Below are 55,622 nucleotides of genomic sequence, written 5' to 3' on the forward strand. Positions count from 1 at the left end.
TAACCCGACCAGACCCACAAAAGTTATCCACAAGCGCAAAAATCCCCGTGGAAATTCCACGGGGATTGGTGCGTGTACTAGGCGAGTTCGACCAGCGTCTGACCACCCTGAACCGCGTCGCCTTGGGCAACGAGGATCTTGCCCACGGTGCCGTCGGCGGGAGCGGTGATTTCCGTCTCCATCTTCATGGCTTCGAGGACGATGACGACCTGGCCGGCCTTCACTTCGTCACCCTCGGCCACGAGAATCTTGAACACGGAGCCGGCCAGTGGTGCGGTGATACCGTCACCGGAGGCAGCCGGTGCTGCATCGGCGCTTGCGGCACCGGCACCTGCTGTGCTGGAGCCACCAATGTTGATGGAACCGAGCGTGCGGCGCTCCTCCTCTACTTCGACGTCGACATCGTAGGCGATGCCGTTGACTGTTACCTTCAGTTTCATGGGTTTCTTCTCTACCTTCTACGATGCTTAGACGTTGAGTGCGTGTCGTTGTTGGAACCTGCGCCCCTGGGAAGCCCAGGTGTCGGTGCGGGCGAAGCGAACAGCCTTGACTGTGCCCCTGTTGCCTAGGTAGGCAGACACAGCGGCGGCAATCGCCATGAGCGTGTCCTCCGGAATATCGGCATTGAGGCGCTTTTCCATCTGCTCGAGGCGGCGCTCCGTCTGGCCGAGGCGGTGCTGGAGGTCACGCACCATCTCAAAAAGTTCAGCTTGTGTGGGCTCATTCATGTGTATTCACAGCCTTCTTACATCGGGGTAAGGCCGTGCTTCTTGAACGGCCTGGTTTCGCGCTTGTTTGCAAGGACCTCAAGAGCCATTGCAATTTCAGCGCGCGTATCGGCAGGATCAATGATGTCGTCCACAAGGCCACGGGAGGCGGCCATGAACGGCGTGGAGAAGGTGTCCTTGTACATCTGCGTCAGCTCCTCGCGACGAGTCGCAGGATCCTCGGCAGCGGCGATCTCCTTGCGGAAGACCACGTTGACGGCACCTTCTGCACCCATGACGGCGACCTCAGCGGTCGGCCATGCAAGCACACGATCAGCACCCAAGTCCTTCGAGCACATCGCGAGGTGGGAACCACCGTAGGACTTGCGCAGCTCAATGGTCACCAGCGGGACGGTTGCGTGGGAGTAGGCGTAAAGCATCTTCGCGCCGTGGCGAATGATGCCGCCGTGCTCCTGTGCGACACCGGGCAGGAAGCCGGGGACGTCGACAAGCGTCACGATCGGGATGTTGAAGGCGTTGCAGAAGCGAACGAACTCTGCGCCCTTATCGGAGGAATCGATGTCCAGTACACCGGACATGACCGAGGGGTTGTTCGCCACAAAACCAACGGTGCGGCCGGTGATGCGACCGAAGCCAACAACAAGGTTGCGGGCAAAGCCGGCCTTGACCTCAAGGAAGTCTCCCCAGTCGGCGATCTTCCTGATGATGTCGCGCACGTCGTAGCCCTTCTTGCCTTCCACCGGGACGATGTCGCGGAGCTCCGGGTCGGGCTCGACGTTGTAGTCCGGGTCAACGATCGGGGGCTCTTCGGTGTTGTTTTGCGGCAGGAAGCTCAGGAGCTTCTGCGCGATGAGGATCGCTTGCTCGTCGTCGTCGGCAACGAAGTGGATATTGCCGGACTTCGTCATGTGAGCGTCAGCGCCACCCAGTTCGTCCTGGGTAACTTCCTCACCGGTGACCTGCTTGATCACGCCCGGGCCCGTGATGAACATGTGAGCCTTGCGGGTCTGAATAATGAAGTCGGTCAGTGCCGGGGAGTACGCAGCACCACCGGCGCACGGGCCGGCGATGATGGAGATCTGCGGCACGAGGCCACTGAGCATGACGTTCTGGTAGAAAACCTTGCCGTAGCCGGACAGGGAGTCGATGCCCTCCTGCACGCGGGCTCCGCCGGAATCGTTGAAGAAGATGAACGGCGTGCCGGTGGTAGCCGAACTCTTCATGGTGTTAGCCACCTTGTTGGACTGCATCTCACCAGCGGAGCCACCCATGACGGTGAAGTCCTGGGAGGCGATGTGGACGGGGCGGCCGAGGACAGCTGCCGAGCCGGTGACCACGCCGTCGGCGGGTGCATCGGCCTTATCCATACCGAAGTGCGTCGTGCGGTGCTTGGCAAACATGCCGACTTCCGAGAAGGTGCCTTCGTCGACAAACTTTTCGATCCGCTCGCGGGCGGTCAGCTTGCCACGGTCATGCTGCTTCTGAATGCGCTTTTCGCCGCCGCCAAGGCGGACGCGCTCTTTTTCCTTTTCGAGGTGTTCGAGTCGCTCCTGCATTGAGCGTTCTTCAGCCATGTGTTTTCTTCCCCTCCTTTACGCCGGCTCGACCTTGACGGACTCTTCGCGGCCACCGACCGACACACGGTAGGTAATCGGCTCGCGGATCGCGTTGGCAGCACCGGAAGCGGCTTCTGCCTCGCGCTTGAGCTGCTCCTCGGTCTTGCCCACGTTCTTCGGGCCCTCGGGGCGCTCCTGGAAGAACTTGGGTGCGACGCCCGGGAACATAGCGTTGGTGAGGACATCCTCGTCAGTGCCGTCAAAGCCCTCGAGCTTCTTGGTCTCCTCGACGAGCTGATCCCACTCGGGTTCGAGCAGATCTGCCGGACGGCAGGTAATGGGCTCCTTCTTGGTCTGTTCCTGAGCCTGCTTGACAAGCTCGGGGTTACGCTCACCGGGGCACTCGCCGTAGTAGCCGAGCATGAGGTCGGCGAACTCGGCGGTGAGAACCTTGTAGCGACCCATGAGGACGTTGAACACGGCCTGCGTACCAACGATCTGGGAGGACGGGGTAACCAGCGGCGGGTAGCCTGCGTCCTTGCGGACGAGCGGAACTTCCTTCATCACTTCATCGATGCGGTCGCCCGCGCCCTGGGCCTTGAGCTGGCTTTCCATGTTGGAGAGCATGCCACCCGGGATCTGGGACTGGAAGATGTTGGTGTTGACCAGGGTCTTGGACTCAAATTCTGCGTACTTCGGGCGGACGGCCTTGAAGTGATCGCGGATCTTCAGCAGCTTGTCCATGTCCAGGCCGGTCTCGTAGCCGGTTCCTTCAAGCATTTCGACGAGAGATTCCGTCGGGTTGTGGCCAGGTCCGAGAGACATCGAGGAGATGGCGGTATCGACAACATCGGCACCAGCTTCGATGGCCTTCATGAGGGTAACCATGGTGACACCCGTGGTCGAGTGGCAGTGGACGTTGATCTGCGTATCCTCGCCGTACTTTTCCTTAATACCCTTGACTATGTCGTAGGCGGGCTGCGGCTTGAGCAGTGCTGCCATGTCCTTGAGGGCGATGGAATCAGCACCCATGTCGAGCAGGCGGCCGGCCAGGTCAATGTAGCCCTGGACATCGTGGAGCGGGGAGACCGTGTAGCAGATGGTGCCCTGTGCGTGGCCGCCGACCTTCTTCACGGCGTTCATTGCGTGCTCGAGGTTACGGGGATCGTTGAGGGCATCAAAGACGCGGAATACGTCCATGCCGTTTTCGCGGGACTTCTCCACGAACTTGTCCACCACCATATCTTCATAGTGGCGGTAGCCGAGGAGGTTTTGACCGCGAAGCAGCATCTGAAGACGGGAGTTGGGCATCAGTTTGCGGAAGGTCCGCAGCCTCTCCCAGGGATCTTCATTGAGGAAGCGGATGCAGGAGTCGTAGGTTGCCCCGCCCCAGCATTCCACGGACCAGTATCCCGCCTGGTCCATTTCCTCACAGATACCCACCATGTCTTCCATGGCCATTCGCGTTGCCATGAGAGACTGGTGCGCATCGCGCATTGCCAATTCTGTGACACCGATTTTCCTTGTGGCGTTAGAACTCATACTTACTAACCTAGGCGAGTGACTTCATTCCTGCATATCAGAATGGTGTGACGTAAGGCGCTTTTTGGGTTTGTTCCCACAAACGATTGATCAACAATGCCCGAATTGGATAAAACCCCAGTTCGTCAGACCAATTTCAAACAGCGTTTGCCATTTGTGAAGTTTATCACACACCCCTTTTATTGTGACTTAGCGAGACCCCTCTTTTCCCCCACCATCAAGACATCCGCCAGACGTAAAGCTACAGTTACAAGAAAACCGCCCGATAGTATTCAGAGGAGCATCTCCCCCGCCATGAAGAAAACGCTCTGCGTCGTCTTGACCATCTCCGCCATCATGTTCACGGGGTGTACGTCCCCAAACAAGAGCGCAGAAGTCACCGAGACAGCGATCACGACCCGAACCGCACAGGTTACAGCCTCGCCAGAGGCCTCTGAATCAGCAAGCTCGTCTGCTGCAGAAACGAAAAAAGAAAAGAAAGGACGGAAAAAGACCCCGCGCACACTCGTCGAAAGTGGATCTACTGTTGTCGTTACCGCCGACGAGGACGAGCCCGCTGACAGCGACCGAAAGGAGCCAACCGCACGCCGAAGCGCACAGCGTGAGCACGCAGCCCGACCAGAGAACGGTGCGCCCGTGGCGCCGGTCATTACCGACGACGATTTCAGCCAGCCGTCGAATAGCGAGAACGAAGCCCCCGCGGACAAAGAAAAGACAAGCAACGGCGTGACGTGCTACAACGAGAACGGCTATGTTTTCATTTCCCGGAACAACGGGAAAAACGGTTTCTCCGCGCAGGTCACCGAAGGCGACTCCCCGGAGCTGGAAAGCCTCGGTGCGACCACCGACGGCGGATCTCTTGCCTACGATGCCTCCGTGGGCAACGGTGACGTGGAAGTAATAAAGGACGGATCCACCTATCGCTTCGTAGGGAACGCCTACCTCGACAGCGATAACGACGGAGATTCCTCTTTCGACTTCTCAGCCACGTGCCCGCAGTAACGAATGCCAGCGTACTGAGTACACGTTTCGGTGAGATTACGGTAGTCACCCAGGGCAACCGCGTGGTGAGGGTGGTTCTGCCCGGCCACGACGCACCACTGGCTGCCCCCAGCGACGCGAGCGAGCGAGCGGCAACGCACATCGCACAGTACCTCTCGCGCTCTAGGACACAGTGGAACCTAGATATCGCTGTCCCCGCAGGAACTCCGTTCCAACTCGCCGTGTGGCGTGCATTGACCGCAATCCCCTTCGGGGAAACGCGCACGTACGGTCAGATTGCGGAAGCTATCGGGCATCCGCGCGCAGCGCGCGCCGTTGGCACAGCCTGTGCCCTCAACCCCGTGCCACTTCTCGTCCCATGCCACCGCGTCGTGCCTGCCGGCGGTGGCGTCGGCAACTACGCGGGAGGAACTGCGATGAAAGCAGCGCTTCTTGGCATGGAACGCGAGGTTATCGCACATGCAAGCTAGACCAAGGACACCGCGTTAGCGGACGTGCCCGCCCTGAGCGGCGATTTCTTCCAGTGCTTTGGCACCGTTATCCTCATTGACCGCGGCAACGAGCTCCTTGAGTACGCTCACATCGAAGCCTTCCTTCAGCCCGTCACGTGCGGTTGCGCGAACGCAGAAATCCGTGGCAATACCGCACACGTGCAGGTGAGTGATACCGCGGGCGTGAAGCCAATCCCCTAGGGATTCGCCGTCGCACGCTCCCTCGAATCCTGAGTATGCGGCGGAGTACTCGCCTTTAGTAAATGTGGCCTCGATGTACTTTTCCGCCGGCGCGAGGGCCGGGTGCAGGGCGGCACCTTCCGTCCCCTTCACACAGTGGACGGGCCAGGTATCCACATAATCGGGATGATCTGAAAAGTGTGTGCCCGGATCGATATGCCAGTCTTTTGTTGCCACAATCGCTCCGTAGTAGCTGCGGTGTCCAGCGACAAAAGAGGCGATGGCGGCAGCTACATCTGCGCCTCGTTCGGTAGCGAGGGAGCCACCGGGGCAGAAATCATTCTGCACGTCGACGATAATGAGGGCAGTATTTTCCCCAGCGGGCGCGTTGCCGGTGTGCGTGGCTGTTGTAGAGGCCTCAGCGGAACTCATCCTTTTTCTCCTTGTCCAGTAGTGAACGCTCGAAAGTGAACGCTGTAGAGTGTGGGTTTTGGACTCAACAGTAGTCTTTCATGTGTAACAATGGCATCGCGCATGCGCTAGCGAAATGACGAGTAATGACGAGTAATAACGCTGCTGAAACCGCCAACGCTGAAGCGACCATCACAGAAGCACCTAGCGCCCGAACAACAAACACCGACAAAAATATGAAAGGTACGCCAACCGTGCGACACTCTCTGACGGCATTCGCTGTGCTTGTAGCCCTCTGTTTTCCTGGAATTGGAGTGGCTCAGCAACTCCCGGGTGGAGTGAGCGTCCAAGAGGTGCAGGCAGCCATCTCTCAGCCCATTTCGGTTCCTGCCGGGCAAACGATCACGGTAGACCTGGGTGTTCCTGTTCAGGCACAGTACTCGGGCGACGGGTGGCAGGTGTCTACATCAGGGACACAGGTGACGGTTACCGCACCTGCAGGAGGCGGTTCCACGATCTCCGTTCCTGCACAGGCCGCAGGTTATTCGGCGACCATCACACTGGTATCCGACCCAGTTGTCGCAGCTCCAGTCCCGAACACCAACGATGAGAGTGGCAACGACTCGGGGACGAACGATGCGGAACAGCCAGACACCACATCCGACGTGGGCAACGGGACAGCCGACTCCACCCACCCTGCGCGCGAGCAGGCATCCCCAGTGAGCGATACGGACGCCCGGCGCATTGACCTCACTGCCACGGTGTCCGGCAATACCATTACCTCACAGCTCGGGCTCCTGGAGGCGGCACGCTTGTACAACGAATTCTCCGGCGTCGACCAGGAGGGACTCTCCATCCGCTACGTCGATTCGACGGGACAGATCATCAAGGGTGTCAAGAGAGCAATTGACAAGGAGTCCCGGACGCTGACGCTCACCTATCCGGAGGGCGAGACCCCGGATAATCCCTTCATCATCCAGGTCATCCGAGACAAGGACACAGCAATTGCCGTCGTGACGCTGACGGACCCAGATGCCCCTTCCGGCGCGACAGTAGGAAACAACGAGGAGGATCCCACGGCGCCGAACAAAAATGCAACGCCGGGGAAGGACAAGGAGAAAAACGGCGGCTCCTCCGTGACCTCTTTCATCGGCATCGCCGCACTCGCCGGTGTCGGTGTACTCGTTCTCCTCGCTGTCATCCTGACTGTCGGGAGGAAGAGGAAGTAGGATGGCTTCGCTGTATTCACGGCTAACAGCCCTCGACGGCAAAGGCTACGGCGCCTACAAGTCGCTCGTTGGTCGTTATGACCTGGGGCGGATGACGCTTGCCATAGACCGCGTCCAGTCAGATCCGTACGCACCGCCGTCGAAAATGCATGTGGAGCTTCCCAACCCGGCACCTGATTTCCACCCGGTTCCGGTGTGTGACCAGGTGGTCCGCGCTGTGGCGGGCGCTTTCCGAGGTCACCGCGATATAAGCATCGACAGCCCGGGGCAGGAGGTTCTTCCGACGGCTAGCTGCGTCGACCGCAACGGGACGCTCCACATCCGGTTTTTTGTGCAGCTTCCGGCGCGTGGGCGTCGGATCCTCGGCCGTGCCGCAGCTCACCTCATCTGCGATGATCTTCCTGACGCTCTGGAGGACGCTTTCGAGGGCTTCGACCCAACCGCCGCAGTTCAGCTCTACAACCAGCAGGAGAGGATGCGCGCAGCGCTCGGCGAAAATGTCGCTTTTATCGCCGACGGGGCGATCCTCCCCCGCGCCACCGGCACTTCTCCCCTGCCACTTACCGGTGCCGTCCCGTTCCGCTCTCCGGAGTCTTTGCGTACGAACATTGCCGGCGTGACAGGGATGGGCATTCCACGAGGTGTCACCGTCATCGTTGGTGGAGGTTTTCACGGAAAATCAACGCTGCTCAACGCTCTTTCGCTGGGAGTGTACAACCACACGCTTGCCGACGGCCGCGAGTACGCAGTCACGAATCCAACCGCCGTGCACGTGCGCGCCGAGGACGGCCGTGCGGTGGCCGGGGTGGATATCTCCGAGTTCATCTCTTCGCTCCCCACCGGCGCAGATACGACTCACTTCACCACTGCAAACGCCTCCGGTTCAACCTCGCAGGCGGCCTCAGTCATGGAGGCGCTGGAGGCCTGCGCTGAGGTTTTGCTTATCGACGAGGACACGTCGGCCACCAATTTCATGATCCGCGATGCGCGGATGAAGAAGCTCGTCACCGCTGAGCCCATCACACCGCTGGTTGATCGTGTCCGGGCACTGTGGCGCGATCACGGCGTGTCCACTGTCATCGTCGCCGGTGGCTCCTCCGCATTTATCGATGTCGCGGACACCGTCATCGCGATGGAAAATTACGAGCCCCGTGATGCAACTGCTGCTGCGAAGGAGCTAGCCGAACCAGTCGACGAACAGGCCCCGTTTGCTCTGCCCAAGCCACGTATAGTCGCAGCGTTGAAAACACAGCACGGTAAGCGGAAAAAGCAACCACAAGCCAAGGATGCGGGGACGATCCGCCACGGCAAGGAAAACGTCGATATTTCCGCAGTGGAGCAGGTCGTGTCCCGCTCGCAGACAGCGGGTATCGCCCGCGCCCTCGGCTGGATGGAGGATCACGTCGATGGGCGCACCCCCCTTACCCAGCTTGCCGAGGACGCCACCGCAGCCACCAGTGCCCTCATCCACGGCGATGATCACCCCGGAGCGCTTGTTATGCCCCGCCCTCTCGAGGTCGCGTTCGCTCTAAGCCGGCACCGAGGGCTCAAGGTCTAGCATCGTTCGAGGCCACAGACGTGTTCCCCTCCTGTGTTACGGTATGAGAAAAGCACTTCAACTCTGGGGGTTTTGACATGACAAACGCAAAGAAGCCATTCACTTCCGTCGAGATATGCGCCGGCGGTGGTGGCCAAGCGCTTGGCCTTGAACGTGCTGGATTCGAGCACCTCGCCGTTGTCGAGATTGATTCAAACGCATGCGAAACGTTGCGTCTTAATCGAGGCGAAGAGTGGAACATCGTCGAGCAGGATGTCCACACGTTCGACGGTGCACCATACAAGGGAGTTGACCTTTTCGCAGGCGGGGTACCATGTCCCCCTTTTTCGATTGCTGGAAAGCAGCGTGGTCCCGAAGATGAACGGGATCTTTTCCCGCGTGCGTTGGATCTAATCGATCAAATTAAGCCACGCGCCGTCCTCCTGGAAAACGTTAAAGGTCTTGGGCAGAAGCGATTTGATGACTATCGCGCCAAGATAATTGAACGGCTGAATCAAATGGGTTACGACGTCTTTTGGGAGCTCATTCAGTCTGCTGACTACGGCGTGCCCCAGTTGCGGCCCCGATTCATACTTGTAGCGCTGCGTAAAGAGTACTCGCCCTACTTCGAATTCCCAGAACCTATGCCACACCGTATCACGGTTGGAGAGGCTCTTCACGGCCTCATGGAGGAAAAAGGCTGGCCTGGCGCTGATCTGTGGGCTAAACGCGCCAATAATGTCGCACCAACGCTAGTAGGCGGTTCAAAGAAACACGGTGGACCCGATGTCGGACCGACACGTGCTCGAGCAGCATGGGCCAAATTAGGTGTAAGAGGTACCTCGATTGCAGAAGAAGCTCCCGGCGTGGACTTCACCACAGACGCTGATATCGACATGCCTCGACTTACGGTGCGTATGGGAGCTGTTATCCAGGGTTTTCCAGAAGATTGGAAATGGGCTGGTGGTAAGACGGCTCAGTGGCGCCAGGTTGGTAATGCCTTTCCCCCACCAGTAGCAGAGGCCATCGGCACTGCGATCAGCAAAGCTTTAAGACAAGTTGAGGTCTTCCCTTGCCAGGAGTCAATCGCGTTTTAATACTGGTTTTTGATAGAAAGCTACGAGCATGAACACAAGCATCATTTCCCGAGCCCGCAAGCAGTTTCATGCCGATCTAACGTCAAGCGATGGTCCATTATGCTTGCTTAAAGATGGCGATCAATTTTGCATGGCGAGCAATGCGGATAGGTCGCAGACCACTTCTAAAGCCGTCTCTTTATCTATCGCAAAACAATTAGGGGCAGCTCCGCGGTTATCAAAACCACAAGGGCAAACGATGGGCAAACTATTTGAGCAGGCGGTAAGGGACTTTTTGCAAACGTGTCTACCGCATCTATATCACGTGCGTCCCGGCCCCTGGCGTGTTGCTAACGTGGGAGAAAATCGCAGAGAGGATCAACTAGCGAAGTACTACCCGTATCGACATCTCGATGATCTCGCACATGCTGTGGATGAAAATCCTGGCCTATTGGCTGTCCTTGGGAACCTGTACATGGTTAGTCCCGATGTCCTAGTAATTAGGGACGCACTCTCAGACGATGCCATCAACAAGACTGAAAATGTTGTTGACGGATTTTCAGCAACCTATTCTCCTGTGAGAGCAACAAACGTTCCTGCTTCGTCAAACTCCGAACCTGCTTTTATCCATGCAGTCATTTCATGTAAATGGACGATGCGGTCCGACCGAGCTCAAAATACTCGCTCTGAAGCCCTGAACCTTATCCGTAACAGGAAAGGACGGACACCCCATATTGTGGCGGTGACTGCGGAGCCCTCCATTTCCAGGATCGCCTCTATCGCGCTGGGAACTGGAGACATCGACACCACATACCACTTTGCTCTTCCTGAGCTCATCACTGCGGTCAAAGAGACCTGTAACGATGAGGCGCTACTCATGCTCGACACTCTCGTCACAGGCGACCGTTTGCGAGACATTTCCGATCTACCGATTGACCTCGCTATCTAAAGCCAATCTCAAGGGGCTACTGCAGCGGGCCCATACTCATAATCTGCTTCCACAGGTTCCACTGATCCTGCAACTGATGGGCAGTGTCCGGCGAATCTTCGTCGGCTGTCAGCGTGCCGTCTTTCAGGTGTGCATCGACGGTAATGACTTCCTGGTTGTCGTAGAAGAGCGCACGATGGCCCGCCGCGCCGTAGCGAATAACAGGCGTGAGGTTCATACCATCGACGGACAGGGGCGCGTTGGGCCGAGTATCCACGCCGGTAATCGCGGCAATGGTGGGCACAATGTCCAAGGTGGAGACGAGCTCGGTGCACACTGTGCCGGGTTTAGTCACCCCAGGCCAACGGACGACGAACGGGGTGGAGTAGTCATCGTCGACAGGGTTGGGACTGACAGCGACAATGACGGCTTCCGGATTGAGGTCCGAGACATCCATGTCGAACCGCCGGCACTCAATGAGCTGTAGTCCTCCTTCACCAAGATATTCGGTAGCTGTAAGCGGGATAATCTCTTCAATTCTTGTTTGTGGCTTGCGCTGTTGGTATTGGCCGGTCAGAAGTGCCAGCCTACTTTCCGCGAAGTCCGCTGAGGTGGTGTGCGCGTTGGTAAAACGGAGCCCACAATCAAGGGGCAGACCATCGTGTTCAGCGGCTGAAATCAAGATGACGTCCATACCCGTTACTTAACCACACTCACCATTCGACACCCGCACACTCCGGCCACATGCGCACCTACAATGGCGAAAAGAGACAACGCCGGACATTCCGTTATCAAGGTTCGTCCACCGAAGCACCGTTGACCATCAGTGCATCGACTACCTGTTTCGCCTACTAACCGTTGTGTTGATAACTAACCATTGTGTTAACCGACCGTTGTGTAGTTAACCGACCGTCGTGCTGACTGACCGTTGGGCTAGCTGGCCGTTGTATTGACCACCGTCGTCCTCTTAGGAAAGGAAGGAAAAGTCACGTGGCTGCGCTGAACTCCTCTCCCACTACAGACAGAGTCAAAGCACCTAAGGAATACCCGGATGCTGCGAAGACGAGGTCAACGGCTGCGAATCCACATGTCGAGGACTACGACGTCATCATTATCGGTGGCGGACAAGCAGGCCTTGCGACCGCCTACTACGTACGGAAAAAGACGAACAATTTCCTGATCCTCGACAACCAACAGAAACCCGGTGGTGCGTGGCTCCACGTGTGGGAGTCCATGACGCTGTTCTCTGCGGCAAGCTTCTCCAACCTCCCGGGTCTCCCCATGCCCCCAACACCGGGCTACCCCACCAAACACCATGTCATCTCATACCTCGAGGAATACGAGCGACGCTACCAGCTTCCCGTACTACGCCCCGTGGAAGTGACTGACATTTCCTACGGCGGAGAACACTTCTCTATAAACGGCGCGTGGGCGGCGAAGGAACTTATCGGCGCGACCGGCACGTGGTCCGCGCCCTTTATCCCCAACTATCCTGGGTCCTTTAGTGGTCAGCAATGGCACTCCGCAAACTACCCGGGGCCCGAGCCATTTACAGGGCACTCTGTAGCCGTAGTCGGGGGTGGAAACTCTGCTGCACAGATCGCCACAGAGCTATCGGATGTTTCCACGGTCACCTGGTATACCCGTCGGCCTCCTCGCTTCATGCCCGACGATGTTGATGGGGTCGCGCTGTTTCGCCGAAACAGACAACGGATGCTGGCTATTCTCCGTGGCGAAGACGACCCGGGGCCGGATTCAGATCTCGGCGATATCGTCGTGCTTCCCCGAGTTAAGGAGGCGCGAGATTCCGGCCTACTCACTGCGACACCGATGTTTTCCCACCTTGATGAGTTACACCACGATGACGTGATTTGGTGCACCGGTTTTCGCCCGGCGCTGGGACCGCTGCGTCAGCATCGGGATAATCCGCACCTTCACCTCGTGGGCTACGGCGACGTGGTCGGGCCCGGCGCGGCAACAATTACAGGTGTCGGCCCGTATGCAAAGCAGGCTGCGCGTGCCGCCACCCACGAGCTGTAACAGTCGTTTCGCATAAACAACGTTTTCACGGAAACGGTACGGAAACGGTAAGGAAATGGTTGGGCAACTGGAAAACACACGAATCTGTATCAGGTTCCGCAGTTCGGCATGCCCACTTTCGGGTGTATGCACGGTGTGTCCAATGCCACTCATTCTGTAAGAGATTCTTATATACCTACGTTAATCAATATCCGCGCTGGCAGGTATCTACATTCCTTTTTATGAGCCCTGTACTGGCGTTTTATGAATCCAACAAACCCCTTCGCGCATGCTAGTGTTAGTTAAGTGATTTCTAAGAAAACTCTCGCCGCCGCCACCATCGTGGTGGGGCTCATCACCGGGGCTACCCCTGCGTTTGCACAGCCGTATTACTCCGTCAGCCAGGGAGACAAGGCCATCCTCCTGCCGCCCGGCTCAAATAACGGAAGTAAGTGCACCGTGGGCTATAACGGCAACGGGTTCAGCTACGTCTCCGCACACTGCGGCAAAGACGGTTACGCCGTCCACCTGCAACTCCCGAGCGGCTACACCAGCCCTCGAGTCGGCACTTTTCATCGCTCCCCCGCCGCATCCGTAGACAACGGCGCGGCCAACTTCAACGACTGGGGCGTCATCGAGTGGGATCGGTCTGTCACCATCGGACCAAACCGCTACTCCGGTGATGCGCTTATCGATCCAGATACTGTCACCTCCGGCGACACCGCCTGTGTCTATGGGGACACGACGAGGAAGATCTCCTGTGGCCCGTTTGTCGGAAACCTCGGCAAGACCTTCTTCGTCGATAACGTAACCACGAATCCGGGTGACTCCGGTGGCCCGATGTGGATTCCCGGACGCGGGCTCGTCGGTCTCATCTCGGGTCCAGATATGGCAAGTATGCAGAGCTGGAACGATTCTTGGTCTGTCAACGTCACTCGTGGCGCGCACCCGGGTATCAACGATTCCGGCCACACCGCTGACCAGCGCATACAAATGTTCTCCACATGGGTACACAATGGTTTTGTTCCCAGGGCCACTCCGGTCGTCTCCACCACCACGCCGGAGCCGACGCTGGCCCCCACTAGCGTAAGCCAGCCTGCCCCAGTGGAACCGACACGTGAGCCGCTGCAGCCAGCAACGACAACCGCTATACAGCCGCAGCCACACCCGACGACAGTAGAGCCGACCCCGCAGCCGACGACGGAGTGGCCTACTCCGTCCACAACCACACGCCCGAGCGATCCGTGGACGCCCGAGCCACTCATGACTTTCCACCCAGGTGAGGATGCCCACTTACGCCTCACGATTGGCCCTGACTACGACACCCTGGGCGTCACGCGCCTGGACCCCATCATGGACGAGTACGTGGACAACTCCCTCCTCAAGAAGAAGAAGGCGAAGGCCGTTTCCGAGGTTGAACCTGCGGATCTCAGTGCCCCATCCAACTCCGTAACACCGGCGGAACCACCGCGCACGACTCTGCCTAGTACCCCGGGCAGGGGCTACGTTTCACGCATGCCAGACGACGGTCGTGGCCTGACCACCCCGGAGATTATTGGCATCGCCCTGGGTAACGGCGACTTCTTCGGTTCGATCTGGTCGTATATCCGCCACATTTTCTGGCGGTAGTTTCGATCAGGGGAGCAGAATATGCTCTCCTACGTAAGCGTGTGAGCGCTTCACGTGGGGGCATCCCGTATTCCGGGTGCCCCCACACGCACACGCCCACACACTGGTTTTTTGCAGTGTTATGCTAGCTTCCGTGAAGCTATCACTCATCTCCCTTTCAACTGCGGTCGCCTTCGCGACGATCAGGGGAGGCGTGACCGCTTCCTCTGCGCCGGTCTTCACCGTAATACAAGGCGATCAAATCCTCACCGGGGCACCTGGTTCCTACCCGTCCGGCTCGTGCACTCGTGGCTTCAACGCCGAGGGTTTTAGCTAAACTGCAGCACACTGCAGAAACTCCGGGGACTATGTGTACATCCAGGATACCCAAGGCAGGGTGCAGGGACCTCTGGGGGTTCTCACGAATTCTCCTCGCTACAACGGCTCTAACAAGAACGTTGCAGTCGTTAACGACTGGGCCACGATCTCCTGGGCTGACTCGGTGCGGCTCGAACCAAACCGCTACACCGGGGCTACGATAGTGCCGATTTCCGACGTGCAGCTGGGCGAGACGGTGTGCGTATACGGAAACACCACGAAACGCGAAAGCTGCGGGAATTTCGCTGGTAGGACCGGCACCACCGTCTACGTCGAGCACGCTACGTCGGATCACGGCGACTCAGGAGGACCGCTATGGATCCCGGGCAGAGGACTGATCGGAGTGCTTGCCGGGTCAGATGAGATCGAATAACTATCAACTTTCCTGTTCACCAGGTATCACCTTCAGCTGGACCTCATCCGTGCCACTGCACCGGGGAGTCAACGGCGGAGCGGTTTCTGACGACGATATCTTTCACGTTGCACAGCGTTGGGATCGGCTGGGACGACCCGACCATATCGTCACGGTCTCGGAGAACTCGAATCTCAGCAGCGGAGATTCCACGGCCGAAGGCTCTTCTGACCTGACAGACAACGAAATCTGGGGTGTGGTCAGTGGAGTGATCGCGCTCATTAGCATCCTCGTAGGGCTGGCTCACCAATTCGGATTCGTACGTTAATGCCTATCCGCACGCCTTCGCGCGGGACGTTTGTCGCTCGATGCACTCTTACAGTGAGCACACCATACGCGCGCTACGCGCCGAGGGACTGTGCCAAAACTCGCCCTGTTGGCGTGTCCATCGCGGCAAGTCCCGCTGGCGTTGTATCAGCAATCACCGTGCCACCATCGGTGCCAGCACCGGGTCCCATCTCGATGACGCGATCGGTGGCTGCAATGGCGTGCAGGTTGTGCTCTGCCATGACGACGGTATCGCCACGCTCCACAATGCGCCGAAGCTCGGTGACAAGCAGCGTAGCGTCAGCGGGGTGTAGACCTGTGGTGGGCTCATCGAGAAGGTAAATCGTCGTTCCGCGTGGTGCTTTCTGCAGGTGTGTCGCCAGCTTGATGCGCTGCGCCTCCCCGCCGGATAGTTCTGGCGCACCCTGGCCGAGGCGCAGGTAGCCAAGCCCCACCGCCTGCAGGGCAGTGATGGATTTCATGACTGTCTTGTCACCGGTAAAGACTTCCGCCGCCGCGTCGACGGTGAGGTCCAGAACCTCGGCGATGGTGAGGCCGTTCCATGTCACCTCGAGGGTCTCGTCGTTGAAGCGCCCGCCGTGGCAGGTCGGGCATTGCGTATACGAACCGGGCAGGAAGACGAGTTCCACCTCGATCTTCCCCTCCCCCTTGCATGTTGGGCACTGCCCCTTGGTCACGTTGAACGAGAAGTGAGAGACGTTCCATTTCCGTTTCTTCGCCGCATCGGTCTGCGCGAAAAGCTTCCGCACCCTGTCGAACAGCCCGGTGTAGGTGGCCAGGCACGACCGGGGTGTCCGGCCGATGGGTTTCTGTGTGATCTGGACGAGCTTGTCCACATCCTCGCTTTCCTCTGCCACGCGGGCGATCTCAGAAATGAGGGTGGATTTGCCCGAACCGGACACGCCGACGATGGAGGTGAACTGCCCGAGGCCGAGGTCGATGGTGACATGGTCAAGGTTGTGGGCGGTCAGATCGGTAAGCGGTACGGTTCCGGTCGCCTCTGTTTGTTGCTTGTCGACGAGCGTGACCTCCCTGTGCGCGAGTGCATCATGGGTAGGACTGTCCACAGCAAAGCCTGCGGTCGGCCCCGAGTATAGGACCTCACCGCCGCCTTCCCCGGCGCGCGGGCCGACATCGACGATCCAGTCGGCTTGGGCCACAAGGTCCATGTCGTGCTCGACGATGATGACGGAGTTCCCAGCGTCGATAAGCCTTCTGAGCAGCGGAACCAGAGCCTGGCGCTCCGATGCGTGCAAACCTGCCGACGGCTCGTCGAGAACGTAGAGCACACCGAAGAGTCCCGAGCGGAGCTGAGCGGCCAGCCGTAGGCGCTGGAGCTCACCAGCAGACAGGGTCGTTGTTTGCCGGTCGAGAGACAGGTGTCCGAGGCCGAGCTCGAGGCAGGAGCGGAGGATGGGCAAGAGGGCACCGATGAGGATCCGTTCTGCCTCCTGCGTCGCCGGTTGCGCCTCGATGAGCGTTGTCAACTCTGCCAGAGGCAGGGCGTTGAGCTCGTCGATACGCAGGCCCGCATATGTCACACGCAACGCCTCCTGCTTCAACCGGCGCCCACCACATGTGGTGCACGGGTGAGACTCCATGAAGGACAAGGTGCGAGCGCGCAGCGTGTCCGACTGCGTGGTGGCCAATGTCTTGGTGAGGTAGGACTGTACCGAGTGCCACGTGCCCTCGTACGTGCGCTGTACCTGGTCAGCACCGCGAATGGGGTGGATTTCCACGACGGGCTCCTCGTCGGTGAACAGGATCCAATCCCGATCCTCCCGCGAGAGGTCACGCCACGGCGTGTCCATATCGAAGCCCAACGCTTCGAGGATGTCGTGGAAGTTTTTGCCTGCCCACGCACCCGGCCACGCGGTGATCGCGCCCTCGTCGATGGTGAGGTTCGGGTCCTTCACCATCGATTCTTCCGTGGCCACGTGACGCACGCCGGTGCCTTGACAGTCCGGGCACATGCCCTCGGGGGTGTTCGGAGAAAAAGAATCAGAGTACAAAATACCCATTCCCTCTGGGTACGTACCCACGCGGGAAAACAGCAGCCGAACCGTGTTGCTCATCGTGGAGACAGTCCCCACCGTGGAGCGCGCCGAGCCTCCCGAGGTGGACTGCTGCAGTGCCACCGACGGCGGTAGTCCCTCAATGGAGGCCACCTGCGGATCGACGGCGGAGGCAATGAGCCGTCGGGCGAAGGGTGCTACGGATTCCAGGTAGCGGCTCTGCGCCTGCCCGTGAATCGTCCCGAATGCCAGCGAGGATTTCCCCGATCCACTCACTCCCGTGAAGGCGACGAGCTTCCCCCGCGGAACGTCGACATCCACATGGCGGAGGTTGTGGAGGTGTGCGTCGCGAACCCGGATCATTGAATCTGCTGCAGTACTCATGTGCACCCGATTGTAGGGCACTGTGGTTTTTAATGCTGAGGAGTCAAGAAGGAAGCGAACCAGTGGCGAGGAAATACGGGCTCATGGGCGTGTCCAGCCATAAGGAGGAAATATAACCACTGGAGTGGAGGACCTTCGGTTCCTGCCTCTCAAATTCACACCAAGGGGGACGAGTCTCCGGCTTCAGCCCAGTTCACTATGATCACGCAGAGAGACCAGATCACTATGATCACGCCGAGAGAATAGTGGTCGCGCTTCCTACACAGTGACACGCCAGAAGTGGCCCGTTCCCGGCCAGCCGATGAGCGGTTTGTCACCCACGATGTGCGGGGTGTGCACGTGCCCGAGCAACCAGGCAACGTAGTTTTTGGAGCGAAGTTCCGAAGGTGTGGTGGGCAGGCAGGGATTCTTGGAAAGCTCTCCTGTGAGGCTTGTGTGCAAAATACCCACGTGTGCGACATCGGGCGAAGACTGCCGGTGTGCAATGGGGTACGCATCGATGACATGTCTGTAGTCATTGCGCTCCCCCACGTTTAGTGCATGAAAGATAACGGGAATCGAAGGGAAACGTACCGACTCAGCCTGGGAGGTGCTCCCCGGGCAGAAAATATTTCGATGATCGTGGACCCATGCAAGTTCCAGGTCAAGGTTAAGCGCAGCATCATGGTTTCCCCACACTATGACAAGGGGAAGGCCTAAACCGTCGCTGATCGTCTTGAGAAGCGAAGACGCGCGAGCGACATCTTCTGCGGTTCCGCTCTTGTAATCTACGAGGTCACCGCCGAAAACAACGACATCAACGTCGACGGAATCAAGTACGCTTTCGATCCACGCTGGTCCCGGTGACCATGCGGCCCCCAGGTGCAAGTCAGAGAAATATCCCATCGTTACTCCCAGCGCACAATCCGTGACGTGGGTAGAAATACTATCGGTAATCGTCACCACGCAGCCTCGCTGGCAATCCGGTTCTCACGTCGGCGTTGCAGAACCGTGACGACGATGAGCACCACAGTGGAACTCACCACACCAATCAACGTCATCGCCATGGCCTCAGGCCTATTGCCCTGGTCAAATTGGTTCATAATCCACGGAGACAACAAGTTGAGATCCGCGGGGCGGATGAGTGAAGACATAACCAACTCACGGATGCCGACGAGGAAAGAAAGAAGCCAGCCGGCAATTATTCCCGGCAAAAGCAGCGGAAGTATGATCCGGAAGAGTGTGACGGCACGGGTTGCTCCTGCAACATGCGCCGCATCGATGAGTGTCGGAGACACCGAAGCCATCGAAGCTTTCACGTTTTGGACTGCCATGGGCAGGAACATCACCGTATAACCAAGAACGAGAATCCATCGGGTCCCGTACGGCGTTACCGGAAGCCAGGGGGCGTTCCACAACAAGATGAAGCCCACCGCCATAACTATTCCAGGGACTGTGTCCGGCGCGACGGATAGAAAATCATTCACCCTTGCCAGCACGTATGCGCAGACTCGGTGAGCTGACAGTGCCACGGCGGTAGCGAGGACGATCGCTGCTGTTGCACCGATCAAACCGAGTCCCGCCGAATTAACCAGCGCTTCCTGTGCACTGCTCTTTTTCAGAACAATCTCAAAGTAATCAAAGGTGAGGTTCGTGGGAGTTGGTGGCTGCGAACGGAGAATAGTCATCGCTCCGAGCACGATGGAGATGTACGGGATGATGACACTCACCAAGAATACGGCGGTCGTATGCAGCCAGATCCCAGCCATGCTGAGCGTTGACGGCGCTAGTCGCACAGGCCGAGCGACGCGTCCTCCACTAGTCCCATCATTCCTTGACACGTACTGTTGGATGGCCCAAACGGTCACGCCGAGTGCGAACAGCACGCTGGAAGAAGCGGCCGCGCGGGAGAAACTGATGGGGTCCACCGTGATGTTCTGATGGATGGAGGATACAAGGACAGGGAACCCGATGGCGTTGCCAAGGGTGACAGGAGTACCAAACTCACCCGCAGCCCTGATGAAAACGATGAGAACACCCAGTGAGTACGGGCCGATCATGTTTGGCGCGATAATCCGGCAGACGATCTCCCACCACGTCGCGCCCTCGACCCGTGCAGCCTCGATGAGAGACGCCGGAACGGTGGAAAACGAGTTCCGCAAAAGGAGGTACAGGAAAGGAAACAGCTCGCAGGCCATGATGAGAGCCATCCCCCAGACCGAGTAGATGACATCATGAGCCACGGATCCTGCTATCTTTCCGAACAATTGCTCGGCTACTCCGCCCAACCTAGTGAAATCCATCCAGGCCATCGCAGCAGCAAACGGTGGTGTCATGAAGGGAACCATGACCACGACATCGATCCAGGAGTGACGTGACAGGGGTGTCCACGCCATGGAAACCGCCAATGGTGCCGCCATGACTGTGGCAAATAGGACAACAAGCACGGAGAGGAAAACGGTGTTTCCCATGACGGTGAGCATCTCACTATGGGCGAGAACCCCAAGAGCTGATGGCTCGTCGCGATAGCCTGTGAAAGCTGTGACCAATACCGATAGCAAAGGCGCAGCAATGAGGACCAACAGTATCGCAAGGATGATGTACGTCGCCGTTCGTTGCTGTACCGCTGGCCTTCCGGCCTCAGTTCCAGCATTCGTCCTGCGACGAGCAGTGTCAGAGTTAGCGTCTGAGGAGACGGGCGCTCTGCCTTCTCGATCTTCCACGGCAACAGCTCCAGTGCGCAATGCTGAACCTGCGCCTACCGTTTTCTCCGTGCTCCTTGCCATTACTTCAGGTAGCGCTCGACAAATTTATCGCGGATATCTGCAGAACTATCGACGATAGTGTCCCAATCATCGCTGAACTGCGTGATCTCACTGTAGTTCGGGCCCGCCTTGGCTTCTACGTCTTCACGCCCGGGAATCATGTTCTTGGATGCTGAGATTTCTTGTGCTTCCTTGGAGAACATGAAATCAGCGAAGGCCTCGGCGGCCTCCTTGTTATCAGAAGACTTCATGATCATGACCGGGCGCGGGGTAATCGTCGTACCGGACGCCGGGATAATGACTTCCAGCGGCTCGCCCTTCTGCTGGCCGGAGTAGGCAGAGTAGTCAACGCCACCAAAAACAACAGCCTTAGAGCCCGATTTAACTGCATCTAGGGCAGGACCGTTTGCGCCCTGTACGACCATGCCGTTAGCAAACAGGGAATCAAACAGCTCCCAGGTCTTGTCCTCGCCCCACTTGGAGACCATCGCAGCGATGAGGTCTGCTGCCGTACCGGATTCGCGTGGATCAGGCATGATGACCTGATCCTTGTACTGCTCATCGGCAAGATCCTTCCAGTCGGTCGGCTTCCCATCGGTTGCCTCGGTGTTAACCACGAGAGCAAGTGCGGAGCCATCACGCCCGATGAACTGGCCAGTAGGCGACACCCATTTGTCATGCACTGCGTCAGAGCCTTCCGGCGTGTACTCCTCCAGCGCACCGGATTCAGCCTGCTTGGAGGCTGCGGACCAGCTGGCGAGGTAGATGATATCTGCCTGTGGGTTGGCCTCCTCGGCCTTGATGCGGGCGGTGATCTTGCCGGTTGTGTCGGCGTAGACGTTGACCTTCACGCCGGTCTTCTGCTCGAATTCCTCGACGAGCGCATCGGTCAGTCCCTGCGGGTTTGCCGAGTAGTAGGAGATTTCTCCGGTAAGGCCCTCAGGTGCCTGCCATTCTGAGGAAGACGTCCCGGCTCCGCCTTCGCTTGCTGAGCTTGTTTCAGACGTTTCCACGGATCCACAGCCCGTGAGCACGAGCGCAGAGCTAGCGATACCTGCGATGAGGCCAACAATTTTATTCTTTTTCATAATCCTAATTCCTTTTTTCGGTTTTCTGGTCTCTGTTTCATTTCCTGCCCGAGGCGAATTTTCATTTTTCACCTGTGCAGACAGCTGCGCTGCACGAACAGTGGTGATAGCAACACCGCACGAATGGTTGCCAAAACATGCCCTTTCGGCGCCGTTCGATGATTAACCTGACGGCGTCGTGGTCACGAGGGTGAGGTTCTCAGAACGGCCAACCTCGCGATTGCTGTACACCAGCCACGGCTCATCAGCGCCCTGCACGTTAACGGTCACCTCGTAACGCCCGCCAACGTAGTGGCACTCCCGCACTCGGGCCGAGTACATTCGCTTCCCTGCCGGGGACTCCGCGTTTCGAGGTTGGGACATCTGCAGTGCATCGGTGCTGATAGAAATGTGTTCTGGCCGCCAGGTTCGTCCGGCCGAGTCTCTGTTCATATGTCCGACGAACGTGGCAACGAAGTCATTGGCTGGATGCGTGTAGATCTCCACGGGGCTCGTGAACTGTACGATTTCGCCCTGTTCCATGACTATGACGCGGTCGCTCATCGCCAGTGCCTCTGACTGGTCATGCGTGACGTAGAGAACCGTCACCCCAAGCTTCTTTGCTAAGGACGTGATCTCTCCACGAATTTGCTGCCTCAGCGCCGCATCTAGGGCTGATAACGGTTCGTCCATGAGGATGACGCGTGGTTGGGAGACGATTGCGCGAGCGATAGCCACGCGTTGCTGCTGACCACCGGAAAGTTGCTGCGGGCGTTGCTGGGCTTTGCTAGCGATCCCCACTTTCTCCAATGCTTCCTGCACGCGTCGCTGTCGCTCCCCCGCCGGCACTTTTCGCTTTCCGACGGTTAGTGGGAACTCAACATTCTTTTCCACCGTCATGTGAGGCCACAGCGCCAAATCTTGGAACACCATGGACAAGCCGCGGCGATTCGGAGGCACATTAATGCCCAGCTCCGCGTCAAAGACGTTGGTGGATCCGAACGCGATTCGTCCCGCATCAGGCGTTTCCAGCCCTGCAATGCAGCGCAACATGGTTGACTTGCCACAACCGGATGGACCGAGAATCGACGCGAACTCCCCTGCATCGATACGAACTGAGGAGGGATGCAGTCCTGTGCCGTCAGAGAATTCTCGTGCCACCCCGTCTAGCTCTATGGATGTGCCTTGCGACGAACTCGAAACGTGACTCTTATCGGCTGCTGCTAGCTCATTCGCCTCTTTGTTTCGATTCGATGCAGCCGACTTCTCGTATGGGTGACTCATTAATCCCACTTTCCGTCGAGGACCATAGACGTTTTGAACGCATCTTGTTCTCTAAGCAGCTCTAGCTGTTGCAGCCGATTTATGATTTTTTCTCGTTTTTCAACTGCGCCTTTTCTACTTGAGTCTTTCTCCGACAGCTCAACAAAGTAAGAATTGTTCATCTCAGTTACTTCAAGATCTGACGTGTAACCAGCCACCTCTATGGGCCACGTACGCTGAATGACAACATTCGACATCGCTAGGTTACGAAGAATGTGAGAAGCTGCTTCTTCCCCACCGAGCTCTTTCTCAAGCTTGCCTGGCAGCAATTCGTTAACTTTGTGGAGCGCTTCTTTTTCCGTTGGAAAGGGAAGCGAACAACTGGTCTCTTTCTTATTCGAGAAATCCACAGTGGACGTGTAAAAGCTTGTGTTGATTTGAGCATCGTAATTTTTGTCGGAAGAATCAAAATTACGTTCCCGGGCTAGTCGCAGCACTTGGTTAACGCCCTCTTTGGCTAGCGCTTGCTCTCCGGATGCCGATAAAGGAAATCTCTTTTTGAAGGTCAGCTCGCAGGAATTCTCCTCTTGAGATCGCTTGACCCGAACTGTCCACCCATGGGCAGCCAAAGCTCGGTCCGGCGTATCCACATATGCCACGGCCTCGACCTTCTGCAGTGTTCCGGCTTGCAGTTGTTCCCTAGCAGACTCGGTCACACCACCGTCAGAATCAACGACAGATGAATCGAGTCGCAACTTGATCTGATAATCATGGTCTGCGACCTCGGCTGCCGTTGCCTGAGGAAGCATCCCTAGAGAAAACTCACCATCGCTACCAGTGGATTGCACGGGAATCAGGTGCATGCAGGCCACTACCGCAGTAGCTATGAACACACTCCCAGTCCTCTTAAAGCGCCCAACCGTAGTTCGAGAAAAACTCACCTAGGTGAATCTAGACTTACCACCATTTCAGTTCAAGGGTTTTAAGAAAGAATTAATAACCTATTCACCTTTGCGAAACTTCTCATGTCTGTTTCACTCATCGATGAAAACCAAGTCAGCACTGTGCGCTACCCCTCACAGGTTCTGAACCAGGTCTCGCTGCGCTTGTTCCGCCCAAAAGAAAAGCCAGGCTACTAATCTTGAGGGTTCACTACCCCTGGTAAGCCACCACAAGACACACGTGAATACCGTGGCGAAGGTGCACTAACCACCTAACAGACAAAGCCACAGGTTGCGTTTTCTGCCTACTTCCCTGGCGCGACGAGACAAACCTCAGCTCAATCCAGCCAATACTGTCGCCTTTGCAGTCGCAACGGCAGGCTATTAGAAGTGAGTTACCTGAGTGGTGGCAGTCTCGGCCACCGTGTTAGCCATCACCATCCCCCCACACACACTTTTATCCGCTTGACCCCGACACGCTGTAAAGACACACGTTTTGGCGCTTAACCCCCGCTTCCCCTTAGCCCCTAAAGTCCACTCCAAAGTCCGGTCGATGAAAGTAGAACTAAAAATAACCCCTTACCTGCATCTTTGCGGGTAAGGGGTTTTATTAGTAGCGGGGGCTGGATTCGAACCAACGACCTCTGGGTTATGAGCCCAGCGAGCTACCGAGCTGCTCCACCCCGCGCCGTATATCCTTTTGGATATCGTGCCTTGCGGCAACGTGTTATTACTATAACGACAGTCACCCCACTTGCCAAATCCCCTGGGCAACTACGGTAAAGTTAATTCTTTATGACCCCTGTTCCGCAGCAGTCTTCCATCCCCGCTGACTCTGTTGGTTCCTCTCTACTCATTCAGGGGTCTCTCCGCTCCTTCAGGGGGCCTCTCCGCTCCTCCACTCTCATTGCCACTATTCTGCGCATATTCCGCGCACATGCTCCGCCTATGAATCACCGCTGTAACGAGTGTTGCCTCTTAGTCAGTGGAGGTGGAACAGTTGCTTACCGCGAAGCTCCAAGCCCCATAAATGTAGCCTGGTGCCTGTGAAGGCTCAATCGCGAGCGCGGGTTACCGTGCGTAGTCAGGTTGGCTCGTAAAATTGTTGTGCATGAATGATGTAGTATCGCGACTCCAACCGTTCGGGGAAACCATTTTTGCCACCATGTCCGCCAAGGCTGCAGCCGCCGGGGCGATTAATCTTGGGCAGGGCTTCCCCGACGAGGACGGGCCAAAGGCCATGTTGGAGCGCGCGGTGGCGGAAATCCGCAGCGGAAATAATCAGTACGCACCGGGGCCAGGGTTCCCTGTTCTCCGCGAAGCCGTGGCGAGGGAGCGTCAACTCCGGTACGGCCAGCACGTTGATCCCAAAACAGAAGTGTTCATTACCGTTGGCGCGACGGAAGCCATCGCTGCCACGGTACTGGGGCTTGTTGAGCCGGGATCGGACGTTATTGTTTTAGAGCCCTACTACGATTCCTACGCTGCAGCGATTGCGCTTGCAGGCGCCAGCCGCGTCGCTGTTCCCCTCGTTTCTCGCGGTGGTTCGTGGGATATCGATGAGGTAGCCCTCGATGCGGCGGTTACTGAGCGCACGCGGATGATCATCGTCAACAGCCCGCACAACCCCACCGGTTCGTTCCTCGATGTTGCGGCGGTTGCTCGCGTCGCCGTTCGCCATGATCTGCTTGTGCTTGCCGACGATGTATATGAGCACCTTATTTTCGACGGTGGTGACCACACCCCGATTGCCACCCTCCCCGGAATGTGGGAGCGCACAGTCACAGTTTCTAGCGCCGCCAAGACGTTCAACGCCACTGGCTGGAAAACGGGGTGGGCTGTGGCTCCTGCCAACCTCATCGAGGCGGTTGCCCGCGCCAAGCAGTTCATGACCTTCGTTGGGGCATCCCCATTCCAGCCGGCCGTCGCCTACGCTCTGGATAACGAGCAGGAGTGGGTAGCATCCATGGTCGGAGAACTCCAGCGCAAGCGGGACTTCCTCGCCGCACGCTTGGCTGATGCTGGCTTCACTGTCCACGACACGGCTGGCACCTATTACATCGTCGCGGAGGTTGATCGCCCGGGCGTGGAGTTTTCCAACTGGCTTATCGACGCTGCTGGTGTCGCCTGCATCCCCGTCGAGGTCTTCACCGATCACCCCGAGCAGTGGAGAAATCTCGTGCGCTTTGCGTTTTGCAAGAAATGGGACGTGCTGGAGAAGGCAGGTACGCGTCTCACCCGCCTGGCGTAGGCGAGTACGAGCACGAACGACCACCCAGCACATGGCTCGGTGGTTGTTTTTCCGTGCATTTTTCTGGCCCCTGCCCAGCGCCACGCCTGACACCGGGTGTGACTAAAGGCCCCTACGTGCGTAGGTAAATGGAAAACAAGCCGACGCCCCACCCACGGTGAGTGAAATGAGAACCGTGGGAGGGGCGTCGACAAGCAAAGAAGAGACTGAATCTACAGACGTAAACAGCGCTCTAGTTCATGATGTCCTAGATCTCCGTCATATCCATATCGCGGGACTCACGCATGAGCGCGATGGCAATGAGGGAAACGATGGACACACCGACAAGGTAGTACCCCACCGAGGAAACACCGTAGGTGGCGTTCAGCCATGTGGCGATGAACGGGGCGATCGCAGCACCAAGGATGGAAGAAACGTTGTAGCTCAGTCCAGATCCCGTGTAGCGCACGTTCGTGGGGAACAATTCAGGCAGCACTGCGGACATGGGGCCGAAGATGAGGCCCATGAGGAACATTCCCAGGGTGAGGAACACGAGGGAGCTGAACAGCGTCGCCGATTCCGGAGCCAGGAACAGCTTAAAGGTCAGGCCGAAGACGATGATGGCAACCGTCGTCCAGAACAGCGAGGGCTTGCGGCCGAAGCGGTCCGCCCAGTAGCCGGACAGCGGGATGGACACCATGAAGGCGAAGATCGAGATCAGCTGGATGACCAGGAACTGCTGGTATTCGAAGCCGAGGCCGAGCCCCTTCTCCCGGTCCGCGATTCCGTAGGAGAGGATCCACGTGGTGACAAGGTAGAACAGGGTGTACGTGCCGACCATGATGAACGTACCTGCGAACAGCGGGCCGAGGGCTACCTTGAACACCTCAGTGAACGGCGCCTTGGCTTTCTTCCCCTGCTTGACGGCGGTGGTGAACACCGGTGTCTCATCGAGGTGGATGCGGACCCACAGACCTACAACGACCATGACGGCGCTGAGGATGAAGGGGATGCGCCAGCCCCAGACCATAAACGGGGAATCCAGGTGCGCGGTGTCATGCCCCAGGACCTTCACGATGACCAGGAACAGGCCGTTGGCGAGGAAGAACCCAAACGGCGCACCCAGCTGTGGCCACATCGCCGCGCGGGCGCGCTTGCCCTCCTCGGCGCTTTCTGTGGCGAGCAGCGCCGCGCCCGACCACTCACCGCCAAGGCCCAGGCCCTGGCAGAAGCGCATGAGCGCGAGGAGCGCCGGTGCGAGGAGGCCCACCTGTGCATAGGTGGGCAGCAGGCCGATGATGAAGGTTGCGATCCCCATTGTCAGCAGCGCGCCAACGAGCGTTGCTTTACGGCCGACACGATCGCCGAAGTGGCCGAACACGACTGAGCCCAGTGGGCGGGCGATAAAGGCCAAGCCGAAAGTAGCAAATGACTGCAGCAGCGCCACAGTGGGATTATCAGTTTCCGCAAAGAAGAGGTGCGGGAACACTGCCACAGCTGCGGTGGCATAGACGTAGAAATCGTAGAACTCGATTGTTGTTCCGATTGTGGAGCCAATAATGACGCGACGTCGATTCTGTTTCGCGTGCTTCTCGGCTTCCTGTTTTACTTGGACGGCAGTACTCACGTGGCACCTCATTTCAAAAGTGTTGAAGGTTTTCTCAAGGCTTGTTCCTTGGGTTTTGTTGGCCTCCCAAGAAACTCTTCTTAGGGGGTTGAAAAAATATTAAATCTCATCTAACAAAACTTCAATTCCACATTGTGAGACACATCATATTTACGACTGCCCTCTCCCCCGTTGCCGAACATCTGCTACCAGCACCGCACCCCTCCCCACCCTCCAACCACCCCCCGCACACACAGTTAGCCAAACAAAACAAAATCAACCAATCAGAAATGTTGCAAAATTTTTCGCCCGAAAGCGGATTCACCTGCGTGGCGTGCCCTGGCACTGCCCTCCCAAAGGACCTCCCCTCCCGCCGACACAACGTTCACAGCCGGGAGCCCGGTGAAGGATCAGCGCGTGCAGATACAACAACGCCGCCACCCGAGTGGGTAGCGGCGTTGTTGGTGTTGTGTTGTTGCTGCAACGCTGCGGGTGCAATGAGCAGAAGCAGCGCGGCAGAAGCAGCGCGGCAGAAGCAGCGCTGTTAGCGTGGAACTGTTGCCACCTGCGAATTCCGGCTGTTACTGGAAATTCTTCTGGTAATCGGCGACAGCGCGGTCGAGCTCGTCGAGGGCACGGCCGTACTCCTCGTGCGAGCCGTCGCGAGCCGCGCGGACCCCGTTGAGTGCTTTGTTGATGCGCTCAATAGCAGCCGTCGGATCACCCGCCGGAGCAGGGGTGGACGTGCCGTCATTCTTGTCTTCAACCGGCTTCTTCTCGTCCTTCGTCGGCTGATCGGCGCTCACATCCGACTCTTCCAAGTCGCTGGCCTCACGCGGGTTGATGCCCACCTGAGAAAGTGCCTCGGCGACAGTCGGGGCATACCCGATCTTGCCGTCGTAGCTGACAAGCACACGCAGGAGCTTGGGGAACGCGGACTGCTGCCCTTTCCTCTTGGTGTACATGGGCTCAACGTAAAGGATCTTGCCACCCCCGACAGGGAGGGTAAGCAGGTTACCGTTCATCACCTCGTTGGTGTTTTGCCACAGCGAGCGGTCACGCGCCACCTGGTCAGAGGAGTCCATCGTGTCCTGTGCCTGCTTCGGTCCCAACGTCTGGGAGTTCGTGGGCAGGACACGGACGGTGATCTTGCCGTAATTGTCCGGATCAGATGTCACCGTCATGTGGGCGGAGAGGAACTCGCGTTCCAGGCCACGGAACGGGGTGATGAGCTGGAAGGTCGGTTTGTCTGTCTCCGGATCTGCGGCCACAACGTAGTACGGCGGCTGGCGGAGGTTCTTGCGATCCTCGGATGCCGACGGATCGTTCGGGACGGACCAGAAGGCCTCGTTCTTGAAGAACGTGCCCGGATCGTCCACGTGGTAGCGGGCGATCAGTTCGCGCTGTACCTTGAACAGATCCTCCGGGTAGCGGAGGTGAACATTGAGTTCTTCGGGGATCTCGGACTTCGGCTTCACCGTGCCGGGGAAGGTTTCCTCCCAGGCCTTCAGCACCGGGTCTTGATCGTCGAACTCGTAGAGGGTGACAGAACCATCGTAGGCGTCGACCACTGCCTTGACGGAGTTGCGGATGTAGGAAACCTGATCGTAGAGCAGGCGCTGGTCCGTGCCCGTCGGGTTAAGGGCATCCTGGGTGGTCTGTGTCAGCGAAGTGCGCTGAGCGTACGGAAGATTCGTCAGCGTGGTGTAGCCGTCGACAATCCACTTGATGGAGCCATCAATGACAGCCGGGTAGGCCTTGGAATCGGTGGTCAGCCACGGGGCAACCTTTTCCACGCGCTCGCGCGGATCACGGTTGTAGAGAATCTTCGATTCGCCATTTACGCGGTCGGAGAGGAGGAAATTGAGCTCCTGGAACTGCAGGGTGTAAGCAATGCGGTTGAAGAAGTTACCGATCGGCACGCCACCCTTGCCGTCGTAGGTGGACATGGTGGAGTCCGTGTCGTACTCCCACGACTGGCCATCACCGCTACCGACGATAGCGTAGTCCACAATGTCCGGCACCTTGGAAATAACCGTGCCGTAGTAGATGCGCGGTTGCTTGAGATCGAGGTTCAGCTTGTCCCGGTGCCCACCCGCAGTGTCCTTTTCCACGGTAGACAGGTCTGCCACGGTGAACACCGGGTAGCCACCACGGGTGGAGGACGCGTCGCGCGCGACCTCATCAACCCTGTTGGCGGGGGCGGCAACGAACCCGTTGCCATGGGTGTACACGGTATGGCGGTTGAGCCAGTCGTTCTGGTTATCGGCCAGCGAGTTGGGGTTCATCTCACGGGCAGCGACAACATAGTCGCGCACCTGCCCATCCTGTTCATAGCGGTCGATGGACAGCGGATCCTGGAACCCGTAGAAGTTCTTCAGCTGCTGCATCTGCGTGAACGTATCCGGCAGAACCTCGGGATCGAGGATGCGGATGTTGGACACGGTGGAGCTGTCGGAGGCAACCTCCTCGTCGCTCGTGGAATCTGCGCCCCAGTTGTCGAGGTAGGTGACCTTGTCATCACCGATGCCGTAGGCGTAGCGCGTCGCCTCGATATTGCGGGCGATGTACGGGGACTCCGCCTCCTGGCCGTTCGGCTTCACCTTGAACTGCTGCACGACTGCGGGCCATGCGGTGCCCACCACGAGGGAGGACAGCACCATGAGCACGGTGGCGATGGCGGGGATCCGCAGATCCTTGAGGAAGACGGCGGAGAAGAATGCCACGGCCACGACGAGGCCGATGACCATGAGGATGATCTTGGCCGGCAGCTGCGCGTTGATATCGGTGTAGTTACCGCCGGTGAAGGTCGGGTACTGGTTGTCCAGCAGCGTGTAGCGCTGCAGCCAGTAGTTCACCACCATGAGGAGCATCCACAGCCCGGCCGTGACGGCAAGCTGAATGCGGGCGGGCCGGGAAACGAACGCCGTCTGACCAGTGGCTCGGTTACCCGGGCGCAACCCGCCAAGGAGGTAGTGCCCGACCAGCGCGATGAAGAACGCGACGGCCAGCAGAACGAGGAGAGAGCCCACAATGAGCTGGATGACCGGCAGGCTGAAGGCGTAGAAGCCCAGATCCTTGTTGAACTGTGGGTCGGTCACGCCGAATTCCTGGCGATTGAGGAAGAACAGCACGGTGCGCCAGGAAGCCTGGCCCATGAGACCGCCGAGAATGCCGATGATCAGTGGCAGGCCGATGAGGAGGCGGTTGAGCGATTTCTCAATGACCTTGCGGTATTCATGGATCGTGGGTGACATATCCGCGCCGTCGAGTTCGCCCGGCCTGTATTTGAAGGCCAGGAACCCGGCGATCCAGGTCACTCCGGCGGCGACGACGCCGAAAACGAGGAACAGAATGAGCCTCGTCACCAGCGTCTTCACAAAGACGGAGTCGTAATTGATGTGTCTAAACCACAGCCAGTCTGTGTAGTACCCCACCACCCACGGAACGAGAACGGCGAGGGCAACCACAACGGTAATCGCAGTGAGGAGCCCCCGGTTCGGTTTCCGGGCAGGTGGTCTCAGTCCGGTAGCCACGTGCTACTCCTTTTCATTGATAGATCAAGTTAACGCTAGTCTAATAAATGTTTCGTAGACCCTACGATGGAGGTTCGTCTCAACCATGGAATTTAGTCAACAACACCTGAACAGGGCTGTTTTGGAGGCCATAGATTTCGTCCACGCTGAGGGCTGGGGTGCGCCCCCGACGCTTTTCGCTCTAGTTCCTAGTCGGTTGCTTATCGACGCCCTCCCGGACCCCGATTTGGAAGAGGCACTGTCTCTTGTGGTTCAGGAGCTTCCCGAAAACCTTCCCGCCGGTTCCCCCGAGCTTGGCGAGTACCTCACCCGGATCGTCTGGCCTGAGCAGGTGGCGGGCGCTGTCCTTGCGCAGGAGATCACGTTCCGCGATACGTCCTCGGAGGACCCCACCCCGCGCCCGGCGCGCTTGTTCTCCGCCGCGATGCGCGACGAGGAGCTGACTCAGACAATTTTGCAGATGAAGAGCGCCGAAGACGGGCTCTTCTCTGACGACGACTACGAGCTGCGTGGCGGGCCGGACATCGCCCCGGAGCTCATCGCTGCGCTGCAGTACAGCTTCACACTCACCCTGGACGATTAAACAGACACTGGACGATTCATTTTGCCCGCTACACTGGAAACCATGAAACGCGCGCTAGCAGCACTCGTACTCGCCAGCTGCGCCGGGCTCAGTGCCGGGTGTGGTTCCCAACCAGGCGAGGATCCGTCATCCACTGCCGTCACACCACCGGCCGTCACATCGTCGGCTGCACCCGCTGATGATGCCTCTCCGTCGGCCACGGCTACGGGAACGGCAGATGCATCGACCGCAGACACGTCGGCGACTGGTTCATCCACCGCAGCGACGCGGACGACAGAGTCACCATCTTCTTCGACGACAAAGCGTTCGACGAGTTCGTCCACCGAGGCCGAGGATGCAGTGGCAACGGTAGCTACCACGTTCGCCTCGCTTGCCCCCGCGTCGTTTTTTGCCGATCTGGAGAACTGCCACCCCAATGGAATCCCTGATTCTTATTCCTGCGATGGCCCGAAGGTTGGCCAGTTCCAGTTCTTCGCCTCCGATGTGAAGGCCACGTCTACCGCCCAGGTGCTGCGTGAGCTGTCGAGTTCCCGCGTTGTGGAAGAGCAGGCTCCGCGGATCGTCGGCTGGTCCGTACTCGGCTCCACGGCGATCATCACCGTCGTCGACGAGAAAAAGGGACTGACAATGCAGCAGATGATCTCTTCCGACAAGGTGGATCCCTCCACCCGCATCAAGGAACTGGGACTCGTCGAGTCCGACTAAGTCCGCTCGCAGGGGCTCCCTGCCCGCACGGAGCCACACAAGACTGCACTGCGCTACCGGCACCCCTAGGTCACCTGTGCCCGAAATAGGAGGCCAACTGGCGCTTCCACTGAACCGGCGATGCCCCCAGAGATGGCCTCAGGCGGTGCCCCAAAGATAGGCACAAGTGGTGCCCCCAAAGATGGGGCCAGGAAGACTTTCCGGGTAAGCGCTTGAGCTTTGAAAAAGCCCCTGGCTAGAAGACAATCTAGTCCGCTGAGCAGCTTGCCACCGGTTGTCCGGCCGCATAGGCATCGATGGCCGCGATCGCCTCATCGAGGGTTGCCACCTTTGCCACCGTCATTTGCCCGGGATCCTTTTCCACGACCTCATCGCAGTTATCAGCCGGGGCCAAGAAAAGCTGCGCGCCAGCTTCTTCGGCTGCGGTCATCTTGTGTTTGATGCCACCGATCGGGCCAACCTCACCATCCGGGTCAATCGTTCCGGTCCCGGCGATGTTGATGCCTTTCGTGGTGTCGCCCGGATCCAACTTGTCGATGACACCAAGCGCGAACATCATGCCGGCCGAGGAACCGCCGATATCCGAGAGCCTGTAGTCCACGGACAGATTCCCCGACGGATCAGCCTTCATGAGCAAACCAACGTAGGGCTTCCCATCCTTTTCCCCTACCGTGACGGGGATCTTCTTTTCCTCACTGCCGCGACGAACCGTGAAGGTTACCGTGTCTCCCACCGCCTTCGTGGCAATGTAATCCGAGACTGTCGAGGGGACGGTGACCGACTGGTCGTCGACAAGCGTGAGAACATCCTCAACCTCAAACAGACCGTCGGCAGGCGCACCCTCCATCACCTCGGCGACGATCGTTTCCAGCGGAATGCCCAAATGGTTCAGCGCGGCGAGGGTAGCTGCTGACTCACTGTTGTTAAAGGCCTGCTTGTTGGCCTCCTCCATATCTTCCTGGCTTACATCCGGCGGAATGACAGAGCTCAGCGGGACCAGCTCACGATCCTTGCTAAACCACATCGCGATGGCATCGCCAAGACCCAGGTCCGTGTACACACTCACCGTAAGCATCCGCAGCTGACCATCCGTCTCATCCACCGGCGCACCGTCGATCTGGACGACATCCTCGCCACCGTCAGTCTTTCCCAGCACGTCGAAACTCGGACCAGGCCCCATCGCGGCGAACGGGACACCGACACGCAGACCCGTGGCGCTAGTCACGCCGGGGACGCTCGTGGCAACAACGAGGACAAGCAGGACGAGAACCGTCACGGTTCCCCACATCACATGGGAGGGCAACTTTTTCACGAACATAACCCTACATGTTCGCTTACAGCACACTGCAAGAATATGGCATCCGTGCGGTCTGCCACGGTAGGTTAGAACTATGAGCAATAGATTCGGATTTACCTCTGGCAACGACGATGACGACCCTGACAAGGACCGCGACAATAACCAGAACAACGGCTCCGGTGACGGCGCTAGCGGTAACGGCAACGAAGGGAACACCCCTTTCGGTGGCATGCCCGGATTCTTTAGCTGGAGCTCCGACGGGGGCTTCCAACAAGGCAATTTAAACGACCTGTTCCAGCAATTTAGCTCCATGTTCGGCGGCGAGGACGCACAATCGGGTGCAACCCCCGGCTTCGGTATGTTCGGTGGGCAAACTCCTCCCCCGGAAGCAGGAGCCGATGATGATAGCCCAACCCTCGACCGCTCCATTGTGTCCAAGGCGGGAATCGAGGAAATCGGTTCGGAGCGCCGGCCCTCCGACGCTGAGACGAAGGCTGTGACCGAGGCAGCGCGGTTAAGTGATCTCTGGCTCGACGGTGTCACCGATATCCCGGCAGCAGGCGGCCCCGTCGAGGCATGGAACGCTGCCGCATGGCTTGACGCAACCATAGACACGTGGATTCGTCTCACTACCCCCGTGGTGGAAAACAAAGATGCAGCTAGCGAAGCCGGCCTCCCCGAGGAGGCGAAGCAGATCATCGGCCCCATTAAGCACATGATGAATCACTTCGGGCACATGCAGGCTGCCACACAACTCGGCGGCGACCTCGGTGAACTAGCCACGCAGGTACTCACCGGCTGCGACTTCGGCATGCCCGTAGCACCGCGAGGCACCATCGCCGTGCTGGCATCCCATGTCAGTGCAGCAGTCAAGAGCCTCGATATCCCCGAGGAAGAGGCACTCATGTACATCACCGCGCGCGAAGCTGCACGCCAGCGCCTGTTCATGCACGCCTCCTGGCTGCCTGAATCTATTGTCGGCGCGGTTGAGGAATTTGCTCTCGGCCTGGAGATTGACAATAGCGAGATGGAGGAGACAATCCGGGATCTCCAATCCGGTGGGATCGATCCACAGCAGTTGCTCGAGCACATCACTAACTCTGACATCGAGCCACGCCTATTCACCCGCAACGAGAAGTCGGCGGAACTGCTTGAGACCCAGCTCGCGCTCGTCGAAGGCTGGGTGGAGCTCGTAGTTCACGAGGCACTTGCCGATCGCATCCCCTCTGCACTCAAGATGGAGGAGGCCTGGTCGCGTCGCTTCGCCTCCGGCGGGTCTGCCGACACCGTCCTCGAAGAGATCGTCGGCATCACGATCAAAACCCCCAAGGTCGCCGCAGCCTACGACCTGTGGCGCCGTGTGGGAGAGGCCGTAGGCCAGGAGCGCCGCGACAGCCTGTGGAACCACCAGGACTTCCTTCCCCGCGCCGAGCACCTGGACAACTCCGCCGCCTTCATCGATGAGCTGCTCACCGACGACTTCGACCCGATCGCCGAGATCACCAAGCTGGAAGAAAGCGGTAACTTTGGCAAGGGCCACGAAGCCCACGACGGCGACGAGGGCAGCGACGGCGGTGACGGCAACGACTCTGCCGGTGGCTCCACCAACGGCGACACCGACATCTAGGAGAAAACGTCACCGGCTGAGGCCGGTGGCGGGTGTCAGGTGCCGGGTACAACCCTATGCTCATCAGCGACAACAGATGGTGCACCCCGCAGGGGTTCACTTTCGGCGCGGGGGCTTAGCTCGCGTTGCAACGCGTCTGTTTAGTCTTCATCAGAACCGTCGTCGTCTTCTTCTTCGCCGGCACCACCACCGTTGCCACCCCACCGGCCATAAGCCTCCAGGTAGCCCTGCGCCCGCTCGGCGTGAGGCACTTTATTTGCCCATGCATAAAAATCCGGCCCATGATTGGGCACGAACGTGTGCACCAGCTCATGCACGATCACGGAGTCAAGAACGTATTGGGGCACCTTCTGCAGGCGGTGGGAGATGCGGATCGTACCTCGCGCAGGTGTACAGGAACCCCACCGCGAGTTTTGGTTTGTTACCCAGCTGATACTCGTCCACTCGGCTTTCCCCTGCAGCACTGTCCGGTTAAGGCGGCGAGCAGCCTCCTCGAGGTCCACAACCGGTGCCGATTTTGCTTGCACCTTTTCCAACAGCTCCTGAGCGATCGCCTGGGCTGCCTTTTCCGTCATCCGGGCAGGAACACGGACCTCGAACACGTCCCCCTTGAGTCTCCCCTGGACGCTCTTCTTACGACGAGGAGAGCGGATAATCCTGATTTTTGGCACGGTTACCCAGTCTACGGCGTAAGGATTGCCCCGGCCTACTGAAGGGGCTACGCGCTTCACGGGGAGTAGCTGCTCCGCAGGTCCCCTAATCTCCAGCGCATCGAATTGTTTTCGTCGTGCAGAGATAAACGGTGTCCGGTAACCTGACACCCGTGGGGGGCACGACTCGATGACATTGGGGGTTCAATGGATAATCAACCAGCACACACGCTCACGCAAGCACAATCGCCAGCACCGGTACACGCTCTCTCACAAGCGGATGCACCATCATGGGAAGCGTCCCTGCGACGTACAGAGACGGCACCTATCGCACGAAATGCTCGTGCTCTCTCCGCTCGTAAATCTGCACAGGCCTCGTCCGAACCGCTCCTACGCCTCAATCCGTCTGCCTCTCTTGTCTTCCGCTCGCGCCGCAACGTGCAATTCGGTCTCGAGACTTTCCGCACGGCGGTAGTGACATTTCCGACCCACCTGTGCGCCACACGAACCGTGACCTTTCTTAACTCCACACACGATCCGCTCTCCAGAGAGGACACCATTGCAGGCCTGGTGAAGTGCGGAAACCAACCCGGAAATGCACGCGCGCTAGTGGAGGATCTCATTGCTTTTCGCGTTCTCGTCCCCGCGCACCCGCCTGTCGAGATGGCAATTGTGGGCACCGGTGCCCTTGCCACGGCGGTAAGGGAACTCATGCCCGCAGATTGCATAAATGTGCGCTACTCGGCGCCCTCCGAAACAGAATCTCGTTTCCTTGCCCGCATGCCCGCTGGAACACCGATTATTTTGGTCGATTCCCTCATTGAGGCCCCTTCTTACAGCACAGCTTTGAGAGGGAAAACCGACACAATCGTCCAGGGATATATCCTCGACGGTCGGGGGTACGCCGGCCCCACGATGGTTGCAGGGGACGGCCCGTGTCCCCTGTGCCTGGAACTGTATCGCCTCGATCTCGACCCGCAGTGGCGGATGCTTGTATCGCAGTCGCTTGTGCGTAAGGGGGCAAGGGACCCCCTGCTCGTTAGCGCCACGGCCGCACATATTGTGGCGCTTTGCCTGCGGACTGCTGGCTTTCACTGCGTCCAGCCCGGCGTAGGCAACTATTTCCATGACCCGGTCTCCCCTGCCATCCCAGGTGAACTCGTCGTCGTCGACCCGTATGCGCTATCCCTCACCCACAAGGTGATGAAGCCACACCCGCATTGCCCGGAGTGCTTCGAACGGCTTAACGGTACTCGTCCAGGACTTCCCGCAGTTCCTCGCCAAACTTTTCCAGCTTGACAGGCCCAACACCGGCGACGGAAAGGAACTCGGCATCGGTCTCCGGCATCGCCTCTGCAATCGCCATGAGCGTGGCGTCGGTAAAGATCATGTACGGAGGCTTACCTCGCTCCTTCGCCTCAGCGGTCCGCCACGCGCGAAGTGCAGCGAAGAGAGCCTGATCAGCTTCCTCCGGGCAGGTAACACAACGCCCAAGAACCTTTTCCTCCGGCGAGCGCAGTGGTTTACCGCAGACACGACAGCGGGTACTCCGCTGCATCTTTTTCACCGGTTTGTTGTCCTCTTCCTTGGGCACAATTCCGTCGAGGAAACGGGTGCGCTCACGGGTCGCACGTCCGCCCTCCGACCGCGCCTTAGACCACGACATGTGGAGGAAGGTACGGGCGCGGGTGATTCCCACGTAGAAGAGGCGACGTTCCTCCTCAATCTGTCGCTCCCCTTCCTTCAAAGCCTGTTTGATCGGCAGCGATCCCTCTTGCAGGCCAGTTAGGAATACAGCGTCCCACTCCAGTCCTTTGGCAGAGTGGAGAGAGGCCAGCGTCACCCCGTTTACATTCGGGGGCTGCTTTGCGTCCTTTCTCCTGTCCAGTTCCTGCAGCACACCGTGCAAGGTAAGTGTGGAATCAGTACGCACCAAGTCCGCGACGAGCGCAAGGAACGCGTTTTGCATCTGCCACCGCTCCCGGGCTCCCTGCCCCTCCGGTTCCTCTGGGGTCATCCCTTGGCGGCGTAGTACAGCCGTGACAGCCTCTACAGGATCTATGTCCCCTGATCGCTGATTGTTCGCCAGCCGGGTCACGCCGGACATCGCCTGCCTAATTTCTGGGCGAAGGAAAAACCCTTCACCGCCACGCACCTGGTAGACAATTCCTGCATCAGACAACGCCTCTTCGAACACCGCCGACTGGGCGTTGATTCGATAGAGCACCGCAATCTCAGCCGGTGGTGTCCCGGTTTCGATGAGCCGCTGGATCTTCTTCGCGATCGCGTGCGCCTCGTCGGGTTCACACTCGTACGTGGCGAATTGCGGTGGCTGCCCCGGAGGCTTCATACCCTGCAGCTGAAGCCTCGTTCCGGCAATGCGTCCCCGAGCCTTGCTAATAACGGCGTTGGCGACATCGGTGATCTGAGGGGTGGAGCGGTAGTCCCGCTGCAGGCGAACAGTTACCGCTTCCGGGTAATCCCGGGTGAAGTCCAGCAGGAAACTAGGCGAAGCCCCCGTAAAGGAATAAATGGTCTGATTCGCATCGCCCACCACTGTGAGATCATCGCGATCTCCGAGCCAGGCGCGGACGAGACGCTGCTGCGCAGGGGTCACGTCCTGGTACTCGTCGATCACGAAAGTGCGATACTGCTGCCGGAATTCGTCGGCAACGCCCTGCACCTTCTCTATCCCCGTGGCCAGTTGGTTGATGACATCATCAAAATCCAGAAGCACCATTCCATGCCGGTATTTCAACTCCTCATACGCGGCATAGACCTGGCCTACCTCTTTTCCGCTCACCGGCGGGGTGCGGTGGAAGGTCTCTACCTGCTCCGGATAGTTATCCGGGGAGATAAGCGTTGCTTTCGCCCACTCGATTTCCCCTGTGAGATCCCGCAGAGTTTCCGTGTCCGTGGAAACGCCACAGGACCTCGCGGCCTGCGCAACAAGGGGAAGCCGCTTATCTAGAAGCGAGTACGAGAGGTCACCTGCGAAACGAGGCCAAAAATAAGCCAATTGACGCATTGCTGCGGAATGGAAGGTGCGCGCTTGGACCCGGGGGATCCCCATATTCGCGAGACGATCCCGCATCTCCCCTGCTGCTCGCTTTGTGAAGGTCACAGCGAGAACCCGCTGCGGACTCACTGCACCTGTGTTGATAAGGTGCGCGATGCGGTAGGTGATTGTCCTTGTTTTACCAGTACCTGCGCCGGCGAGAATGCAGACGGGCCCACGAGGCGCGGTAGCAGCGACCCGCTGATCTGGATCAAGATCTTCGAGGCTAAAGCTCTCCACGGGCACACCACCGATCAATGAGTGTGCGGGCGAGGGAGCCACGACCAGTAAGAGGAATATCTCCAGAAAGAATCTCTTCTCTCGAAGCCCAGCGCGTTTCTTCAAGCTCACCATCGGTGGGTGCGTGGGCTTCTCTGTCAGTGGTCTCCGCCCGCATGCCGAGCATGAGGCTCCCGGTTGCCGCCCACGGCGCGGACATCACGTACCTGGAATGCGTCACCCTACGCCCTGTTTCTTCCAGGACTTCGCGGGAGAACGCATCCTCGATCGTCTCTCCCGGTTCCACGTATCCTGCGACGAGCGAAAAGTACCTGCGCTGTGGCTTGCGTGTCAGAAGCAGCTCGTCCCCCAATGTCACCAAACCGATGACTGCAGGATCGAGACGCGGAAACACCTCGCGCCCACCGTCGTCGTAGCCGAAGCGTCCATCTGCCACATAGCGGATCTGGTCACCGTTCACGGGGCTGAAGCGGAACATCGCCTGGTTTCGCAACCGCATGAACGTCTGGGCAAGGTCGCCTACAGCCGGTTGATCTTGGATATGAACAATTGCCAACGATTCCGGATCGCCGGCGATCATTGCCTCTAGCTGCTCGTGACTTACAAGAACGCCAAAGCCATGCCCCTCCGGAAGTTCGATTTGAATATCCGCGTTCTCGCCGAGAACCGGGTCTGCAAAACCTGCGATGGGTTGCACTCCGAGGGGCGTGGAAGAACCGGATAGTGTGGCGTACTCGCCCTGCAGGGTGAACGGATAGTAGCACCTGCGATTCGGCTCCGTGTTGGCCAAAAAAATTCCCCCTAGCACGCTCTGTCTTCCCCTTCCTTGTCTTTTCTAAAGCTTCGGCGGCATCTCATCCACAATGACCAGGCTTGTACGATAACCGGGCTCACATACGCACGTGCTCGCACATGGACGGGCTCGCACGATGTTGGACTCGCACGATGTCGGACTCGCACGATGTCGGACTCGCTACCTACTCTCACGGTAATCGACGGAGCTGAGTCGCGCTTATCCACGTGAGCTCACCAAGGTCACGTCGTTTCTCTGTCTACTTTCCGGAATCCACGATACGGCGCACGTACAGGAGACGGTCTCCTGGTTCACAGGTCTCAGCCTCGGGAGAATCGATGCGGTACAGCTCACCGGAGCGAACCACGCCAAGGACGATGTCTGCCAAGTGGCGGGGGTTGGCGCCTACTTCGTCTTCACCAATCTGCCGCTCGGCGATAGAGAAGCCCTCATCTGGGCTGAGAAGGTCCTCCATCATCTCCACCACGGACGGTGTCACTGTGGCAAGGCCCAACATGCGGCCGGCTGTTTCGGAAGAAATAACCACCGAATCTGCACCGGACTGCTCCACCAGGTGCTGGTTTTCCGCCTCACGAACGCTGGAGACGATCATCGCGCTAGGGGCTAGTTCGCGTACGGACAAGGTGACAAGAACTGCGGTGTCATCCATGCTTGGGGCGACCACGACGGCGCGTGCCCGTTGCACGCCAGCCAGTTTCAGGACATCGGCCTTTGTCGCACTTCCGTGAACGGTGACAAGGCCTTGGGAGGAGGCCATCTCCAGCGCCTGGCGATCTGTATCGACTATGACAATCTCACTGGGTGAAGTGCCACCGGCAAGCAGTGCTGATACTGCAGAGCGTCCCTTTGTGCCGTATCCGACAACGACCGTGTGATTGCGCATAGTCCTTCTCCATCGTTGGATTTGCAGGGTTTTCCGCGATTCCTCCGTCAACACGCTCAGCGTGGTACCGACCAAAAGGATAAGGAAGAGGACGCGAAGTGGTGTGATCAGGAGGATATTAATAAGCCTGGAATGCTGTGTCACCGGGGCGATGTCACCATAGCCAGTGGTGGAGAGTGAAACAGCAGAGTAGTACAAAGAGTCTACGAAGGTCAGAGGCTCTGAGTAGCCGTTCTTGTCAAAGTACACAACGAGCGAGGTGGCAATCATGATGACGGTGGCATAGGCCACACGCCGTGCAATGAGAACCCACGGGCTGGATTTTGCTTCTCCAGGAATGTTGATGATTTTGAGCAGGGCGTGCTCTGGAAGCTCGTCGAGCTCCGCTTGCGCACCAATCCGAAAGTTCAGGTTGGGGCGAAGCCTCTTTCCAAAAGGCATTGTCACTCTCCTGCCATCATCTGCATGTACCTCACCCCGGCTCTCCTCAGCCGTGGCATCTACTTGAGTCTAGCCATAGTGGAGTCATTTTGAGCTTTCACTCACCTCACCGTCGTTGAATCGTACTCCCCTTTTCCGGGGATGTACGCACTGCGCAGTGAACACCACCGCAAAAGCACAGCTAAAACCACATTGAAACGCCCGTTTCACTCCGCCCCTTCGCAGCCACACACAACCTTCCGTCTGCCTTATGTAGGCCTGCGGGCACAAGGCCTCGCCAGCGCGCGCAAACCGCCGTCGGTGTGGACGATCTGGTGCCAGCTCCTGTACACAGCGAAAACGTACGCGTTCATCGTCGTAGAGGCGCTATGGTCAGGTGGCGGAACCGGTTCGAACGCCTCCCCCAGAGTCTGTCATCGAACGTCCATATTCGCTGAGCCCCAAGTTCGCCTGCGCTAGACCTCGGGTTTTCCTACCCGAGGTCGCTTTCTTCACTACTCATTCCCATTTTCTTCCAGTTCAATGAGCCGACGCAGGTCATCCTTATCCATGAGCGCTTCCGGCTTTAGCGTGTAGCCCTCACGGACGTAGAAAAACACGGCTTCTACCTCCGAGGGGTCAACGTGGCGACCTTCCCGCTTTGACTGGATTTCCGCCCACGCAAGGCGGTACTCGGCTAACTGCAGGGAAAGTGCCGGCAGATCCCGTTGGGAGGGCACCTTCCCGGTCTTCCAATCAACCACGGTCCACGTTCCGTCGGTATTCCTGAACACCGCATCGATCTTGCCCGTCACGCGCTTGCTGCCGATTTGGTATTCGATTGCCTGCTCGACTGCCACTGGCGTGCGGTCAGCCCATGGGCTGGCCAAGAAGTTCTCCTTGAGTTGTGCCAGCTCTTCCGCTGTGACATCCTCCTCGCCGATACTGGGAAGCTGGTCATCGTCGAGAAGCGTGGGCAGTGTGTATTGTTCCTCGATCCACTGGTGGAACTTCGTGCCCCGTTTCGCTTGCGAGTTCGGCTTAAACGGCACCGGACGAAGACGTCGTTTAGCAAGCTCCTCTGGGTTTTTCTTGAGCTGAACGATCTCGGTTGCGTTGATCCGGCTGCCCAGCTCAACCTCGATCTCCTTGCGCTCTGCCAGGCATTTTTCTTCCACAAGTTTGTGCGCGGTCAGTCTCCACCGGGATATCCGCTGCTTCTCCGGAGTGTTTTCTTTTTCTGGCTCGTCAGCAGGGCTTCCTGACGCGTCCGCATCGGTATCACCGTTCTTTGCAGCTTCTGCAGCAGACAAGACACGTTCGCAAATAGACCCCACGCCTTGGCTTTCGCGCTCGCGCATTTTCTCTTTCACAAGCGCTGCGGCGTGTTCAATGGCACCTCGCTTGTCACCGAGGAAGTCCACGGGGAAACGCGCTTCGTCTGAGTCACGCTCGACATAGATTTCCTCTAACTCCTCCCCCGGCTCCCACCAGGTCACCACGTTGCCAGAAAACTCGTCTGACTGAGCAATAGACGCAAACAGTTCTGTTGGGGTGATCGCCGTGGGGGTGTGAGGTTTCTGCTTCTTGGGGGCTTTTCCCCCCTCGGCTGCATTGGACGGTTGGAAGGTCATCGTCTGGAAATCGTTGCGCTCGCGGGCATGCGAGGTAATGAAGAGGCGGTGGGAGGACCGAGTAACCGCCACGTAGAACAGTCGCGTTGATTCGCGGACCTCTTTCATCCGCAGGAAGTACTTGTAGCGCTCAAGGGATTCCTTGAAATGCGACCCCTTGGTGATCTCTAGATCCGGTGACACCGCGTAGCGGGGCGTGGAATCCAAGAAGCCATACTCGTAGGCGTTAAAACCGCTGTCCTTCCACTCCTTAGCCGGTTTTTCCAGAAGGGGCTCTGGAATATCCACGGCGTCGCCAATGACAGATGAAGGCAGGGTTTCTGGCCGGGAGGCAGCAGTCTCAGTGGTGATGGTTTGTTGCCCATCCTTGTACATCTTGCTGTTGGCACCAATAACGGCGACGGTGGCGAACTCCAATCCCTTGGCTGCATGGACCGTCATGATATCCACGCGATTCGGGGAAACCGTTTGCTCGCCTTGATCCATTGCACGGTCCTCTGCCTCTGCGTCGAGATACTCGAGGAATCCACGCAGCGTCGCTCCGTCTATGGATGCGAAATCGGCGACGTATCCGTGGAACGTGTCCAGGTGCGACGTTCCGGGCACACCAAGCTGCCTTGGGTTCTCCCGTGCCAAAACCTCCGTACGAATGCCGAAGATGTTCTCGATATCTTGGAAGATATCCTGCAGGCCACTGGCCAGACTATGGCCACGCAGCCACCGAAAACGGGAGGCGAGAGACGTAAGGCGGGCGTAGCCTTCCTCCGTGTACTGGCTAGCATCCCCCAGGTCAGCAAGTGCATCGCCGAGAAACACAGTATCCTCAGCCAGCGTATCTTCGATTTCCTTTTTGAGCCGGACGAGCGCTGGGTTATCGGCATCGCTTTCGGTGGCTCCGCTCTCGTCAGCCGCATTGACTGCGTCTTCCGTCGTTGTCTCTGCTGTGGCCTTGTCACGCTGGTAAGAGTTGAGGGTGCGCGCCCGATTAGTCAATGCTTTTACGTCGGCGAAACCCAGTTTCACAAGCGGTCCGGTGAGGATTCGCAGAAGGGCCGAGCTATCTTCTGGGCGCGCGAGTGCCTTGGCGATGGATACGAGGTCCACAATCTCCGGCATCATGAGAAGTCCGGCCAACGAGTGCACGTGGTAAGGAACCTTGTATTTCTCGAGCGCTTTCACGGCCTCCGGAACCTGGCTGTGCTGGCGAACAAGGATTGCGGCTTCGAACGGCTGGGCATTAGTGGCCCGTGTGGGTTGAGCAGAATCAGCCAGCGTTGCGACATATTCGTCCAACTGGTCGTCGGAGACCCCGTGGTACTCAGCGGCCAGTTGACGCGCCACGAAGTCCGCCTCCTCTTCCTCCAGCTCGAAGTTCGCCAGGAGAACCTCACCGTCGCCGGCTCCCGCGCGAGGTTCGAGTTCCGCCACGCTACGTTCTTCTGGCGCATATTCGCCTGTGGCTTCGAGGATCGCGCCTGAGATGTGGTTAGCTACACCGAGGACAGCTCCGGGGTTTCGGAAACTAGTGGTCATTTCTAGTTTCTTGGCAGGTTGGACGGGCGTTCCGTCTGGGTTCTTTTCTACTGTGTGGGGAAAATCAGTAACGAAGTTGGCCAAGTTCGACGAGTTCGCGCCGCGCCACCCGTAGATGGCCTGCATGGGATCGCCCACCGCTGTCACAGCCAGTCCGGGTTCTCCCGTGCCGTATAGCGACCGCAAGAAGATGCGTTGCGAGTGGGACGTGTCCTGGTACTCGTCAAGCATGACCACGCGGTATCGATGGCGCTCGCTGCTGCCCACAGATGGCTCACCGGAGGCAAGACGTGCCGCCGCCGCCATCGTGTGCGAAAAGGTGGTGAGTCGATTGTCCTTGAGATACTGGTTGAAAGTATCGACAAGCTTCAACAGGACAACGCGGGTGTCCTGCGTCGCGATGAATTTTGTCGTGTCCTTCGTCGCTCGCTCTACGTTGTCGATGACGCGGAGCGCTTCGGCAGTCGCCCCGCGTACATCTTCTGCCGTCCGCATGTTGCTTTCGATGGCGTTGACGAGGGAGACGATCTTTGTTGCGACATTCGATGTCGATTTTGTGGCCGTTTCGTCCGGGAATGTGCCGTGGAAGTCCTCCACGATCGCCGTCGCTATCTGTACCATCTCCGCCTGGGAAATAATCCTTGAGCCGGGCTCCGTAGGCAGGAGAAGCCCGTACTCACGGACGAGATTTTGGGCGTAGGCATCGTAGGTAAAGACGGAGGCATCAAGGTTCTCCTCAGCCCGAACGCTCTGCCCCTGTACTTTCTGGTGAAGATCAAAAAGAGAGCTACGGATTTTCTGTTTCAAGTTCTGCGCGGCCTTGCGGGTGAATGTGAGACCAAGCACTTGTTCAGGGCGTACCAGACCGTTGGCCACCAACCACACCACGCGGTCGGCCATCGTTTTCGTTTTACCGGCTCCCGCACCTGCTACAACAAGGAGGTTATGCATCGGGTATTCGATAACCGCCTGCTGCTGCGGCGTGGGAGGGAATCCGCCGACCTGATGGGCGAGCTCGTTAGCTGTGTACTTCATTGATGGAGCGTCCTTCCTCAGTGATCGGGCAGATGATGCGGTAGGCGCACGAGCCACAATGCTTGTTTGGCAGCGCAGGAACCGTCGAGCCGGAAGTGTGGTGAACCAACTGGCGCAGGTTATCCATGAGGATCCTGGCGTTGTCCTCCGTCAACGGCTTTTGGCTCGGTTTCTTCGTGCTTCGCGGATAAACAAGTTCCGCACCACCGCTTTGTAGCGCACCGCCAGACCCGTCGTCGGTGACAAACTCCAAGGGGTTTTCTTGGATCCGGGAATGATTAATTCCGAGCTGGTAAACGGCCATCTGCGGGTGTGATTCCGCTTCTTGGTAGGTAGGTGCCGAGCGCCCGGTTTTGAGGTCGTACACCTTCATCCGTCCCTCCGAATCTCGGTGCACCCGGTCGAGACGGCCTTTGATGCGGATAGGTGAGCCATCGTCTAACTGTCCAACTGTCACATCCATGGGAATTTCCACGCCAACGAGGTCACCGGCAAGGTTCGTCATCTTACTCACCGTGGCGTTCATCACCTCGACGAACTCCTCTTCATCGGCTTTTTCCTTCCACGGAGGAACGGTTCGCGAGGACAGGTACGCGTCGAGCACGAGCTGCTCAGCTTCTTTCCACGTTTCCTCGTCTTGCTGGAGTGTCACCGAAGCCTCCGCGAGGGCGTGGAGGAGATTTCCCTCGCGCAGGGCGGAGCTGGACTCGGTGGGGGTGACGGAGTTGAGAACCATCTTCAGTGGGCACTGGAGCCCGGATTCTACCTGGCTGGGGCTGAGCGTCGCCGGTTGTCCAGGCTCCCGCAAGGGCTGCGCGTCGGTGGGGCCAGCAAGCCCCCACCAGTTGGTGGGATCGGCCTCGGAAAAACCTGCGTCGGCGAGCATCGCGAGCAGATCGGCAGCCTCTTCTTTTTCTTCGTCGCTTGAGTCGGCGCTTGTCAGCGCTCTGCGCAACTCGGCAATGAACGGCCGCGAAGACTTAACCGCAAGTTCGTCTGTCTCCACTACAGTGCTGACGCTGAAAGTTTCGTCTTCTTCCAATTTCCTCACAAAACGAGATGGCTGTGGCAGAGGCGAGTCTTCCTCTGCCGGATTGATGGCTGTGATCACAAGCGTGTCCGTTGCTCGAGAGGTGACGAGTGAAAACAGGCGTTGCTCTTCATGGAGGCGTTCGCGGAGGCGGTCGATGTACGCATCGGGGTCGACGTTTTCATCAATAAGGTCGACAAGCTCCTCCTGATCGAAAATTGTCCCGGTCAGCCCAAGAGAAGGCCAGGAGTCATCGTCGGCACCTGCGAGGATGACGGTATTCCATTCATCATCGATCGCACCGTGCGCAGTGAGGAGAGCGACGGCCTTCGGCGCAACCACCTGACGTTCCCGGACACCAGTGGGCAGATCCTGCGAGGTAAGGTGCTCGATAAATCCCTCGAGTGACGGTTGCTTGACGCGCTCAACATAGTCGCCCGCAACGTCAAAAAGCTCCATCATCGCGTTTAAATCCCGGTTCGCCTGCGCGGCGGCGGGACCACCACGCAAGGCGGTGTACATCTTGGAGGTGCTGAGACCCGTCGCCTCCCAGATTGACCAGAGAACCAGCTCCAGGCTGTCCCCGCGTTCGACGGCTTCCCGGCCGGTTTGGATGACTGCACTGAGGTGTGCAAGGACGGACTCTGCTTGTTCGCCTAACCGGGCATCCTCAGCGACCCTGGCAGCACCCCGAACAACGGGGCCAAGCTCGCCGATTTCTCGCTGGATTCGCCTCAGGGTGATGGGATCGGCTCCTCCAATGGGGCCAGTGGCGAGCTCGATGATGTCTTCTTCTGTACCGTTGCCCATGACGATGTCCACGGCCTGCAGCATGGCCTGGACAATCGACTGCTCGACGAGCACAACATCTGTGGAATCGATATGGACGGGGACATCGGCGGTAGCAAGAGCTCGCTGGAGCGCGGGAATCTGGCTGAGGGAGCGGGTGATGACGACCATGTCCTCCCATGGGATGTCGCGAATGAGGTGCACCTCGCGCAGCTCGCGTGCTATCACCGAAAAGTTATCGCCCGCCGTGTGCGTGTAGATGATGCGCTTGTCGGATGGTCGCCGGAAACTTTGCTCCAGCGTGATGACTGTCTTACCGGATTTGTCCTCTACGAGGTCGGTGTTGGCACCACGGAAGGAGTACACCAGCCCGTTCGTGTTTCCGCCGACCACAAAGATGGGCGTGTGCTCACCAATCATCTCCACCAGCTTCTGGGAGAGCGGGTCGAGGTGTTGGGCGTTGTCAACTGCCAGGAAGTCGTACCGATTTCGCATTTTTTCTAGCAGCGCTGGGTTGTCCTCCAACGCACGCACAGCAGTGATGAGCAGCTCCGACGCGTTGAGGTGATGCATTTGCTGCAGGTTCATCACCGCCGTGTATTCCTCTAGGAAAGCTCCGGCTGCAACCCACAGTGGCTTATTCTCTTGCTCCCCCAGCTTCTTCACGTCTGCCGCTGATTTCCCGCGCTCACCTGCGCGGAGGAGGAAATCCCTGAGGCCACGCGCAAAGCCCACGTAGTCCAACGCTTCTACCCGCTCCGCAGGCCAGTACTCTCCCCCTGCTTCTTGGTTGCCTTTCAGCAGCTCGCGGATCACGGCATCCTGCTCGGCTCCTGTCATCAGGCGTGGGGCGGGAACGTTGTTGGCAATAGCTGCGTAATGGACGATGGAAAAAGCAAGCGAGTGAACACTCTGGGCGAGTTTGGATTCGGCAACGTAGGGCGCAGCATTTTCCTCCTCACTCCTCGACGCGACGAGGTCATCCCATAACGCCTCCTCGAAAGCAAGGGCGCTGCGCTTGGAATGCGTGACAATGAGGAGTCGATCGGGATCAGTGCCCGCGAGCAAACGTGCGCGGGCAGCATCACGAATGAGGCTTGTTACTCCGGCACCGGATTCCTCAGCGGTGATGAGGTAGGAACCGTGCTGACCGTCGAGCAGGGGGCCAGCTGACTCCGGCCACTGCCTGTCTGGGAGATCCTTTTTCTTCGGTGGTACGAGTCTGAGCTGTGGTGCTGCCATGAGTCCAATTATTTCACAGCAGTTCTCTGGCCACCCGAACGATACTCGAACGGCTATTCGAGCGCGATTGTGGATGCAGCGCGTGGATGTAGAGGCGATAGAGCAACGCCCGGTATACAAGCTGATGGAGGTTCTCCACGTGGGCGAATCGGCTGATGATTCGCGACGTCGCCGCGCCGGCAATGAGTGAATCGACGATGGCAAGAGCGGCCGTGTATCCACCGGGGTGTGCGACGGGCACGATATCCGTCACCGTGGGGGCTGCGCCGTCGGCGAAGATCGTCGTTGCCAACATGTCCGCGTGTGTGACCTGGTTAGGAGCATCAATCGGTTCGAGGCGCTCGATGGCATCAGCAGCCAGGCTGAGGGCGACGAGTTGGCTCTCGTCTGCTTGCGCGCGCGAGTTCAACCCCGCGTCGAGCACGCTTCCTGGGTCATCTGCCCACGCTGCCAGGTCGGCGAGATCGAAGAAGTCGGATTCCACCCGGCACGATTCCATCTGGGTGGGAAAGATGTCGGGCAGTGGGACGTCTGCGAGTGCGGAATCGAGGCGGAGAGCTGCCAGCACGACCTCGTCGGCACGATCGGCAAGGCAGCCGGGGTGATATTCCGTCGCCTTCCAGCCGGCCACAACGAGGCGCCCGTCGGAAGAGCGAACCGACCGGGCGAGGGTGACATTGTCCACGCGAAGCGTTTCTCGCGCGGCAGCAGACCAGTTCGCTCGCTCGACGTTGACCACCGGCGCGACAACGATGTCGCCTACATGGATGCCGTGGTCCCAGGCTGCGCCCGCGTATGTTGCCTCCGCACGTTGCGCTTCGGTCCCCATGTGTGCGGAGAAGGCGCGTTGTACCACGGTGGGCACATAGGAGATGGCTGAAGCCTTAGTCGGCATAGGTCCACCACCGGTTGATCCCACCCGCCAGGCTGACCACGTTGTTAAAGCCCGCTCCCTGCAGGATTGAGGCCGCCTCGAGTGACCGCACACCGCCGGCACAGTACAGGGCGAGGTCTGTATCCGGGGAAACATCGGTGAGCTCTCCCAGGTTCCCGGCGCGCAGGTTGCTGAGCGGCACGCCGAGGGCATCCGGGAGTTGACCGCCAACCCATTCGTGGGGCTCGCGAACGTCGACAAGCAGAGCTCCCTTATCCGTTAGTTCCTTGTATGTGAGGATGTCGTGCTCAGTGACCACGGTCTGCTCCTTCTTCGTTGTCGTGCACCTGGCAGAAGATTCTTCCTGCCTGCGTGCCTGCACCTTTTGCTTCGTTTCCGGGCGTGGGGCGATGCTGTAGTGCGACAGTGTAGCGCTTTTACCGTCCCACACGGCGAGCTTTCCGTAAAGCGGCTCGCCGATGCCGGTGATAAGTTTGATCGCCTCGTTGGCCATCATCGTGCCGATTACGCCGGGGAGGACACCGAGGACACCACCTTCTGCGCAGTTTTGTACGGTGCCCGGTGCGGGTGGCTCGGGGAAAATGTCGCGCAAGGTGATGGCTCCGTCGAAGACGGAGAGCTGCCCCGAAAAGCGGTTGATGGATCCCCAGACGAGCGGGATGTCTGCCCGCGCGCATGCATCGGCGACGGTGTAGCGGGTGTCGAAGTTGTCGCAGCCATCGCAGACGAGGTCGTAGCCTGCGACAATTTCGTCTACGTTTGCTTCGGTGAGCGGATAGTCATAGGTGATGACGTCGACGTGGGGGTTGAGCTTGTCGACGTACTCCCGTGCCGAGTCTGTCTTCTTTCGGTCGATGGTCTCACTGTTGTGGAGGACCTGGCGTTGCAGGTTCGTCTCATCGACGGTGTCGAAGTCGATGATGCCGATGGTTCCTACCCCTGCGGCAGCCAGGTACTGAATCACGGGGGAGCCGAGACCGCCGGCACCGATACTGAGCACTTTCGCGCCGTAGAGTCGCTGCTGTCCAGTGAGCCCAAAGCCGGGGAGGGTGAAGTGCCGGGCGTAGCGGGTTCCCGCGCCACTGGGCAGTTCTTTCGGGGACACGGGCACCCGCGACGAATGTAGTTTGCGTGCGGTCATTTGTGTGATTCCTCCTCCACGTGTACGAATGTTCTCCTTGTGCGGACTCATCTGCCAGCCCCGGCGCCACCTCCGTGGCAAGGCTAGCGGGAAGCCACGGCTGTATTGGCTCTTCTGCGTGCCACCCTGCTGCAGCGATTGCCAAGCCACCACACGCAACGAGCTACCCCAGGAAACGAGCCGTCACAGACAGCGAGCCACCACAGGCGACTACTGCAAAGTCTGCGTGACAATCGTTGCACAGTGTTCACGCGCCCGTTGTTCACTCGCCCGTTACGTAACCTCTGCTGCAGCAGCTGCGGGGGATTCTTGGCCCGTCAGCGCTACGGTACCTTGTGGCATGAGCTACCGCACCTCCTTGCATGGTATGCATTGCACGACGAGCACTAGGCGTGCGGGAAAGGCCATGGGTTGTAACGGCATGTCTTATTGTCGTCTGGGTATGGGCCGTCCGGGGAGATACTAAACATCTCCGAGTTATTGAGACTGAGTGTCTGTTGCATCATGATCGGCGCGAGTTCACCGTCGATGCCACACGGCATGTGTTCGGCGAATCCAATCGCGTGACCGATCTCATGGTTCACCACGTACTGGCGGTACGAGCCAATGTCGCCTGCGAACACACTCGTACCCCGTACCCAGCGGGATTCATTGATGAGAACCCGGTTACCAATGCTGGTGTAGCAGCTGGTTTCCTTACCGATCTCCGCACCACAGCCCTCATGCGTCGTGTTTACGCTCGTGAGCTGGACGGTAAAGTCTGGCTCTTCCCCTTCACCGACATGTTGGAAAGCGAATTTCTCATCGTGGATCCAGCTCTTGGGGTTTTTGAGGGTGGCATCAATCATGGCGGCAAAGGCCTCATCGCCACCGTAGCCGTCGGTATTCACCCCGTTTTCTACCTGGACGATGTATGAAAAGGTTTTTTCTGCTCCTGTTCCTACCTTCGGCTGTGGCGATCCAACCGTTCGGAACGTCTTCTCACCCTGCATGGTGTAGGCACCACCTGCAGGTAGCGTGCCACCGGGGAGCTTTGCAATATCTTCCTTGGCGGGGTCAGGCGCTGCCATCGTTGGGCCTTCTTCGACGGTGACGACACCAGACGTGGAGGTTGTTGTTGTGGGCTCCGAGGGGTCGCTGGCAATGATGTCGACAACCACCCATAGTGTTAGCACGATGAGCACGGGGATGGCATATGCACGCCAGCCAAATTGTCGTGCGAACCGCACAAGAAGCGATTCGTCTCGGCTATGCCTGTCTGCCATCGATTATCCCTTTACCTCTCACCGCACGGGCTGGTGCCCTACCATCTTCTTGCCAGCAACATCTGTCACCGGCTCAGCAGGGAGCCGGTTGTCATAGGTTACATAGTACAAACGGCACACCTCTAAGCAGGGCAGGAACCGCCGGGGTAGCTGCTCGTTCTCCTCCACCGAACCGCACAACCAAAAAGTGGGGCTCTGCACAGCAGATACCCCATGTGGCACCAGAAGAGGAGCAGAAGCACTGTTCACCTGACAAGCCTGCCCCCTATTCTGAGGCCCGAAACCTCATAAACGAACTAGCCGATTGGTTTTAGTTTGCAAATCCTACCGGACGGTTTGTTTCAGCACCGATTTCTACGTAGGCGACAGAAGACTGTCGAACGATGAATTGCCGCCCCTTAGCATCGGTAAATTCTACGGTTGCCTCATCGTTTTTGAGCGCGTTGCGAAGCCGCTCCTCTACGGAGGCCTTCTCCTCGTCGGTGTTAAAGGCGAGCTCGCGAGCCGAATCCTTAAAACCAATCTTGATGTTCATCTGTCTGCGTCATCCTTTCTTTTACAGGGCCTCACTGCATATGACACCCACGCTTTTTATCTAGGCCCAGGAGCTATCCGGTGTGACAGCGAGAGGAGCTGATCAGCCGGTGCCGACAGTACATACCACCGGGTGCACTTCACATACCACCGGGTGTACTTCCGGGTACTTACCCCACCATAGTTGAATCTGTCACGACAGCTCGGCGCCGATGCGCCCTGTTCGCTGCAGGCGGACGGAGACCCCACCACCCCTCACCGATGATGGGCAGATAGTTTCTCCTACTGGGAAACGATAGAATACCGTTTTGTGTCCACTTCAAACCAAAAACCCACGTTTACCGAGCTCGGCGTTGCACAGGAGATTACCGATGCACTCGCCGCGCAATCCATCGTCGATACGTTTGCAATTCAGGCACTGACCTTACCTATTGCACTCGAAGGGCGGGATCTCATCGGGCAGGCCCGCACCGGCATGGGGAAGACGCTTGGGTTCGGCGTTCCAGTACTGGACCGCATATTTGATGACGCAGACATCGAAGAGCTCGACGGAACGCCACGCGCCCTCATCGTTGTTCCTACCCGCGAGCTCTGTGTTCAGGTTGGGGAAGATCTCACCCGCGCCGCCGTCAACCTCCCTGTGCGCGTGACCACCATCTACGGCGGTACTCCCTACGAGGAGCAGGAAAAGGCGCTAAAAGATGGCACAGACCTAGTCGTCGGAACCCCAGGCCGACTCATCGACCTATACAACCGTGGCGAGCTGCGACTGGGCACCGTACGTATCCTTGTCCTCGACGAGGCTGACGAGATGCTGGACCTCGGCTTCCTTCCCGCAATTGAAAAGATCATCGCTGGTATCACCGCTGAGCACCAGACGATGCTGTTTTCAGCGACGATGCCCGATGCCATCCTCGGACTTGCCCGTGGCTTTATGAACAAGCCTGTCCACATCAGGGCAGAGATGTCCGGGGAGGCGGAGACCAATGCCACCACGAAGCAGGTGGTATTCAAGTCCCACCGGATGGACAAGGTCGCCGTTATTTCTCGCGTACTCCAGGCCCGCGGTCGCGGACGCACCATCATCTTCGTCCGCACTAAACGCTCTGCAGCGGAAGTGGCCCGCGACCTCGCTGGTGCGGGGTTTCAGGTGGCGAGCGTCCACGGCGACATGAGCCAGTCCGCCCGCGAGCGTTCTCTTCAAGGTTTCAGGGACGGGGTGGTGGACATCCTCGTCGCTACTGATGTCGCGGCCCGCGGTATCGACATCGACGATGTCACCCATGTGATCAACTACCAGACCCCGGATGACGAACTAACCTACGTCCACCGAATCGGGCGCACTGGGCGCGCGGGGCACACCGGTACCGCCGTAACCTTGGTCGGCTACGACGAGCTGCCCAAGTGGAAGCTGATCAACGATGAACTTGGCCTTGGAAAAGACGAGCTTCCCGAGTGGTTCTCCACCTCGCCCGAGCTATACGAGGAACTGGACATCCCTGAGGATGCCGATGGCACCGTCGGCGAGTCACGGCCTGTCTTTGGTATGGATCACTCCGCCCGGCGCGGGCGTGGTGGCCGGAGTGGTCGAGGTGGCCGTGGCGATGCGCGTGGCAGTCGCGGCGGCGGTCGTTCGCGTGGCAGCCGCCGTGGTGGCCGAGGCGGGCGGCGCCACTAGGAATAACAGCGCTCAAGCCACTTGAAGCTCAAACCACCTGGAGCTCAGACCACCTGGACTTTCGGCAATAGTCACGCCCTGGACGCGAAAAGGATACCGACGCTTTGAACAACAACGCACGTGCTGTCACCGCACTACTCGTCGCCTCCGTTATCGGTGTGGGTTCGGTATACGCAACTGCGCCGGCGCGTCATTCGCATCTGGAGACAACCGGAACCGCAGTGAGCGAACCGGAGCAGCTCGGCACGGTACCACGAGCGGTAATGGAGTCCTACCGCGTTCCAGATACCGCCGAACCCGACCGTCACCAGCCGATTGAGGATCAAGGGGTGGTTGTTGGAACCGAAGGAGACACGGTCGCTGCCTATGATGCCGCGACGGGTTCTCCGCTGTGGACCTACTCACGCGATCTACCGCTGTGTATGGTGGCAAAGCTAGACGGTGCCGTCGTAGCCACGTATAAGAACAACGCAGGCTGTGGCGATGTCACGTCCATTACCTTTGCCGAGGGGAGATACAAGGACACGCGGTCCGCTCCCGCACCGGAGGCGGTGTCCCCGGTGGCCTCTAACTCCTACGTCGGAACGGTTTCCCCTGCCTCCGTTGAGCTGTGGCGAAACGATCTCGTCCGCACAGTCATATACGGCGATGTCCCCAATCCTCAGGAACCGAAGTTTCAGCCGCACGCCGACTGCACGATTACTTCGGCTCTCACCCGAACGAAGCTCTTGGCTCTGACAGAAACGTGCCCTGACGGGAAGACATGGCTGCGCTTGCAGAACTCCAAACCCGAGGACGCGAGGAAGCCGGAGCTTTCCGGGGATGTGGAACTCAACCCCGGCTCTTATCTGGTGGCGATTGGTGAGAATACGGCCTCTGTGTTGTCCCCGGCAGGTGAGGGCGACACGTCGAACTTCTTCCTCTCATACGATAAAGAAGGCAAATCTGCGGGATTCTCCCCCACGAACGCAACTGCACCTGCAGCGGAAGGTATTTTCACACCAGCTGTTGGAGATCTTCCTCACAACATGACGTGGTTTGACGGTTCCCGCCTCCATCTTTTCGAGCCCACTCGGCTCGTGGAAGAGTACACCATCGACGGTGCCCTGGGCACGGGCGATGCGATTGGCGAGCACATTCTTGTCCCCGTTAGTGGGGGCATTGCTGTGTACTCATTGCCCAGCACAACCCCAGACTTTGTCATCCCCGTCGACCGCGGTGATTACTCGGGACCGGTGCATCTGCGCATTGCGGGAAAGGCAATCGTCGAAAAGCGTGGAGACACCGTCGTCGGTCTCACGCCGAGCGCTTAGACAGACGGTGCCCCACTAGGGTGCTTCGCTCCCTAGTGACACAACCATTGAACACCCGAGCAGGCACAGCCACCGCGGACCCGAG

Annotated in this window: 43 protein-coding genes and 1 tRNA gene; 18 read left to right on the forward strand and 26 right to left on the reverse strand. The window is 58.6% G+C overall.

Features of this window, described 5'->3' with window-relative positions; genetic code table 11:
- Positions 1 to 77 precede the first annotated feature (77 nt).
- From HMPREF3044_RS09145 to HMPREF3044_RS09160, 4 genes are read right to left on the reverse strand one after another with little or no spacing between them, the layout of a single operon-like run.
- The gene (locus HMPREF3044_RS09145) at positions 78 to 440 is read right to left on the reverse strand and encodes a biotin/lipoyl-containing protein (RefSeq protein ID WP_005390241.1); all 363 of its coding nucleotides are present in this window, start codon (positions 438 to 440) and stop codon (positions 78 to 80) included.
- 27 nt (positions 441 to 467) lie between these two features.
- The gene (locus tag HMPREF3044_RS09150) at positions 468 to 728 is read right to left on the reverse strand and encodes a hypothetical protein (protein ID WP_005390242.1); all 261 of its coding nucleotides are present in this window, start codon (positions 726 to 728) and stop codon (positions 468 to 470) included.
- A gap of 17 nt (positions 729 to 745) precedes the next feature.
- Entirely contained in the window at positions 746 to 2,302 is a 1,557-nt protein-coding gene (locus tag HMPREF3044_RS09155) for an acyl-CoA carboxylase subunit beta (RefSeq protein WP_005390243.1), read from the reverse strand.
- A gap of 18 nt (positions 2,303 to 2,320) precedes the next feature.
- Complete coding sequence (locus HMPREF3044_RS09160; protein WP_005390244.1) at positions 2,321 to 3,826, reverse strand: methylmalonyl-CoA carboxytransferase subunit 5S; 1,506 nt, start codon at positions 3,824 to 3,826, stop codon at positions 2,321 to 2,323.
- A gap of 294 nt (positions 3,827 to 4,120) precedes the next feature.
- On the opposite strand from HMPREF3044_RS09160, the gene HMPREF3044_RS09165 reads away from it, so the two are divergent.
- Together HMPREF3044_RS09165 and HMPREF3044_RS09170 are read left to right on the forward strand one after the other, a co-directional pair.
- On the forward strand, positions 4,121 to 4,828 hold the full coding sequence (locus HMPREF3044_RS09165; protein ID WP_005395157.1) for a lipoprotein LpqH: 708 nt from the start codon (positions 4,121 to 4,123) through the stop codon (positions 4,826 to 4,828).
- Positions 4,816 to 5,298, forward strand: coding sequence for a methylated-DNA--[protein]-cysteine S-methyltransferase (locus tag HMPREF3044_RS09170; protein ID WP_005395156.1), 483 nt, complete (start codon positions 4,816 to 4,818; stop codon positions 5,296 to 5,298). The genes HMPREF3044_RS09165 and HMPREF3044_RS09170 overlap by 13 nt, the downstream gene beginning before the upstream one ends.
- A 15-nt stretch (positions 5,299 to 5,313) precedes the next feature.
- On the opposite strand, the gene HMPREF3044_RS09175 is transcribed toward HMPREF3044_RS09170, so the two are convergent.
- Positions 5,314 to 5,931, reverse strand: coding sequence for an isochorismatase family protein (locus HMPREF3044_RS09175; protein ID WP_005390248.1), 618 nt, complete (start codon positions 5,929 to 5,931; stop codon positions 5,314 to 5,316).
- A 233-nt stretch (positions 5,932 to 6,164) separates the two neighbouring features.
- On the opposite strand from HMPREF3044_RS09175, the gene HMPREF3044_RS09180 reads away from it, so the two are divergent.
- The 4 genes from HMPREF3044_RS09180 to HMPREF3044_RS09195 all read left to right on the forward strand — a co-directional run bounded on the left by HMPREF3044_RS09180 (position 6,165) and on the right by HMPREF3044_RS09195 (position 10,701).
- Positions 6,165 to 7,139, forward strand: coding sequence for a hypothetical protein (locus HMPREF3044_RS09180; protein ID WP_246820988.1), 975 nt, complete (start codon positions 6,165 to 6,167; stop codon positions 7,137 to 7,139).
- Between the two features lies 1 nt (position 7,140).
- Entirely contained in the window at positions 7,141 to 8,697 is a 1,557-nt protein-coding gene (locus tag HMPREF3044_RS09185) for an ABC-ATPase domain-containing protein (protein WP_070741088.1), read from the forward strand.
- A 77-nt stretch (positions 8,698 to 8,774) separates the two neighbouring features.
- Positions 8,775 to 9,773: a DNA cytosine methyltransferase gene (locus HMPREF3044_RS09190; RefSeq protein WP_005390251.1), complete on the forward strand. Its 999-nt coding sequence runs from the start codon at positions 8,775 to 8,777 to the stop codon at positions 9,771 to 9,773.
- 28 nt (positions 9,774 to 9,801) lie between these two features.
- A complete protein-coding gene (locus tag HMPREF3044_RS09195) occupies positions 9,802 to 10,701 on the forward strand; it encodes an NgoMIV family type II restriction endonuclease (protein ID WP_070741091.1) in 900 nt (299 codons plus the stop codon).
- A gap of 16 nt (positions 10,702 to 10,717) precedes the next feature.
- On the opposite strand, the gene HMPREF3044_RS09200 is transcribed toward HMPREF3044_RS09195, so the two are convergent.
- Positions 10,718 to 11,374: a sulfatase/phosphatase domain-containing protein gene (locus HMPREF3044_RS09200; RefSeq protein ID WP_005395146.1), complete on the reverse strand. Its 657-nt coding sequence runs from the start codon at positions 11,372 to 11,374 to the stop codon at positions 10,718 to 10,720.
- A 296-nt stretch (positions 11,375 to 11,670) separates the two neighbouring features.
- Between HMPREF3044_RS09200 and HMPREF3044_RS09205 the strand changes: the two genes are divergently transcribed.
- The 5 genes from HMPREF3044_RS09205 (at position 11,671) to HMPREF3044_RS09220 (ending at position 15,365) form a co-directional block, all read left to right on the forward strand.
- Positions 11,671 to 12,720: an NAD(P)-binding domain-containing protein gene (locus tag HMPREF3044_RS09205; protein WP_005390254.1), complete on the forward strand. Its 1,050-nt coding sequence runs from the start codon at positions 11,671 to 11,673 to the stop codon at positions 12,718 to 12,720.
- 285 nt (positions 12,721 to 13,005) lie between these two features.
- A complete protein-coding gene (locus HMPREF3044_RS09210) occupies positions 13,006 to 14,328 on the forward strand; it encodes a hypothetical protein (RefSeq protein WP_070741094.1) in 1,323 nt (440 codons plus the stop codon).
- Between the two features lie 133 nt (positions 14,329 to 14,461).
- Positions 14,462 to 14,644: a hypothetical protein gene (locus HMPREF3044_RS12965; protein WP_141759677.1), complete on the forward strand. Its 183-nt coding sequence runs from the start codon at positions 14,462 to 14,464 to the stop codon at positions 14,642 to 14,644.
- Between the two features lie 60 nt (positions 14,645 to 14,704).
- Positions 14,705 to 15,058 (forward strand): chymotrypsin family serine protease, encoded by a 354-nt coding sequence (locus HMPREF3044_RS09215; protein ID WP_141759678.1) that lies wholly within the window; start codon positions 14,705 to 14,707, stop codon positions 15,056 to 15,058.
- Positions 15,045 to 15,365: a hypothetical protein gene (locus HMPREF3044_RS09220; protein ID WP_141759679.1), complete on the forward strand. Its 321-nt coding sequence runs from the start codon at positions 15,045 to 15,047 to the stop codon at positions 15,363 to 15,365. Before HMPREF3044_RS09215 ends, HMPREF3044_RS09220 begins: the two co-directional genes overlap by 14 nt.
- A 73-nt stretch (positions 15,366 to 15,438) precedes the next feature.
- Here HMPREF3044_RS09220 and HMPREF3044_RS09225 read toward each other — a convergent pair whose 3' ends face one another.
- From HMPREF3044_RS09225 to HMPREF3044_RS09255, 7 genes are all read right to left on the reverse strand, one after another.
- Positions 15,439 to 17,784: an ATP-binding cassette domain-containing protein gene (locus HMPREF3044_RS09225; RefSeq protein ID WP_236589127.1), complete on the reverse strand. Its 2,346-nt coding sequence runs from the start codon at positions 17,782 to 17,784 to the stop codon at positions 15,439 to 15,441.
- Between the two features lie 258 nt (positions 17,785 to 18,042).
- Complete coding sequence (locus HMPREF3044_RS09230; protein ID WP_246820990.1) at positions 18,043 to 18,729, reverse strand: metallophosphoesterase family protein; 687 nt, start codon at positions 18,727 to 18,729, stop codon at positions 18,043 to 18,045.
- Positions 18,723 to 20,549 carry an ABC transporter permease gene (locus HMPREF3044_RS09235; RefSeq protein ID WP_246820992.1) on the reverse strand — a complete coding sequence of 609 codons (1,827 nt, stop codon included), beginning with the start codon at positions 20,547 to 20,549 and terminating at the stop codon, positions 18,723 to 18,725. The genes HMPREF3044_RS09230 and HMPREF3044_RS09235 overlap by 7 nt, the downstream gene beginning before the upstream one ends.
- Positions 20,549 to 21,616, reverse strand: a complete 1,068-nt coding sequence (locus HMPREF3044_RS09240) for an ABC transporter substrate-binding protein (protein WP_070741106.1) — start codon at positions 21,614 to 21,616, stop codon at positions 20,549 to 20,551. The genes HMPREF3044_RS09235 and HMPREF3044_RS09240 overlap by 1 nt, the downstream gene beginning before the upstream one ends.
- 162 nt (positions 21,617 to 21,778) lie before the next feature.
- A complete protein-coding gene (locus tag HMPREF3044_RS09245) occupies positions 21,779 to 22,879 on the reverse strand; it encodes an ABC transporter ATP-binding protein (protein ID WP_070741110.1) in 1,101 nt (366 codons plus the stop codon).
- Complete coding sequence (locus HMPREF3044_RS09250) at positions 22,879 to 23,751, reverse strand: hypothetical protein (RefSeq protein WP_246820993.1); 873 nt, start codon at positions 23,749 to 23,751, stop codon at positions 22,879 to 22,881. The genes HMPREF3044_RS09245 and HMPREF3044_RS09250 overlap by 1 nt, the downstream gene beginning before the upstream one ends.
- 662 nt (positions 23,752 to 24,413) lie before the next feature.
- Positions 24,414 to 24,487 (reverse strand) — tRNA-Met (locus HMPREF3044_RS09255).
- Between the two features lie 423 nt (positions 24,488 to 24,910).
- Here HMPREF3044_RS09255 and HMPREF3044_RS09260 point away from each other — a divergent pair.
- Positions 24,911 to 26,050 carry a pyridoxal phosphate-dependent aminotransferase gene (locus HMPREF3044_RS09260; RefSeq protein ID WP_070741113.1) on the forward strand — a complete coding sequence of 380 codons (1,140 nt, stop codon included), beginning with the start codon at positions 24,911 to 24,913 and terminating at the stop codon, positions 26,048 to 26,050.
- Positions 26,051 to 26,297: 247 nt separating this feature from the next.
- Here HMPREF3044_RS09260 and HMPREF3044_RS09265 read toward each other — a convergent pair whose 3' ends face one another.
- Positions 26,298 to 27,668, reverse strand: coding sequence for an MFS transporter (locus HMPREF3044_RS09265; RefSeq protein ID WP_070741115.1), 1,371 nt, complete (start codon positions 27,666 to 27,668; stop codon positions 26,298 to 26,300).
- 548 nt (positions 27,669 to 28,216) lie between these two features.
- Positions 28,217 to 31,171 (reverse strand): UPF0182 family protein, encoded by a 2,955-nt coding sequence (locus HMPREF3044_RS09270; RefSeq protein WP_070741118.1) that lies wholly within the window; start codon positions 31,169 to 31,171, stop codon positions 28,217 to 28,219.
- A gap of 85 nt (positions 31,172 to 31,256) precedes the next feature.
- Here HMPREF3044_RS09270 and HMPREF3044_RS09275 point away from each other — a divergent pair, with 85 nt between their 5' ends.
- A complete protein-coding gene (locus tag HMPREF3044_RS09275; RefSeq protein WP_005395106.1) occupies positions 31,257 to 31,754 on the forward strand; it encodes a PPA1309 family protein in 498 nt (165 codons plus the stop codon).
- Between the two features lie 42 nt (positions 31,755 to 31,796).
- Positions 31,797 to 32,459: a hypothetical protein gene (locus tag HMPREF3044_RS13415; RefSeq protein ID WP_239171016.1), complete on the forward strand. Its 663-nt coding sequence runs from the start codon at positions 31,797 to 31,799 to the stop codon at positions 32,457 to 32,459.
- 247 nt (positions 32,460 to 32,706) lie between these two features.
- On the opposite strand, the gene HMPREF3044_RS09290 is transcribed toward HMPREF3044_RS13415, so the two are convergent.
- Positions 32,707 to 33,777, reverse strand: coding sequence for a YlbL family protein (locus tag HMPREF3044_RS09290; protein ID WP_005390277.1), 1,071 nt, complete (start codon positions 33,775 to 33,777; stop codon positions 32,707 to 32,709).
- Between the two features lie 73 nt (positions 33,778 to 33,850).
- On the opposite strand from HMPREF3044_RS09290, the gene HMPREF3044_RS09295 reads away from it, so the two are divergent.
- Complete coding sequence (locus HMPREF3044_RS09295; protein WP_005390278.1) at positions 33,851 to 35,383, forward strand: zinc-dependent metalloprotease; 1,533 nt, start codon at positions 33,851 to 33,853, stop codon at positions 35,381 to 35,383.
- 140 nt (positions 35,384 to 35,523) lie between these two features.
- On the opposite strand, the gene HMPREF3044_RS09300 is transcribed toward HMPREF3044_RS09295, so the two are convergent.
- Positions 35,524 to 36,054, reverse strand: coding sequence for a M48 metallopeptidase family protein (locus HMPREF3044_RS09300; RefSeq protein WP_070741246.1), 531 nt, complete (start codon positions 36,052 to 36,054; stop codon positions 35,524 to 35,526).
- A 489-nt stretch (positions 36,055 to 36,543) separates the two neighbouring features.
- Between HMPREF3044_RS09300 and HMPREF3044_RS09305 the strand changes: the two genes are divergently transcribed.
- Positions 36,544 to 37,332, forward strand: coding sequence for a TOMM precursor leader peptide-binding protein (locus tag HMPREF3044_RS09305; protein ID WP_246820995.1), 789 nt, complete (start codon positions 36,544 to 36,546; stop codon positions 37,330 to 37,332).
- Here the strand turns inward: HMPREF3044_RS09305 and HMPREF3044_RS09310 are convergent.
- From HMPREF3044_RS09310 to HMPREF3044_RS09350, 9 genes are all read right to left on the reverse strand, one after another.
- Positions 37,277 to 39,337, reverse strand: a complete 2,061-nt coding sequence (locus tag HMPREF3044_RS09310) for an ATP-dependent DNA helicase UvrD2 (protein ID WP_005395101.1) — start codon at positions 39,335 to 39,337, stop codon at positions 37,277 to 37,279. The two genes, HMPREF3044_RS09305 and HMPREF3044_RS09310, sit on opposite strands and share 56 nt — an antisense overlap.
- The gene (locus HMPREF3044_RS09315; protein WP_070741124.1) at positions 39,318 to 40,139 is read right to left on the reverse strand and encodes an NAD(+) diphosphatase; all 822 of its coding nucleotides are present in this window, start codon (positions 40,137 to 40,139) and stop codon (positions 39,318 to 39,320) included. Before HMPREF3044_RS09315 ends, HMPREF3044_RS09310 begins: the two co-directional genes overlap by 20 nt.
- Positions 40,140 to 40,383: 244 nt before the next feature.
- Entirely contained in the window at positions 40,384 to 41,469 is a 1,086-nt protein-coding gene (locus HMPREF3044_RS09320) for a potassium channel family protein (protein ID WP_070741126.1), read from the reverse strand.
- A gap of 494 nt (positions 41,470 to 41,963) precedes the next feature.
- Positions 41,964 to 45,650, reverse strand: a complete 3,687-nt coding sequence (locus HMPREF3044_RS09325; RefSeq protein WP_070741128.1) for an ATP-dependent helicase — start codon at positions 45,648 to 45,650, stop codon at positions 41,964 to 41,966.
- On the reverse strand, positions 45,634 to 48,711 hold the full coding sequence (locus HMPREF3044_RS09330) for an ATP-dependent DNA helicase (RefSeq protein ID WP_070741131.1): 3,078 nt from the start codon (positions 48,709 to 48,711) through the stop codon (positions 45,634 to 45,636). Before HMPREF3044_RS09330 ends, HMPREF3044_RS09325 begins: the two co-directional genes overlap by 17 nt.
- Positions 48,712 to 48,724: 13 nt before the next feature.
- Positions 48,725 to 49,606 carry a TIGR02569 family protein gene (locus HMPREF3044_RS09335; RefSeq protein WP_005390287.1) on the reverse strand — a complete coding sequence of 294 codons (882 nt, stop codon included), beginning with the start codon at positions 49,604 to 49,606 and terminating at the stop codon, positions 48,725 to 48,727.
- Entirely contained in the window at positions 49,596 to 50,747 is a 1,152-nt protein-coding gene (locus HMPREF3044_RS09340; protein ID WP_083318153.1) for a ThiF family adenylyltransferase, read from the reverse strand. Before HMPREF3044_RS09340 ends, HMPREF3044_RS09335 begins: the two co-directional genes overlap by 11 nt.
- A gap of 386 nt (positions 50,748 to 51,133) precedes the next feature.
- Positions 51,134 to 52,012 carry a DUF3152 domain-containing protein gene (locus HMPREF3044_RS09345; RefSeq protein WP_070741137.1) on the reverse strand — a complete coding sequence of 293 codons (879 nt, stop codon included), beginning with the start codon at positions 52,010 to 52,012 and terminating at the stop codon, positions 51,134 to 51,136.
- A gap of 310 nt (positions 52,013 to 52,322) precedes the next feature.
- Positions 52,323 to 52,547: a DUF3107 domain-containing protein gene (locus HMPREF3044_RS09350; RefSeq protein ID WP_005390290.1), complete on the reverse strand. Its 225-nt coding sequence runs from the start codon at positions 52,545 to 52,547 to the stop codon at positions 52,323 to 52,325.
- 309 nt (positions 52,548 to 52,856) lie between these two features.
- On the opposite strand from HMPREF3044_RS09350, the gene HMPREF3044_RS09355 reads away from it, so the two are divergent.
- A complete protein-coding gene (locus tag HMPREF3044_RS09355; protein ID WP_070741140.1) occupies positions 52,857 to 54,224 on the forward strand; it encodes a DEAD/DEAH box helicase in 1,368 nt (455 codons plus the stop codon).
- 104 nt (positions 54,225 to 54,328) lie between these two features.
- The gene (locus tag HMPREF3044_RS09360) at positions 54,329 to 55,537 is read left to right on the forward strand and encodes an Rv3212 family protein (protein ID WP_005395094.1); all 1,209 of its coding nucleotides are present in this window, start codon (positions 54,329 to 54,331) and stop codon (positions 55,535 to 55,537) included.
- The last annotated feature ends 85 nt before the right edge of the window (positions 55,538 to 55,622 follow it).

Origin of the sequence: Corynebacterium sp. HMSC073D01 (genome assembly GCF_001815555.1) — a bacterium.
GTDB classification, from domain to species: domain Bacteria; phylum Actinomycetota; class Actinomycetes; order Mycobacteriales; family Mycobacteriaceae; genus Corynebacterium; species Corynebacterium glucuronolyticum.

Bases quoted from the DNA above. Each gene is read 5' to 3' on its own strand.
- HMPREF3044_RS09240 (WP_070741106.1), bottom strand. From the start codon at position 21,616: ATGAAAAAGAATAAAATTGTTGGCCTCATCGCAGGTATCGCTAGCTCT.
- HMPREF3044_RS09335 (WP_005390287.1), bottom strand. From the start codon at position 49,606: ATGCCGACTAAGGCTTCAGCCATCTCCTATGTGCCCACCGTGGTACAA.
- HMPREF3044_RS09225 (WP_236589127.1), bottom strand. From the start codon at position 17,784: ATGAGTACTGCAGCAGATTCAATGATCCGGGTTCGCGACGCACACCTC.
- HMPREF3044_RS09350 (WP_005390290.1), bottom strand. From the start codon at position 52,547: ATGAACATCAAGATTGGTTTTAAGGATTCGGCTCGCGAGCTCGCCTTT.
- HMPREF3044_RS09155 (WP_005390243.1), bottom strand. From the start codon at position 2,302: ATGGCTGAAGAACGCTCAATGCAGGAGCGACTCGAACACCTCGAAAAG.
- HMPREF3044_RS09245 (WP_070741110.1), bottom strand. From the start codon at position 22,879: ATGAGTCACCCATACGAGAAGTCGGCTGCATCGAATCGAAACAAAGAG.
- HMPREF3044_RS09290 (WP_005390277.1), bottom strand. From the start codon at position 33,777: ATGTTCGTGAAAAAGTTGCCCTCCCATGTGATGTGGGGAACCGTGACG.
- HMPREF3044_RS09235 (WP_246820992.1), bottom strand. From the start codon at position 20,549: ATGGCAAGGAGCACGGAGAAAACGGTAGGCGCAGGTTCAGCATTGCGC.
- HMPREF3044_RS09200 (WP_005395146.1), bottom strand. From the start codon at position 11,374: ATGGACGTCATCTTGATTTCAGCCGCTGAACACGATGGTCTGCCCCTT.
- HMPREF3044_RS09190 (WP_005390251.1), top strand. From the start codon at position 8,775: ATGACAAACGCAAAGAAGCCATTCACTTCCGTCGAGATATGCGCCGGC.
- HMPREF3044_RS09275 (WP_005395106.1), top strand. From the start codon at position 31,257: ATGGAATTTAGTCAACAACACCTGAACAGGGCTGTTTTGGAGGCCATA.
- HMPREF3044_RS09150 (WP_005390242.1), bottom strand. From the start codon at position 728: ATGAATGAGCCCACACAAGCTGAACTTTTTGAGATGGTGCGTGACCTC.
- HMPREF3044_RS09330 (WP_070741131.1), bottom strand. From the start codon at position 48,711: ATGGCAGCACCACAGCTCAGACTCGTACCACCGAAGAAAAAGGATCTC.
- HMPREF3044_RS09195 (WP_070741091.1), top strand. From the start codon at position 9,802: ATGAACACAAGCATCATTTCCCGAGCCCGCAAGCAGTTTCATGCCGAT.
- HMPREF3044_RS09220 (WP_141759679.1), top strand. From the start codon at position 15,045: ATGAGATCGAATAACTATCAACTTTCCTGTTCACCAGGTATCACCTTC.
- HMPREF3044_RS09145 (WP_005390241.1), bottom strand. From the start codon at position 440: ATGAAACTGAAGGTAACAGTCAACGGCATCGCCTACGATGTCGACGTC.
- HMPREF3044_RS09295 (WP_005390278.1), top strand. From the start codon at position 33,851: ATGAGCAATAGATTCGGATTTACCTCTGGCAACGACGATGACGACCCT.
- HMPREF3044_RS09265 (WP_070741115.1), bottom strand. From the start codon at position 27,668: ATGAGGTGCCACGTGAGTACTGCCGTCCAAGTAAAACAGGAAGCCGAG.
- HMPREF3044_RS09175 (WP_005390248.1), bottom strand. From the start codon at position 5,931: ATGAGTTCCGCTGAGGCCTCTACAACAGCCACGCACACCGGCAACGCG.
- HMPREF3044_RS09260 (WP_070741113.1), top strand. From the start codon at position 24,911: ATGAATGATGTAGTATCGCGACTCCAACCGTTCGGGGAAACCATTTTT.
- HMPREF3044_RS09320 (WP_070741126.1), bottom strand. From the start codon at position 41,469: ATGCCTTTTGGAAAGAGGCTTCGCCCCAACCTGAACTTTCGGATTGGT.
- HMPREF3044_RS09185 (WP_070741088.1), top strand. From the start codon at position 7,141: ATGGCTTCGCTGTATTCACGGCTAACAGCCCTCGACGGCAAAGGCTAC.
- HMPREF3044_RS09165 (WP_005395157.1), top strand. From the start codon at position 4,121: ATGAAGAAAACGCTCTGCGTCGTCTTGACCATCTCCGCCATCATGTTC.
- HMPREF3044_RS13415 (WP_239171016.1), top strand. From the start codon at position 31,797: ATGAAACGCGCGCTAGCAGCACTCGTACTCGCCAGCTGCGCCGGGCTC.
- HMPREF3044_RS09345 (WP_070741137.1), bottom strand. From the start codon at position 52,012: ATGGCAGACAGGCATAGCCGAGACGAATCGCTTCTTGTGCGGTTCGCA.
- HMPREF3044_RS09325 (WP_070741128.1), bottom strand. From the start codon at position 45,650: ATGAAGTACACAGCTAACGAGCTCGCCCATCAGGTCGGCGGATTCCCT.
- HMPREF3044_RS09340 (WP_083318153.1), bottom strand. From the start codon at position 50,747: ATGACCGCACGCAAACTACATTCGTCGCGGGTGCCCGTGTCCCCGAAA.
- HMPREF3044_RS09160 (WP_005390244.1), bottom strand. From the start codon at position 3,826: ATGAGTTCTAACGCCACAAGGAAAATCGGTGTCACAGAATTGGCAATG.